The organism is Ruminococcus flavefaciens, assembly GCF_900108555.1.
Classification (GTDB): domain Bacteria; phylum Bacillota; class Clostridia; order Oscillospirales; family Ruminococcaceae; genus Ruminococcus; species Ruminococcus flavefaciens_P.
The window spans coordinates 180,702-236,692 of the sequence record NZ_FNWV01000002.1; the positions used below are offsets into that span (position 1 = coordinate 180,702).

The window sequence follows — 55,991 nt, forward strand, 5'->3', positions numbered from 1 at the left end:
ACTAATATTACTGTTGTAGAAGAACAGCGTAATCCTGATGGTAATTTCCCAACTTGTCCGTTCCCGAATCCTGAGATTAGAGAAGCTATGGATCTTGGACTTCAGTATTGTGAAAAGACAGGTGCTGATTTGCTTCTTGCAACCGATCCTGACGCTGATCGTTGCGGTATTGCAGTTAAAACAGCCTCTGGTGAATATCAGCTGATGTCTGGAAATGAAGTTGGTCTTCTTCTTCTTGATTATGTTTGCTCTCAGAGAATCAAACATAATAAAATGCCTGAACATCCTGTATTCGTTAAGACAGTAGTGACTATGGATCTTGCTGAGAAGATTGCCGAGCATTATGGTCTTGAAACAGTGAATGTTCTGACAGGATTTAAGTTTATCGGTGAAGTTATTGGAAAACTTGAAGCGCAGGGCAGAGAAAAAGACTATGTTTGTGGTTTTGAAGAATCGTATGGCTATCTGACAGGTTCTTATGTTCGTGATAAAGACGCGGTCAATGCTGCATTTATTATCTGTGAAATGTTTGCGTTCTACAAGACCAGAGGTATTAGTCTGAGCGATAAACTTGATGAACTCTTTAACACTTATGGTTTCTGCTTGAACACACTTCATTTTTACGAGTTTGGTGGATCCGCAGGAATGGTGAAAATGCAGGAAATTATGGCTGACTTCCATCGTGGAGTTGATAATTTCGCTGGGCAGAAGGTTGTTAAGACACTGGATTACAGTAAGGGGCTCGATGGGCTTCCGGCTTCGGATGTGCTGAAGTTCTATACAGAGACTGGTTCCGTTGTTATCCGTCCTTCTGGTACTGAGCCGAAGGTAAAGGCATATATAAGTGTGACAGCGAATAACAGAAGTGAAGCTGAAAAGATTGAAGAAGCAATCGGTGCAGAACTTGCAGAAAAGATAAAGTAAGAGGAGAAGAGATATGAATCATTATGGAGTTATCATGGCAGGCGGCGGCGGAACTCGTTTCTGGCCGTTATCAAGACAAAAGACACCGAAGCAGTTATTGAATCTTTCCGGCAAGGATCTGATGGTCAATGAAGCTGTGGAGCGAATGGCTACAGTTATCGGTAAGAGCAACATTTTCATTGTAACTGCTGATGTGCAGGCTCCTGCAATGATCACTGCAACACACGGTAAGGTTTTCCCAATGAATATTCTTGCTGAACCTGCTGCAAGAAATACGGCAGCTTGTATTGGCTATGCTGCTATGGAAATCTATCGTAAGTATGGCGACGGTGTTATGATTATCACTCCTGCTGATCATTATATTGAGAATGTTCATGCACTGACTGAGATCTTCAAAACTGCAATCCTTATTGCTGAAGAGCAGGACAAGTTTGTTACAATTGGTCTTAAACCGACTTTTCCTTCCACTGGGTTTGGATACATTAAGTATGACGCTACAGTTTCAGATGCTGTCAAGCCTGTTATTGAGTTCAAGGAAAAGCCAGATGAGGAAACAGCAAAGAAGTACATCGAAAGCGGTCGTTATGCTTGGAACAGTGGTATGTTCATTTGGAAGGCTTCCTTGATCCTTAAGAAGCTTAAAGAATATGTTCCGGATATCTATGCCGATCTAAAAAAGATCGGTGATGCAATGAATACACCGAGCGAGCAGGAAGTACTCAATGATGTATATCCGAACATCCGCAAGATTTCCATTGACTATGCAGTTATGGAGCCTAGTGCTGCAAAGGGTGATATTCTCGTAATTCCTGGCGACTGTGGCTGGAATGATGTCGGAAGCTGGGATATGATGGATGTACTTCATACTCCTAATGAAGACGGCAATATTCTGCTTGGCGATGTTGTTGCTATTGATTCAAAGGATTCAGTGATTTATTCCTCTGGTAAGACAGTTACTGCTGTTGACGTTGAGGGACTGGTTATTGTAGAAACACCGGATGCGATAATGGTTTGTAAGAAAGAAAAGGCACAGAATGTCAAGAAGATTGTTGATGCTCTCAACGAGGCTGGCAGGAAGGAACTGCTATGAGCATAGATTCTATTGTTAAACTTTCCCCCGCATTTAAAGACTATCTGTGGGGCGGTACAAAACTCAGAGACATCTATCATAAGCCATGTGATTTTGATATCATTGCTGAAAGCTGGGAATTATCTGCACATCCGGATGGAACGAGTATGATAGCAAGCGGACAATTTCAAGGAATGCTTTTTAATGAATATCTTGAGAAGATTGGATTATCTGCGCTTGGCACGAAATATGATACGAATAAAGAGTTTCCGCTTCTTATAAAGCTAATCGATGCAAAACAGAATCTTTCTGTACAGGTTCATCCAAATGATGCATATGCATTACAGCATGAAAATGGCTACGGTAAGACTGAGATGTGGTATGTCATTGATGCAGAACCAGGTGCTGGTCTCTATGTTGGCTTTAACAAAGATGTCAGCAAAGAAGAAGTAGCTCAGAGAATCAAGGATAACACAATAATGGAGGTTCTTGATTTTCATCCGACAAAGCCCGGTGATGTATTCTTTATTCCAGCTGGTACAGTTCATGCAATCGGCGCTGGAAATCTGATCTGCGAAATACAGCAAAGCAGCAACAGTACATATAGACTGTATGACTATGACAGACGAGATAAGTTTGGCAATCCGAGAGAACTTCATCTTGATAAGGCTCTCGATGTGCTGAATTATCATAAATATGAACCTATTCCTTTCAAGGGAAAGGTAAGCTGCAAGTATTTTAATGTTTCGTTTGTATATGTTGAAGGAAAGCAGCAGATTACGCTGACAAACGACAGCTTCTATTCAATTACCTGTATCAAAGGATCAGGGACTCTTACGCTGGGCGAGACAATGCCCATAAACTCAGGCGAAACGGTATTTATTCCTGCAACGAATTTCATTTTGACTGTTGAAGGAAATCTATCGATCGTAATATCTAAAATGTAAAAGGAGAACACACTAATGAAAAAGGCACTTATTACAGGTATCACAGGACAGGACGGATTCACTTCGTGACTGGGGTTATGCAAAGGACTATGTTGAGTGCATGTGGTTGATTCTGCAGCAGGACGAGCCTGATGATTACGTTATCGCAACAGGTGTTCAGCACACTGTTCGCGAATTCACTACTCTTGCGTTCAAGAATGATGGTATTGAGCTTGAGTGGAAGGGCGAAGGTCTTGATGAAAAGGGTTACGACAAGAAGACAGGCAAGATGCTTGTTTGCGTAAATCCAAAGTGGTATCGTCCTACAGACGTTGTAAATCTCTGGGGTGATCCTACTAAGGCAAAGACAAAGCTTGGCTGGAATCCGCAGAAGACAAGCTACGAGCAGCTTTGTGCTATTATGGCAGAGCATGACCTTTAGCTTGCTAAAAAAGAGGCAGAAAGCAAGTGAAGGCTCTGATTACAGGCAGTGCCGGCTTTTACGGAAAGCATTTATGCACTGAACTAGAAGAAAATGGTTATGAAGTAATTCGCTGTGATTTGAAAGCAGAGGATGATATCATCTCAATGGACATTATGGATTCGGATATGGTGCTGGATATTATATCTCAGCACCGTCCGGATGTTTTAGTTAATATGGCTGGACAGGCAAATGTCGGGCTATCATGGAAGAAGCCGCAACTCACAGTGCAGCTTAACACTATTGGATTGATCAATATACTGGAAGCAGTAAAAACTGTTAATCCGAAAATGAGAGTTATTGCCATCGGTTCTTCCGATGAATATGGAAATCTTAAAGAACGTGGGGCTAATGTGGTAGAGGAAATGCCGGTTAGCCCTATGACTCCATATGCGATTTCCAAGCAGGCACAGGAGTTATTTGCTCAGCTTTATAATAAGAATTTTGGTATGAATGTTTGTATGGTGCGCCAATTCAATCTTGGCGGTGCCGGACAGGCAAAAGGATTTATGATCGCTGACTTTGCCTCTGGTATTGTTGATATAGAGAGGGGACAGAGAGAATATCTTTCTGTAGGAAATCTTGAGAGCGCGAGAGATTTTACCCATGTGAAAGATGCTTGCCGTGCCATTAGGTTGATTGCTGAAAAAGGGCATACAGGTGAGGTTTACAATATTTGTTCAGGTTCTACTCATACAGCGCAGGAAGTACTTGATAAACTTATTAGCATGGCAAAAGTTCAAATTGAAGTTCGCCAAGATCCCGCGAGGATGAGACCAAGTGACACACCTGTTGTGTGTGGTAATCATGATAAGTTGACTTCACATACTGGATGGAAGCCTGAAATGAATTTGGATGAAATCATAAAAGATGCTCTTGGATTCTGGAGAATACCATAAAACAATTATTTGTATTCCTATGTTTTAGTTTCTTGCGAGAGTTTTATTGTCACTTCTTGTATTAATGGTTATCTTTGTGTAATGAAGTCTGAAATTGATTTAATACTATGAAAAGAGTGCGGTTTTTGTAGCGTCTGGAATTAATGGATAACTATATAAAAATCCACTTTTTAAAAGGAGCAAAAATGAATATTAATTTTTTAACCGGTAGCTTGGCTTATAGAGAGCATAAAACAGGAGTACATTTCTTTCATGATATGTTAATTAGAAAAACAATAGAGCATAAAAAATACAATGTGAATATATCGTTTTACAATAAAGAGGAAGAAGTACGGCAATACTTGCCAGATTATGTTTGCGAAGAAAGTAATCAACATTTTTCAAATAAATTTACCAGAATCTTTGCATATATATTTCCTATTGAGTTGATCTTTGGAAAGTCGGACATATACATTTGTGATGGATTAATTCCAATAATAAACAAGAGTAAAAAGCGAGTTGCGATAGTTTTTGATTTAATGGTGAAAAAATTTCCAAATTACTATAAACCTGTTATGAGAGCATATATGAATTTTTATTTCATGAGATGCAGAAAAGCAGATTTAATACTTACCATATCACATACAACGAAGAGAGATATCGTTCATTACTTAAAAATACCGGAGGATAGAATAGTTGTTGTTCCTTGTGGGTATGTTGGGACTTCAAATAATGGGGAGTTGACAGTTGAATTTGCAGAAAAGATAAAAGAAAAATACATTTTTTATGTAGGAGATATGAGAAAAAATAAAAATCTCCTGAACGCAATAAAAGGATTTGAAAAGGCATATAGAGAAAATTCAGATATAAAGTTCTATATTGCAGGAAAGAAGAGTGGAGAATACGAAGACCTTAATAAATATGTTATAGAGCATAATTTGCAGAATGCAGTTAATTTCCTTGGTTATATTTCAGAATCGGAAAAAATTGCTTTATATAAGAATAGTTTAGGGTTACTTTTTGTTTCTAAATACGAAGGATTTGGAATACCAATATTAGAAGCAGCTTATTACGAAACACCAGTAATTACAAGTAATTGTTCTTCAATGAAAGAAATTGCGGAGGAATGTTCAATTCTTGTTGATCCAAATAAACCAAATGAGATCAAAGATGCAATTAAAAGTCTTTATAATTGCGACATTAGAAGTGACATAATTAAAAAACAAAAACGTTTACTCGATACGTATTCTTGGGAAAACATGTATTCAAAATTTGAGAAAGCAATTGACTCGTTGTATTTTTATGATGGATGTGTTTAAATGGAGTATTATAAATAGTAAAAAGATAATGTGTAATTACTATAAGATGTTTTGAAATGAGGCAGCAGAAGCATTATATTATAATTGAGGGAGACAATTAATGGGTAAGAAGCAAAAAAAGGTATCAATAATACTTGTCAATTATAACGGTATACATGACACAGTTGAATGTATAAAAAGCATTCAAAAAAGTGATTATACTAATTTTGAAATCATCGTTGTTGATAATTGTTCTGATGATAAGTTGGATATTCTATATCAGTTTGAGAAAGTGGTATTAATAGAAAACGATGAAAATGTTGGATTTGGAATAGCAAATAATATTGGTGCAGAATATGCATCAAAACATGGGGCAGACTATATTATGTGCCTTAATAATGATACAGTAATTAATAATGATACGATAAAAAAACTCGTAACTACAACGAATGATACTACTATGACCACAGGAGCTATTTACTACTATAATTCAAAGGAATTATGGTATGGTGGAGGTGAGGTATCTAAATGGAAAGGTAATTTTAGGCATAAGCAGTATACAGAGAGTAAGAATGTTACATTTCTTACAGGGTGTTGTTTTATGATGACAACTAATACATATAGGAAACTTGGACTCTTTGAAAAAGAATATTTTATGTATTATGAAGATGCTGATTTTTCTTTAAAAGCACTACAGCATGGAATCAAGTTACGTTATTTATCTGATGCTATAATTTGGCATAAGGTAGGAAAAAGCATCAATAGAAGTATAGGTGCTAAAGATTATTATTTAACAAGAAATAGATTGTATATAATCAGCAAATACAGTAATTACTTTAAATGCACTGCAATGCTGTATTTTGTTGCTTCGCGTTTGCTATATATACTGTTTGGTTATTTTAAGAATGAAAATGTAGACCCAATTATTTCTGGTATTAAAGCGTATAGAAACAAAGAAATGGGAAAAAAGAAAATATAAAAAATGTGATTATAGAAATAGAAACCAATAAAGTCTGAATAATAGATTTTTTGTATTTCTCAAATATGTGAAATGATTTATTGCATTATAAGAATCATTTCTGATGTAACAACGAAAGAGTACAGATCAGATGATATATATTATAGTATTTTTTATTTCGGTGTCGTGTTTAGAAATTGCACAGAAATTCCGGTTCCGTGGGATAGGAGCAAAAATATTTGTTCCTATTGCTTTAATTGTTCCAAGCGCATTAGCTGGTTTAAGAGACTATTCAATAGGCGGAGATATTTCAGCGTATGGTAACTACTGGTTTGAAAGAGCTTGTTCGTCTTCTGACTATTTTGAATATATTAATAATGCCAGAAGTTATTCAATTTATTATGGCTATTCGACGTTAAACTTTTTAGTATCTAGATTTACCAGTAATTCGCATTGGTTTTATTTTTACCTATGTTTGTTTGAATTAGTTGTATTGTTTGTAACACTGCTTGATTATAAAGATCGAATAAATGTTCCTTTTGCGTTTGCTCTGTAATATTTCTTGTACTATAATGATTCATTTAATAATATGCGCCAGTTTCCAGCGCTTTTAATTGTTCTATTTTCGTATAGATATGTAAAAAAAGGAAACTGTTATTTTTGGCTTTGGTAATACTATTTGCTTCTTTCTTTCACGAAACCGCATACATTGCAGCTTTGATATACCCGATTTCCTTGTTTGTGGAAGGAAGGTCAAGTCATAGTGTTATTGATAATAATCGAGGAGCGATGAAATATAGTAAAGAGAATAGTAAGAATAGAGCGTTAATAATAGTAGCTTTTTTATCTTTAGTGGTTTCATTAAGTTTAGAAAAAATATTTTTTTCATTGTCGAATATAAGCGGATTGAATTTATCAAGATATAATCACTATTTTGAAGACCAAGATGTTTCAGGCGGAAAAATTATTAGATTGTTTTTATTTACAAGTTGTTTTGCTTATTTTTTGGTAAAAAGGAAGAATAATAAAGACAACAAGATGGATATGTTGAATACTTTATTTGCCTATTCTGAGATTTCTTTGTTTTTTACATTGGGGTTATTCTCTGGCGCTTCTTCATATATAGTTAGAATGGCTTACTATTTTGATTTTTTTGCGCTTATATATATCCCATTGATTATATATAAGATATGTGATGGAGAAGGAGAGTATGAGAAGTTTAGTAATAAGAAAATCCAAAATAAGATTATAGAATACTCTATTATCGTTTTTGTGGTTATTTTATATTGGCTTATAACGTATGTAATCAGAAATGGTGCACATACTTATCCTTATGCTTTTATGAAGGAATAATAGAAAGTCAGTTATAATGAGGTGTAAAAAATATGAATAATAATCCATTAATAAGTGTTGTTGTTCCAGTTTATAATACGGAAATATCTAAATTTGAATCCATGCTTTCAACTATTAGAAAACAACCCCAAGAACTGTTTGAGTTGATAATAGTTGATGATGGAAGTAATTCTGAAGTTGCAACTTATTTGGATAGTATACCGGAAGTAATGAATACAGAAGTAATACATCAGCATAATAAGGGGTTGGCTGGAGCTAGAAATACAGGTATAAAAGCTGCTAAAGGTCAGTATACAGTTTTTGTTGATGCAGACGATGCAGTAAGTAATAATTTTTTTATTTCTGTTAAGAAATATACGGAGAAATATAATCCTGATGTTATTTATAGTAAAATGGTATTATGTAAAGAAGTACCAGAAGGTTATCAAAAATTAACTAAAAATAATTGTAGTGGAAATGATTATATATTTTATTGTAAGGCAATGAAGCAAAATGCTAAAAATGTTTTCTACTATAATAAGCTGAATGAATTACAAGAAATGAAAATGAGGATACTTGATTATCCCTCAAATAGAGATTATATAATACTTGGGTCTGCTTGCGCAACAGTATATAGAACAAGTATTATTAAAGAGCATTTATTTGACGAAGATGTTCGAATCTGTGAAGATCAAGTTTTTAATAGGCAACTTTTGCAACATATAAGTAATTGTTTGGTTGTTCCAGATGAATGGTATTACTATATTCAGTACAGTTCGTCAATGCTTCATGATCAGGGAAAAAGTGTTGATATCAATAAAACCATTACTTACTGGAACAGCTTGTTTGAGATTGACCGAAATGAAAATGCAGTGATACAGTCGATATCAAACACACATAATATTTTATTGCTTTGCGATGATATTAGAAATATCACTCTTTCCGAGGATAAGTTCTTGGTATCGCTCAAAAAGGTAAGAATGCTTCTTGGTAATAAGCTGATAAGAAAAGCTATCAAGGGAAAATGTGTGTGTGATTCAAGAAGTGAACGAATAAAAGTAATCCTTATAAAATGTCATATGCATATGTTGTTGATGCTTGCATACAAAATTCGTGGAATGTTGGTGAAGTAATGGAAAAGATTTTTTTTTATGGAAGATATAAAAGAAATACAGGTCCGCAAAATGTTAACAGAGCACTAATAGATCTTAAAGACTCTGAACTGCTTTATGTCAGATTTTCAAATAAGTATATCAGGGGCGTTGAGACCTTTTTGAAATCCAAATTATGTAAATGCGTTCTTATATCGGGGATCTGTACAAAAAGATCGTTGGATCTTATATGTAAAAATAATAAAAATGTCTGCTATCTTATGCACGGCTGCCTTGAATATGAAAATGATATAAACAATGAAGGACTAAGCGAAGAATTGATCGGCTTAGAAAAAGAAATACTTGAAAAAAGTTCAAAAATAATCTGTGTTTCTCAATATTATGCTCAATGGGTGGCAGATCGTTATCCGATATATAAAGATAAAATATACTATGCCAATAATGGATTGGTACTTGAGGACAGAAAAATACAGAGAAAAGAAGAGTATTCAGTAGCTGTTTCAGGCGGAAACAGACCGATCAAGAATAATGATAAAGTATATAAGGCTATAAAAAAACTCGGGCAAGAGGGGATCAAATGTAAATTATACGTATTTGGTGAAGTATCGGAAAATGGTTCTTCATTAGGTAAGGATATCGATATTGAAATATGCGGTCAGTTGGACAAAGATGCTTATTATAAAATGTTGGACAGAATAAGTGTATTTGTAATTGATTCGGCGGTCGAACCTTTTGGATTGGTCCTTGGCGATGCGCTTTCTTGTCACTGCTCGGTATTGGTAACTAATAATGTTGGTGCAAAAGTAACTGTTGAACCTTTAGATAAAAATAGTGTTATCGAAGATCCTGATGATATAGAAGAGATCGCCGAAAAGATAAAATATCTGATCGATAACAGCAACTATGAAATGCTGATAAATAATTTTAAGGAGCATAAAACTACAAGCATGGATATGCTGGATAAGATAAAGTCAATCTGTTTGCAGAAATAATGAAATATCAGATTTTGTTTGCACTATGAAAGCAAGTGGATTTAGGAGTGAATAGATGAAATCAAATTCTAAAAAGTACAGATATCTTGCTAAAAACATAGGTCTCTTAACTTTAAGCAGTTTCTCGACCAAACTTCTGTTGTTTCTTTTAGTCCCTCTTTACACCAATATTTTGACAACGACAGAATATGGAATAAATGATCTTTTTTATACGACTATCGGAATACTTGTTCCTGTTCTCACGTTAAATATCCAAGATGCAGTTATGAGATTTTCCTTGGATACAAAATATGATAATAATAAAGTACTGTCTGTCGGGTTAAGGTATTTAGTATTTGGCTCGGTTATTGTTATCGCTGTGCTGGGACTGAATTATTGCTTTGCATTTTTTGAATTTCAATACATTTTCAAAAAATATGCGGTGTATTTTTTCCTGATGTTTTTCTCTCAGGCATTATCAGGTCTGATCACTGCATATGCCCGCGGAATAGACAGGATCGCCGATCTGTCCGTATCAAGTGTGATAAACTCTGTTATAGTTATTGCATCTAATATATTATTCCTTGTTGTGTTTAAATGGGGGCTTATCGGATATTTCTGGGCAAATATCATCGGTCCGATCTTACAATGTGTGTATCTTATTTTCAGGATAGGGATACTCAAAAATTTTGATATAAGAAAAACAGATTTAAATGTTGCAAAGGAAATGAAAACGTATTCATGTCCGATGATCATAAACACAATTAGTTGGTGGGTAAACAATGCTTCTGATAAATACATAGTAATTTATTTTTTAGGCTTGGCTGCTAACGGTGTTTACTCAGTTGCAGCAAAAATACCTTCAATACTAAGTGTTTTACAATCAATATTTGCTCAGGCTTGGACTTTATCCGCAGTTAAGGATTACGATCCCGAGGACAAAAATGGTTTTTTTGCAAAAACATATGCTACATACAACTGCGCAATGACAATATGCTGTTCAGTTATCATCGCTTCTGATAAGATACTTGCAAAGTATTTATATGCTAAAGACTTTTTTTCTGCATGGAAATACGCTCCATGGCTGACAATAGCAATATTATTCGGAGCTATGTCGGGGTATCTTGGAGGTCTATTTTCTGCTGTTAAGGATTCTAAAGTATTTGGGCGTACAACTTTGATGGGAGCAATTTGTAATATTACTTTGAACTTGATACTTGTGCCTGTGATCGGAATAATCGGTGCTGCAATAGCAACTACAGTTAGCTATTGCAGCGTTTGGATATCAAGAATGCTGTATTCAAAAAAATACATAAAGCTAAAAATAAAAATACAAAGGGACTGCTTTTCGTATCTGTTGCTCGTTGTTCAATCAGTATTGCTGTATTATATTGATGGCATAAAGCTGTATTCAATAGAGATCATTTTGTTTTTAGCTATTTTTGTTATTTACATAAAAGATGTTTCGCTGGTACTTGGAAAGATCAAAAATGTATTAGTAAAGAAGAGGAAAAGTGTATGAAAATTGGCGTTATAACATGGTATACAGGGCCTAATTACGGAACAAATCTACAGGCTGTTGCTTTGCAGTGGTACCTGCGTAAACAAGGGCATGACGTGCATATCATTGATTATAATGAAGAACTAATCAGATACGAATCACATCGTACTTTCATGGAACGTTTAAAAAGACAGCCGTATAAATATGCGATGATCTATGCGAATTCTAAATACGGTAAAGAGATAGCTTTGCGTGATAAGAATTTAAGCAATACAATTCGTGAAAAGTGCATATTAACAGAAAAGGCTGATACAATAGCTGATTTTGTCACGATCTGTAATCAATTCGACCTTATCATAGTTGGAAGTGATCAGCTGTGGAACCCAGGGTGGTATTCGCCTGTCTATTATTTAGACTATGATGAAATAAAGACAAGGAGGATAGCATATTCACCGAGTTTGGGAGTAAATTCTATACCACCTGAAACCGCAGAAAAGATACGGCATGGTCTGAAGAAATTTTCAGCTATTTCTGTTAGAGAAGCAAAAGGTGCTGAACTGCTGAAACAATTAACGGATCTGCCCCCTAAGGTTACAGTTGACCCTACGTTGCTTCTTAATGAAGATGACTGGTTGTCAATTTTTCCAGGAGGAAATAAGAAAATAAGTTCAAAGTATGTATTGAGCGTTTTTTTGACCGATAATTTTAATCACTGGCATGCCGTAAAGAAATTTGCCCAAAAGCATAATCTTCAGCATATTATAGTTCCATATATGGGATTCTCATATTTTCAAAAAGGGAAGATTTGTGCAGACACTGATCTTTCAAAACTATTAGATTTATTTAGAAGTGCTGAATATGTAATAACTGATTCATTTCACATGTCTGTTTTTTCAATAATACATAAAAAGAATTTTTATGTATTTGAAAGATTCAAAGAAAATTTAGAGACGTCGACGAATTCTAGAGTAAAGAATTTATTAAAAATGGCTAAACTTGAGGATAGATATATTAGCTATAATTCGCGTCATATTAAGGATAAAAGTGATATTGATTATGACAATTCTTTGAGCTCTTTAGAAAAGGAAATATTGTTTTCAAGGGAATTCCTGATCGGTGCTATTGGAAGTGATTGTAAATAATGACTTAACCGGTGGGATAAAGTGTATTTGATTTTTTAAATCTGCGATTGGAGGTAATTTAGTAATGCAAATAGAATCAAATAATTCTGGCTTAAGTGCTAATAATTTGTCAGCCCCTAAGGTATCAATTATTGTTGCTATATATAAATCTGAAAAATTTTTGAGAAAACTAATTGATTCTATAATTAACCAGTCTTACTCTAATATTGAGGTAATACTAGTTGATGACGGATCACCAGATAATAGTGGCAAAATTTGTGATGAATATGCTTCACAAGATAGTAGAATAAAAGTAATTCACAAGAAAAATGGCGGTGCATGTGAGGCTAGAAATGTAGGGCTTTCTTTAGTTACAGGTGAGTATGTTACTATTATTGATGGTGATGACTGGCTCGAAATTGACTATATTGAATACCTTTTAAGATTAATTCTTAAGACCGGGGCCGATATGTCCATGACTGATCATATATTTACAACTAGAGATAGAGTTCAGATAGAAAAAGATAAAATTGAAGTGTGGACACCAGAAGACGCATTTTGTGCAATAATATATCCACGCATAGCAATTGGCCCTTGGAATAAACTGTATAAAGTGGAAATGATTAAAAAAAATAACATCTCTTTTTCGAGGCCTTGGTCTGGTGAGGGTCTGTATTTCTCTTCTACAGCTGCACAGTGTTCAAATCGTGTTGCTGTTGGACATCGAAAAATATACAATTATCGGCTCAATAATACTGAAAGTGGGTTAACGAACTATAAGTTGGTTATGGGGACAAATGCTGCAAAGAATATTCGTTATATAAAAGATAATAGAGCTATTGTAACCAAAAGAACAACTAACGCTTGCAATTGGCATATATGGAAAAATTACGGTTATCAATTATTTTTAATTATAGCTACTGATTCTGTTAAAGAAAATTCAAAATTATATAATAGTTGTATTAAGAACATAAGAAGAGGTTTCATCAATGTTGTAATCCATTCAGAATTAGGATTACGTTTAAAATTAAGAATGATAAGGCAGGGATTGTTTCCAGTTCAGTTTGCAAAACGTGAGTTGAATAGAAGTAAAAAAGCTTTGGCTTTAGATAAAATGGAATGAGGAAGAAAGAATATGGGATTAGGCATTAAATCTTTTTTACGAAGTATAATTATGTACACTAAAGAAGAAAAAAAAGTTCCGATTTTACGAAATCCAATTGCTGGGCATGAATTTGAAGGTAAAGTTGCTTTAATTGCTGGAGGTTCAGGTGGTATTGGATTAGCTATTTCTAAAATTCTACATAAATCAGGTTGTAAAGTAATAATAGCAGGAACATCTAAAACTAAATTAGAAGAAATAATTAAGACTTTCAATTCTAAAAATGTTTCTGCATTAGTTTTAGATTATGCTCATCCGGAGTCTTTTGAGAGCAAGGTTAATGAAGCAGTGGAGATTTTTAACAAAATTGATATATTTGTATCTTCTACTGGTATTCACGTTGATAGAGATGGGTTGGATTTCTTGAATTCAACTATTGAAGAGTATGATTCTATTATGGGAATAAATCTTAGAGGTACTTATTTTATGTGTCAGCAAATCGCAAAATATATGATAGAATCTAACATACATGGTCACATATGTTTGGTTTCGTCCCAATCAGCGTTAGAACCATCGTGGTCTCCTTATAGATTGTCTAAATTAGGAATATCAGGTATTACTAAGGGACTAGCGCAAAGATTGCTTGAGCATAATATAATAGTAAATGCTGTTGGTCCTGGACCCACTGCTACTGGTATGCAAAAGAATTATGACGGTAGCAACTTATATACTAATTTATGTCCTAATAATAGATATACAATGCCGGAAGAAGTTGCGGAGGTTGTAAAACTTCTAGTAAGTGATATTGGAGATACTATTATTGGAGATACTGTATATATGTCCGGTGGGAGAGGAGTAATTGATTTGAGGTAAGCAAAAGGTGTTTACTGTATTTACATTAGGTTTTATGCGAATGTAATTAATAATAAGGAGAATATCTTAATGTGCGGAATCGTGGGATTTACAGGAAAAAAACAGGCAGCGCCGATATTGCTCGACGGGCTGTCAAAACTTGAATACAGAGGCTATGACTCGGCTGGTATCGCTATTCGCGACGGCGAAAAGCCTGCTGAGGTCATCAAGGAAAAAGGCAAGCTGCGTGTACTTGCCGAAATGACCAATCAGGGCAAGGCTGTAAAGGGCACCTGCGGTATCGGTCATACGCGCTGGGCGACGCACGGTGAGCCCTCGGCGGTGAATGCTCACCCTCACAGCTCCGGTGACGGAAACGTTATCGCTGTACACAACGGAATTATCGAAAACTATCAGGAGCAGCGCGAAAAGCTCATCAAGAAGGGCTATTCGTTTGCTCCACAGACTGATACAGAGGTCGCTGTAAAGCTCATCGACTACTATTTCAAGAAGTATTCGTGTACTCCTGTTGAGGCGCTTGCACGAGCAATGGTGCGTATCCGCGGTTCTTATGCGCTCTGCGTTATGTTCAAGGACTTCCCGGGTGAGATATACTGCGCCCGCAAGGACAGTCCGATGATAATCGGTATCGCTGACGGCGAATCCTAAGTGGCTTCAGACGTCCCCGCTATACTTAAATATACTCGCAATGTTTACTACATCGGCAATATGGAGATCGCCAAGCTCGAAAAAGGCAGAGTAACCTTCTACAACATTGATGGCGATGTTATTGAAAAGCCTCTTACAGAGATAACATGGGACGCTGAGTCTGCTGAAAAGGGCGGATATGAACACTTTATGCTCAAAGAGATACACGAGCAGCCCAAGGTTATCCGCGACACAATCAATTCTGTTGTTTCAGACGGTACTGTTCATTTTGATTCTGTTAATCTCACAGACGAGGAAATGAAGTCTATAGACCAGATTTACATAGTTGCCTGCGGTTCGGCTTATCACGTTGGTGTGGGTCTCCAGTATGTTATCGAGAACTTGACTTCTTTACAGGTTCGTGTGGAACTGGCTTCCGAGTTCCGTTATCGTGATATGAAGCTGAACAAGAACAGCCTTGTCATTGTTATTTCTCAGTCTGGTGAGACTGCGGACACACTTGCTGCTCTCAGAATGGCTAAGGACAGTGGGGTAAAGACTCTTGGCATTGTGAATGTGGTTGGTTCGTCTATAGCTCGCGAGGCAGACAACGTTTTCTACACACTTGCAGGTCCGGAGATATCAGTCGCTACGACAAAAGCGTACAGCTGCCAGCTTGTTGCAGGTTATTTGCTTGCATTACAGTTAGCAAAGGTAAGGAAAGAAATAAAAGACGAGCGTTACAGTGAACTCCTAACGGAGATTAATACTATCCCTGAGAAGATAGAGAAGATACTTGAGAATAAAGAACGACTGCAGTGGTATTCTAATAAGCTTGTCAATATTTCGGATTCATTCTTCATCGGTCGCGGTATTGACTATGCTAAAGGAAACAAGGAGGTTCATCATGAAAAGAGTATTTATATCAATAGTAGCATTAGCAGCAACACTTAATCTTTGCGCTTGCGGAGATAATTCTGAAAATAAATCGAAGAACAGAGAAAAATCAAACTCTAAGGTTGAAACTCAGCACACAACAGAAAAGGAAACACTTCCTGATGTAGCTAATAAGTATACAATGGTGGACGCTTTTGATAAAATAGATGGAAGATTTTCGGGAGTTTATCCAACAGACCTAAGCTTCTTTTATAATACATCGAGTCTGATTATAATCAAAAAATTGGTTATGATTGCACAATTAAGGTCGCAGATACCGAAAAAATAATCATTGAAGTTAAAGCGGATTATTCTAAATATGAAGCTGACCTTGAGGAAATGGGATACAAGTTTGAGACTGATTCAAAGATGTATGAATATAGTACTGATGATATTCTGACAAATCTATTAAGAGAAGATCAACTTACAAATGAGAATGTAAAGACTATTAAGGAACATATATACAGTACTATATGTTCAGAAGAAAGCAAGGAAAACATTTTAGGAGTATACGCTTTACTTCCAAAAGAAGAAGTTTTTTTGAGTGATTTCAAGTGCTATGATAATGGAGAAACTGGATTAACGTCCAGTGGGTATGAGAAAGAATTGCTGCAAAAAATACCATCAAAACAGTTTTTTGTAATATCAAAATCTCAAAAAAACTTTTCTGAAGAAACTGAATATGAAATAAATTCGTTTGAGGTTCGTTTTGAAAAAGGAAAGGTAGCACAATGCACTAATCCAAATTCAGAGTACTTAATAGATGAAAATGGAAGAGTGGTAGAAGAAACGATAGACGAAACAAGTTATGGTGAATACTTTAATAAAATTCTTGCTGCATACGAGCAGAAAGATTATACGTTTGATGTAAAAGAAATACAGATACCGTGAAATAACTTCCATAAAAGATAACCGCCTTACTTTTTTGTAAGGCGGTTATTTCTATATTCGGTCAAAAATTGCTGAGAGATAATAAATTAAATTTTTTGGCGAAAGGGGCTGACACAGGATATATAAATGTGATATAATACAATTAGCTAATAAAAAGCACCCCCCACAAGGCATAGACAGTTTGGCGACTGACTACGCCTCGTAATCATACAGATGAATGCAACATCTGAATGACTTAGTGAGAATGCTATTTCGTGTTGCGATGTAATGTCATACATTATATTATAACATTTGTAATAGAACTTGTCAAGCCTTTCAGTTATGTTGCGATGTCTGAAAGGCTTGTCTTTTTGCCTTGTGAGTTGGCTTTGAATTAGTTTCCTTGCTAAGAAACTTGAAAACTTAATAAAAGGGGCTTGAGATGAATTACTGCGCCTTGACACTTCTACTGGATAAGATGAAGGATTGAGCCATGACGAACGAACCTATTTAGTATTACTTCATATCTTGGTTTGCCAATAAAGGTATCGACGAGCCATATCAAGGTCTTAGTAGTCAGGACGGGAAAATAAACGTACCCGAAAGCAAACGATAGTTATCAAGCCAAAAAATTTTTTTATAAAATGAAAACCTGTCAGAGTGTACGATATTTCGTATTCTCTAACAGGTTTTCAAATCTTTGGTGCGAGTAATGGGACTTGAACCCATACGTCTCTCGACACACGCCCCTCAAACGTGCCTGTCTGCCTATTCCAGCACACTCGCATTGCCCGTCTCTCGACTGCTTTAATATTATACCAGATAAAAAACAGTTTGTCAATACCTTTTTTCAAAAAAATCAAAAAAATTTTTGAGGGGGAAATAACGAGTTTTAGTTAATATAAAAAATAAAATATCCGCCTATTGACTTTTGTTTGCTGTTGCTGTATAATATTATCTGTTGATGCTGATGTGGCACAGTCGGTAGCGCAACGCCTTGGTAAGGCGTAGGTCGTCGGTTCAAGTCCGATCATCAGCTCCACGCTAAACGGCGTGAAACAGGCGTTTCTTCTTTTTGAGGAAACGCTTTTTTATTTTACTGAATACGTTTAGGGCGCTATGAGGGCACTATTTCAAAAAAACAGGGACTTTCCGTTTTAGGAGAGTCCCTTTTGTTTGTATCATTATTACGAAGCACCGCTGCCTTTGAATACGACAACGATAGTTTTGAGTATTATCTTTATATCGAGCATCAGGTTCCAGTTTTCGATATACTCGCGGTCAAGGCGTACTACCTCCTCGAAGTCGGTGATGCCGCTTCTGCCGCTAACCTGCCAAAGACCTGTAAGTCCGGGTTTTATGCTCATTCTTATCCTGTGACCTAAGTCGTACTTTTCCCACTCGTCTATTGTAGGGGGGCGAGTGCCCACGAGGCTCATATTGCCTTTAAGTATGTTATAGAACTGGGGCAGCTCATCAATGGAGTATTTGCGTATGAAGTTTCCGATACCCTTCGGTCTGCCGTGCTTGTCTTTTTTCTCACTGCCGATTATACGGGGGTCGTCGTCCATTTTGAACATCATATCGCTGTCTATCTTGTTTTTAGCCATAAGCTCCTGTTTGCGCTTTTCTGCGTCCATATACATACTTCTGAATTTATACATACGGAAGGTCTTTCCGTTCTGACCGACTCTGTTCTGCGAGAAGAAGATAGGTCCGGGAGACTTTATATATATTATGGGAGCGAGGAATATAAAGACTATCATTGTTATGATACAGCCTATGAGTCCGCCTATGATATCGGCAAGACGTTTCAGAGCCATTTCACCTGCGGAAGCAGGAGATACACTGCTTGACAGTACTCTGTACGGTCCTAAGTTTTTCATCTCTGTAATAGGCCACCTGCCGTCAGAGATAGAAGTTATGGAGTAATTGACTGTGATACCCATACGGAACAGGCTTTCCATAAGCTTTGAGGGAAGCTCCATATTTTCTGCCTGAAGCAGGAATACTTCGTCAACCCAGCCGTGAGTCAGCTTTGCGATAGTATCATCGTTGAGAGAATAAAAGGGGACTTCGCCTTCCTTCTCGCCCTCGCTGCACTGCCTGTCAGTGACCACAACGCCTGAGATGAAGTAATTGCGGTGTTCCTGTTCGCTTATGAGAGCAGACAGAGTCTTTTTTGCAATACTTCCCGACGTTATAAGGACTATTGACCTGCGGTTCTCTTTGTATTTGCTCGAATTGAAAACCCTTGCCTTGTTGAGCTGTCTGACAAGATAATCGACAAGAGTGAACGTTACCGAGGTAAGACCGAACTGGAGTCGTGATGCGGTGATAGAATGTTTTACAGCAAACAGGTAAACCAGCGAGATAACGATGATACACGATATGTATTTGACGATGGAAAATATCTCTTTCAGCCGCCCTCGTCTGAGGATACCTCTGTAATTATTTGAAAAAACTATAACAAGGAGCTGGCACGTTGTAAGGATAACTGCCTGATACTGGTAGTCATCGGTGCGGTAAGGATTAGAAAAGCTGATATGCATCCAGTAGCTTATAGTAAAGCACAATTGCAGGCATATCATGTCGAGAATGATGAAATCTCCGTGCTTCAGCCCTTCCTTTAGACCTTTATTACCCACGAAGCACCTCCGTGATTTTTTGTCCTGATATTTTTGGGACATTTTATATTATAATTATAAACCATAACGGCAAATGTGTCAAGGCTGATGCCTGTTACTGCTGCAAGAGAAAATCCGCAAGTTATGTGTTGACATATTGGCTGATATGGGCTAAAATGGAACTATAAAACGGATATGCCTAAGGCTATCGGAAAGGAATGAGTTTATGAAAATATTGAAAAGAGTATCTGCTTTTGCTTCTGCGGCTGTTATGGCACTGACGGCTTCTGCGGCAGGCAGTACTGCTGTGGCGGCTACTACTCCCGATGTTGTGGACTATGCAGAGACCGAGAACAACTGGGCAAAGCTTTTGCAGTACACGCTTTATTTCTATGACGCAAATATGTGCGGTACGGGAGTATCTGATAACAACCGCCTTTCATGGCGCGGAAACTGTCATGTATACGATTCAAAAGTTCCTATGCACCCCATTGACGATGACCATACGGGAACGAATTTGTCAGAGAGCTTCATGGAAAAGTACAAGGATATCCTTGACCCAGACGGTGACGGATTTATTGATGTTTCTGGCGGTTTCCACGATGCAGGCGATCACGTAAAATTCGGACTTCCCGAGGCTTATGCGGCTTCTGTGGTATCATGGGGCTATTATGAGTTCAGAGAGGCTTATGAGGAAACAGGACAGGCGGCTCACGCTGAGACTATATGCCGTTATTTCTGCGATTACTTCATGCGCAGCACCTTCCGTGACAAGAACGGCGATGTTATCGCTTTCTGTTATCAGGTAGGCGACGGAGCTGTTGATCACAGCTACTGGCAGTCGCCTGAGATAGATGCTATGGGCAGACCTGCATTCTTTGCCACATCAGAACTTCCTACAACTGATGATGTTTCGGAAAGTGCGGCTGCTCTTGCAATAAACTACTACAACTTCAAGGAAACCGATCCCGATTATGCGGAGAAGTGTCTCGACTACGCAAAGGCACTGTTCGACTTTGCCAACAAGAACGAGAAAAAAGTGGGACAGGGCAAGGACGGTCCTGCAAGCTTCTACACATCGAGCAAATGGGAGGACGATTTCTGCTTCGCGGCAGGCTGGCTCTATCTCATAACTCTCGACCATGATTACCTTGAAGCCTGCGAAAAGTATATCGACTATTATGCACCTCCCGGATATGTTCTCTGCTGGAACGATATGTGGAACGGTGTTGGACTTGTTTTCGGACGCATACAGGATATCTACCCCGAGGTCTGCGAGGAGACCCGTGTTGCTATCGGCAGAGGTCAGTATGAAGTTCTTGACTTCTGGGAAATGGAAGCAAAGGCTTTGAATACGGTCATGACCAAAAAGCTTACTCCTGCGGGCTACTTCCACCTTGATACATGGGGAAGCGCAAGATATAATACGGCGGTACAGTTCACGGCTCTGGTGTACGATAAGTACAACAAGGGCAAGGATAAGTATAACGAGAAAAATCCCGATTACACCTTTACAGAGTGGGCACTGGGACAAATGGAATACATCATCGGCGACAACCCTCTCGGCAGAAGCTATGTAGTCGGCTATGGTGAGAATTCCGTAAAATATCCTCATCACCGTGCAGCTTCGGGACTTACAATGGCAGAGGATCCTGCCGAGCACAAGCACGTACTTTACGGCGCACTTGCAGGCGGTCCTGATGAAAACGATGAGCACAACGATGTGACTAAGGACTGGGTGTACAATGAGGTAACTATCGACTACAATGCGGCTATAGTTGGTGCAGCGGCAGGACTTTACCTTTACAAAGGCGATAAGACCATGAAGCCAGAGGAGAATTTCCCACCTGCTGAAAAGACTGACGATACGCAGCTGTTCTCGGGTGATGATTTCTGGGCAGCAGGCTATTGCTCGGACGCTCCAGAAAAGACAGGTTCAGGCGTTACAAAGCTCACATTCTTTGTAAATACAGACTCCCTCGAACCTCACGATGATATATCCATACGTTATTATTTCAGCATAGAGGAATTCGAGAACAAGGCTATCCCGGGCAGCTTCGTACTGCAAAAGACCTACGATCAGGTAGAGACTGAGGTCACGGGCAAGGCGGCTGTACTTTCTCAGCCCAAGCAGTACAAGGACGATATCTATTACATCGAGATATCGTGGCCTGATTATGCTATTGCCAACTCCAACAAGAAGTATCAGCTCATTATCGGAAACTATTACGGCGAGAAGTGGGACTCCTCCAACGACTGGAGCAAAAAGGGCATGATAGACCTTACCGAAGAGGGCGAGGACTACGATAACATCGTAAGCGGAGTTGAGTTCGCAAAACGCTGCGAAAACGTGTGCGTATACGCTGACGGAAAGCTTATCGGCGGCACTGAGCCTGACGGCACAAAGCCTGCAAAGGTGTATAAAGTAGCTCAGCTTGTAAGACTTCGCAGAATGCTGCTTGGTCTTGAAGCTTTCAGCTCGGAAGATGCAGCTAAGCAGTTTGACTTCAACGGCGACGGAGAAGTTGATATCCATGATGAGGTAGAGCTGAGAAAGCTCCTTATCGCACAGAACGCATAAAAAATCAGATCCCCGAGGCACTGCTTCGGGGATCTTTTGATATGAGCCTTTAGTTTTTAGCTCTTAGCCATTAGGAAGCGGCTTCGCCGCTTTATTATCGGGCGGCGGAACGCTGCCCCTACACGGAACGCCGAGGGCGGCGTTCCCTACAAATATAAATCGTGATTTAGTCGCTTACATCTGTATCAAGGGTTATACTTACATGATAATCCGGGTACAGCTCCTGTGTTTCGTTAAGGATATGCTGATATATCTCGTCGATATCGGGAGCTGCAAAGTCGATGATGATATCGAAGTGTATGGTCTTATGCTCCTCGTCAAGGTAAAAGCCGTGTATCTGGAGAAGATGCTCGTGTGACATTACGTTCCTGCGTATCTCCGAATACATCTGTGCAGCCTTATCATTTGCGGTATTAGCAGCGTATACGCTTATACCTGCAAGTATCACCCTGTGCTCTGTAAGCACCTTTTCGGTGATGCGGTGTTCAAGCTTGTCAAGCTCTGCAACTGTAAGTGTATCGGGTACTTCGATATGCACAGAGCCTATAAGCGAGTCGGGTCCGTAGTTGTGGAGCACAAGGTCGTATGCGCCCTGCACTTCGGGGAATGAACAGACTGTCTGTTTTATCTCCTTTGACAGCTCACTGCTTATGCGTTTGCCGATGATATTCGACAGGCTGTCGCCAAGCATACCGAGACCTGATTTTATGATGACAAGGGCGATAACTGCGCCCAGCCATGCCTCTGTGCGTATATCAAAAAGGATATAGATAAAGGCGGCAATAAGCGTCGATGCCGAGATGACCGAGTCCAGCAGAGCGTCGCATCCCGAAGCTATAAGCGAGTCGGAATTTACCTTGATACCTGTCTTTTTTACGTAAGTACCCAGAATTATCTTTATCACTACTGCCGATGCGACTATGATTAGCGCGGCAGCCGAATAATCAGGTACAACAGGGTGGATTATCTTTTTTATGGACTCTACAAGTGCAGTTACACCTGCATAGAGTACGATGACCGCGATAAGGGTAGTACTCAGGTTTTCTATGCGTCCGTAGCCGTAGGGGTGGTTCTTGTCGGGACGTTTTTTTGCAAGCTTTGTGCCGATGATAGTGATGACCGAGGACATTACGTCGCTCAGGTTGTTTACTGCATCAAGGACGATAGCGATAGACGAGCTAAGAACTCCTACTATCGCCTTGAATGAAGCAAGGAAAACATTGGCAAGTATGCCGATGATACTTGTTTTAATGATGACTTTATCTCTGTTCACGGAAAAAGTTCACCTCGTTTTATTGTATAGTATAGTATGGTGCAGAGAAAAGGTGCAGCGTTACGCAGTCACGCGGAGAAAGGTTAGTAGCCGCCGCCCTTGACGTTTATCTGCTCTTCTGTAGCGGTAACATTTCCCGAGCGTCCGCACCAGCCGCAGGTAACGCGCTCCTCATTGTTCCAGCAGCTGAGCTTGCCGCATCTGTCGCACTGCACGAATTTTATGCTCTTGCAGTAAGGACAGCCGTTGAATTCATCAGCAGGGTAGAGATTACCCTTTATTTTAACTTTGTCGAAGCCCTCGTGAGAAGCTCTTTTTTCGTCGATAGGGAATGCCCATGTTCTGAACCAGTCGCCTTCCCATTCCTCAACTCTGACGCCGTAGATCCGTCGAGCTTCGGGGCATTTCATAAGTATGACTTCAGCTTTCATTTTCCTCAGCCTTTCTTTTTTGTTTTTCGCGGTATTCAGAGGGGGAGTATCCCTCGCACATTCTGAACTGGCGCACGAAATAATTATACGATGAATAACCGCACTCACGGGATATTTCTGTAACGGTCATATCTGTCTGAGTCAGCAGAGTTTTTGCATTGTCTATGCGGAACTGTATCATTTCTTCGATGATGCTCTTGCCGAAATAGGACTTGTATATCTTTTGCAGATAGCTCTTGCTGAGATATAGGCTTTCGGCTATCTCACTGATATTCCACGGCAGTTCGGGATTTTTCATTATCCTGTTGCGGAGCAGGCACAGCTTTTCAAACTGTGGATTTGATGTGGGCTCTGATATAGTATATGAGAATACCCTGTTCATTGTAGCCTTGTACATCGCGTCGGAAAGGTCGGAGGCTTCCGTGAGCTCAAAGCTGCACACACCGACTGAAAAGTCGATATTGCAGTTTTCCTCGCCGCTGCTGAACTGCGTTTCCTTGATCTTGCTGCAAAGCTCGTTGTATATAGGCTCGGCACGGGCACTGTCGGGACTTATGACGCACAGAGTCTGTGAAGCCCATGCTCCGCATATCTCCTTATTGTGTATGCATGAGCGGAGCTTCTTTGCAAAAGCAGCCATTATGCTGTTGGATTTCTCCTCGCCGCTCTGATAGTAAGCCTTTTTCAGTCCGTGAAGCTCGAATATGATACATTCTACGGAGCTGCTGCGGTTTTCGTGTGAGAATTTCTTTGCAAATTCCTGTTCGATGCCGCTTCTGTTGAGCAGTCCCGTAAGGTGGTCGTAAAGCAGGGCTTTGCTGGTATTGAGGATAGTGCGGTTCATTATAGCCTTGATACGTACCTGTTCAAGTGCAACGTTTACGTAGTTTATCCATTTTATGTACAGCGAACTGAACGAACGGGGCTCTTTTCCGAAGGATACTGCGCAGTAACCGAAGAAGTTATTATTATAATGTAAGGGCGAGATGAAAAAAGCGGACGGATAGCTGCGATCCTCATTGTAATCGGGGAGTATCTCCGATGAACTAAAAACGAGATTGGTCTCGGCTTCGCGCCATATTGCGGATTTTGCAAGAACTACCTTCATATTGTCACCGATATTGAAGCCGAGCTCCTCGGCATTCTTGTCAACGGTAGCATCGACATAGCTTTTTGTGAGGCAGATGCGCACTCTTCTCATTTTATGCAGGAAGTAGGTGTAATTATCCAGCCTGTCGGCGAAAGTTGCAATATTATCCGCATTTGTGATATCGAAAAGCATATCGCCGTAGAGCAGCTCGGACTCAAATCTGGCATTTATGCTGATATTTCGGAGTATACTGTGCCTGAGACTTGGATTTTCTGCGCAGCCGCAGCTCTCTCCGAGACGAAGCTCACCGTTTTCGTTGGGGACTTTGCCGCATATCTTTCCTGTGATTATGCGGTAGAGCCGCCTTATAGCTTCAGCTCCCAGCTGAAAGTTGGGACGGCTGTAGCTGGTTATGGACGGGCTTGCCTGATAGCCCTCAATAGACGCATCATAGCCTGTTATAGCTATGTCCTCGGGGACTCTTATACCTGCGTCGATGAACAGCTTTGAAAGCGTTATAGCCATAACATCGTTTCCGCAGACTATAGCTTCGGGGCGTTCGAGCTCGCCGCTGAGTATGCGCTTGGCGTACTTTTTCGGAGCTTCTGTCCAGAAGTCGCCGTATTCGTACCAGTCCTTTTCGATATGTATTCCATGCCTTTTCATCGAAGTCCTGTAGCCTGCAAGGCGTTCCTCGCCGCTGAAAGTGTTTCTCGGACCTGTAAGGCAGTATATTTTCCTGTAGCCGTGAACGTTTATAAGGTGGTCGGTTATAGTTTCAAAAGCGTCACGGTCATCAACAGAGGTGGTCTCAAAGTTTTTGTGGCCGTTGTAATCAAGGAGCATAACGGGCTTTTCGGTGCGCTTGCACAGCTCGTCTATCTGGCGGCAGATATCCTCGTTTTGCAGGGAATTCCTGTCGTAGATTATGCCGTCGATATTTTCGGACAATATAAGGTCGAAAATATTTTTTTCAGCGTCCTTGTGTACAGATGAAAGAGAGAAATTGTGGAGAGGTGAGATAACAGCAACATCGCAGTTGCTCTTGAAAGCCTGAGTTATGATGCCGCGGAGTATCTCGCTCTGGAATGCTATATGACAATCGGCTATGATAACGCCGATAAGTATTCGTTTGCTCATTATATCCCTCCGTTCATTTCAGCCGTTGATCGGTGTGTTCTATAACCACTTCTATATGTACTATTGTATCATATAAAAGTGATGATTGCAAGATGATTTTATATATTTAATGTTGTAATTTCAAAAAATCTCCTTAAAAAGATAGTATTTTTCATTGCAAATGATAATAAAAAGTGTATAATATACTTACAGGCATAATTCAGAGCTAAAGAGGATAAGGGATCATCCTCCGCATTGTGCCTGTCAGGGGATCAGCGCAGAACTGACATCGGGCAGTAGGCAGCCTTTTGTACAGTGTGCACCGACAGCTATCAGAGCTTTTTGTACAGGACGGTTTTTCAGAGTACCCTCTCTGATCAATAATTCTAATATTCCCTCAGAAGAAAGTCTCCATAAGGAGACTTTTTTCACTGTAATGAGGAAAAGTGCGGAAAATAGGCGTTTTTTGATGTAGAATGTATAAAATCGCACAAAAATCGTCCCTTATTTATATTTACCGTGACCATTGACTTTTTACCTGTAAATGTGTTATGATGTAGGTATTAGTTGCAGTCTGCACAAAAATGGTCAATTTCATTTGTGCACACTGGCAGAAAACAAAGGAAATTCGATATGCTTGCAAGCCTAACAAATATAAATAAGTTTTATAACGGCAATCAGGTGCTGTGCAATGTTTCCCTTACTATCGACGAAAGTGACAAGATAGGTCTTGTGGGAAACAACGGCTGCGGAAAGTCAACACTGCTGAAGATACTCACAGGTTCTGTTGAGCCTGACCGCTTTACCGAAAAGGACGGCATCATATCTATGGCTGCCAAGACTACTGTGGGATACCTCGAACAGATGGGCGGTCTCAATACCGAGAATACCGTCATCGAGGAGATGCGAAGCGTCTTTGAGCCTGTACACCGTGCTATCGACAGACTCCGCGAGATAGAGCTGGAAATAGAAATGGGCGATAATTCCGCTGCAGACGAGTATCAGCAGCTTTCATCGTGGATAGAAGCCAATGATGGCTACAACACCGATGTTAAGATACGCATGGTGCTCAACGGTATGGGTTTTTCGGGTGAAGAGCTGGAACGTACCGTTTCGGGCTTCAGCGGCGGCGAAAAGACACGTCTGTGCATTGCAAGACTTCTCCTTGAAGAGCCTAATCTGCTCATTCTCGACGAGCCTACAAACCACCTTGACTTCAAGACTATCATGTGGCTTGAGGACTATCTTCGTACCTACAAGGGTGCGGTTCTGATTGTTTCACATGACAGATACTTCCTCGACAGGCTATGTACATCTATCTGCGAGATAGAAAGGGGAGTCCTTACAAGATACAGAGGAAATTATACAGCCTTTGTCCGCCAGCGTGAGGAAAACGATGCAAGGCGTGAAAAGGAATACGAGATGCAGCAGAAGCAGATAGCTCAGCTTGAGGACTATGTTGCGAAAAATCTCGTCCGCGCTTCTACTACGAAAATGGCACAGAGCCGCAGAAAACAGCTTGAAAAAATGGAACGCGTAGAGCGTCCCGTACATGATACAAAACACGCGAAGATACGCTTTACCTACGCTGTTGAGCCGCCTATAGACGTACTCAAGGTCAAGGGCATCGACATTTCGGTAGGTGAGGGAAGCGGAAGAAAAACTCTCGTCGATACCATTGATTTTGAAGTCCGCAGAGGCGAAAAAGTCGGTATCATCGGTGATAACGGCATCGGGAAATCAACTCTTTTGCGTATAATACAGGATCAGCTCCCTCACAAGGGCGTTGTCCGCTGGAACAGCAATATAAAGATATCCTACTTCGAGCAGGAAAGCACCAATCTTAACAAGGAGCTTACCGTAATGGAAGAGCTCCACAGCCGCTATCCGCTCCTTTCAGACCTTGAAGTCCGCAGTCTCCTTGCACAGGTACGCCTTGTGGGAGAGAACGTGTTCAAGGAAACAGGAGTCATCAGCGGCGGCGAACGTGCAAAGCTGTGCTTCGCTATAATGATGCAGGAGCACGGAAACGTTCTTATACTTGACGAGCCTACCAACCACCTCGACCTCAGCTCAAAAGAGGCTATCGAGGAGGCGTTGGCTGAATATACGGGAACGGTCATATTTGTCAGCCATGACCGATATCTCCTGAGCAAGATCGCTGACAGGCTTATTGAGCTTACTGACGGGCAGTACAGACTTCATAACTATGGCTTCGAGAAATACCTCGATGTCCTCAGAGATGAACAGGCTGCCGAGAGGAAAGTCATTGAAGCCGAAAAACAGCAGAAGGCTGCGGAAGCAGCCAAGGAAAAATCTGCTAAGAATTATCGCAGCAAGCAGCAGAGAAGTGCCGATGCTGCGAGAAAAAACGAAATGAGACGCCTTGAAAAGGAAATTGACGACCTACAGGCACAGATAGACGCTCTTACCGAGGAGATCGGCAGGGAGGAAGTCTACAGCGATTACGAGCTTATGAACCGTAAATGTGCCGAGATCGAAGAGCTCAAACAGAAGATAGACGAGGATTTCGAGCTTCTGATCGAGCTTGACCAGTAAAAAGGAGTATTATTATGAAGATCAAAACGCTTATGAGCATAGCCGCTACGGCTGCGCTTGCTGCTTCATCTGTTGGCATCACTGCACACGGCGAAGCAGGTCTGTACCTTATCGGCGATATCAACGGCGATGGTATAGTAGACTCGGCAGACGCTTGTTCTGCACTTGCTGCATATGCGTGTACTTCGTCGGGCAAGGACAGCCCGTTATTTACCTATCAGGAGTCAGCTGCCGATCTGAACGGCGACAGTCAGGTGGACGCAGTTGATGCTTCGCTCATACTTTCTTACTATGCATGGGCTTCTGTAAGTGATGATGAAAACCCGATAATGACCGACTTCCTCGAAAAGAATGGCTTCAAGCAGAAAGCCGAAGAAGAGGAACAGCCTGCCGAGCAGACTGATAACGGCGGCAGCGCACCTGCTGCAAATGAAGCTGCTCCTGCTGCACCCGCTCCTGTTGCGGAATATGTTCCGCAGAGGATAGACAGCGAGTACGAGGAATGGTTCTGGGTAGGCGATTCGCGTACAGTGGGAATGGCAAGAAGCATAGCTATCGACTATATCGCTAAGGTCGGTGCAGGCATAAAGCTGTTCAGGGACAATGCTCAGCAGATATACCAGATACGCGATAAGACGGTCATCATCAACCTCGGCGTAAACGACCTTGACAGCGGAGCTTATCTCAGACTATACAACAGTATGCCTGATGAGTTCCTTGATAATAATACTGTTATATTCATGTCGGTAAATCCTTGTGACGGCAATTACTCTTACCTCAACAGCAGGATAGATGCTTTCAATAACGCCATGAGGGACGGTCTCGACAGCAGGATACAGTACCTTGACTGTAATGCGTACCTGAGATATTACGGCTTCAGGACTACTGATGGTCTGCATTATACCGATGCTACCTACGCTGATATCTACAACTTCGTATTCGACAGCCTTATAGGTGAAGAATAAATAAAAAATATGAAATTATTAAAATAACTCTTGCAATAGTAATTGATTTATGATATAATATTATAAAGTATTTTGCGGCTAAAACCGCATGATCTTATGGAGGTTTAAAAATGAAACACATTAAGACTATCAATAAGGCTAATCTCAAAGAGTCTGCTCAGAAGGGCGGCTGCGGCAAGTGCCAGGCTTCATGTCAGTCTGCTTGCAAGACCTCATGCACAGTTGCAAACCAGAAGTGCGAGAGATAAGCTAACGCTATGATCGGTCGAGGCAGTATGAAAATGCTGCCTCATATTTTTTGAATAGAGGGTAAACAGATGATACATAAGTATAAGCTTAACGGCTTGAATATAGTTCTCGATGTAAACAGCGGCGGAGTTCACCTCGTTGACGAGCTTACATATGATCTCCTTGACAATGTTGAGCCGCCTTTTGAAGCGGAATGTCCTCAGAAGGTCGTGGACAAGCTTTCAAAGTCATATGCCGAGCAGGATATACGCGACTGCTATGACGAGATAGTGGAGCTTTACAACGACAAGATACTCTTCTCAGAGGACGATTATGAGAAGTACGCTCAGTATTCCGTAGCTTCTCCCGTAAAGGCTATGTGCCTTAATATCGCACATGACTGCCAGCTCAGATGCAAGTACTGCTTTGCTTCCACAGGCGACTTCGGCAAGGGCAGAAAGCTCATGTCCTTTGAGACGGGCAAACACGCTATCGACTTCCTTCTTGAGAATTCGGGCGACCGTCCTAACCTTGAGCTGGACTTCTTCGGCGGTGAGCCGCTTATGAACTTCAACGTTGTAAAGCAGGTAGTTGAATACGCAAGAAGCCGCGAAAAGGAATACAACAAGAAGTTCCGCTTCACTATTACTACAAACGGACTTCTCCTTGACGATGAGAAGATAGACTTCATCAACCGCGAGATGTCAAACGTTGTTCTCTCTATCGACGGACGAAAGGAAGTAAACGACTATTTCCGCGTACTGCCCAACGGTCAGGGCTGCTATGACATGATACTTCCAAAGTATCAGAAGCTTGTTGCAGGCAGAGGCGATAAGGAGTACTACGTAAGAGGTACCTTCACCAATAAGAACCTCGATTTCTCCAACGATGTTTTTGCTCTTAACGAAGCAGGCTTCGACCAGATATCAGTAGAGCCTGTTGTGGGCGATGACGATATCTATGCACTTACAGAAAAGGATCTCCCTGCTGTATTTGCAGAGTACGAAAAGCTTGCACTGAAGCTCCTCGAAAACGAGAAGAACGGCAAGAAGTTCAATTTCTTCCACTTCATGCTGGATCTGGATCAGGGACCGTGCGCTATCAAGCGTCTGAGAGGCTGCGGCTGCGGAAACGACTATGTAGCTATAACTCCTGACGGAGATATCTTCCCATGTCATCAGTTCGTAGGTATTGACGAGTACAAAATGGGCAATATAGACGAGGGTACTTTTGATCAGAAAATGAAAGCTGACTTCGCAAAGGCTCACGTTTATTCAAAGCCCGACTGCCGCGAGTGCTGGGCTAAGTTCTATTGCAGCGGCGGCTGTAACGCAAATAATTATCAGTATATGGGCGATATCAGAACTGCTCATAAGATATCATGTCAGCTTGAAAAGAAGCGCCTTGAATGTGCTATAATGATGAAAGCTGTCAAAATGGCGGATACGGCTGAGTGATCGAAGAGTTATTAGTTGTTAGTGAATAGTGATCAGTAGGGGCGGATATTATCCGCCCTTTGTATTTACTGTACCGGTGCAACTTGCTTTTGCGCAGCTTATATGTTATAAGCAGCGTGACGCTGCACCCTTTTTCGCGGTCATGCTTTTAAATAACGGCAGTTTATCGCCGCGTCTCTTGCTTTTGTATGACTTATATGTTATAATCATAATATAATAACAACAGGGGGGAGAGCTATGAAAATAAACCGTATACAGCTGAATTGCCGCCGTGATACAGCGTTCAGCGGCGAGCTGGGTGCAGACCCTGTTCTGCTTTTTTTCAGGACTCCTGTCATGTATATGGACGGAGGAAAGGCTCTTCACACCTCGGGCAGCTGCGCAGCTCTGCTGACAAGCGGCTATAAGTCCACGTTCCGACCTATAAAGGGCAAGAATATGCGATATGACATCGTAAGCTTCAAGACCTCGGCTGCCGACAGACAGTACATCGCGTCAATGAAGCTTCCACAGGATACGCCTATCGAGCTTGCGGACAATTACGCTGTAGCAGGTATACTGAGAGCTATGCAGTCGCAGTCCATGCACAGAGGAAGGCATTTCAGCGAGTTTATGGAGCTTTCCATGCGTATGATATTTATTGCGCTCAGTGATGCTGCCGATTGTCCCGAGCCTACAGAGGAGGAAAAGATACCGCGGTATAACGAGCTTAAAAAGTACCGCGATCTCATATATGATGATCCTATGAATATGTGGTCTGTTGAGGATATATGCGATGAGATGCGGATAAGCCGCTCATATTTCCACCGCCTGTACTTCATGGCGTTCGGAGTTACATTCCGTCAGGACGTTATCGAGAGCAGGCTCGTCAGAGCAGCGGAGCTCCTTAAAAATACAGCCATGTCCGTTACGGCTATCTCCGAGACCTGCGGTTATGACAGTGAGTCGTACTTCATGAGACAGTTCAAAAAACACAAAGGCTGTACCCCGTCAGAGTACAGACGAAGGAAGGAAAATTCAGAGAAATAGCCTGTATTTGTGTATTTTGTATATTGGTCAATGAATTATGTGGGAATTTATATAGCCCTTTAGTGCAAAAAATCAAAAAAACACTTTACAAGTACAAAGATTTGTGATATAATACTGAGTATGAGCAATTTTTGCGTGAAAATCAATCGGGGAAGCAATTTTTGGAGAATACCGCATTTGTATGCGGTCAATGGACAGGCAGTAAGCATATCACCCTCACAAAGCATTGCGGCTGTCTGATAATAACCGAATATTCTTTAAGGAGCGATTTCGTTTTATGACTAACGGAGATAAGCGAAGAAACCGCAAAAGAGAGAAAGTATCCAAACGCTATAAGGTTAGATACGACAGACTCGTTGCGGTAGTCCTTGTTCTTGTGGTTCTCATCGTGGTGCTCGCATCATGCTGTAAGAGTTGTTCGGATAAGGAAAAGAAACCCAACTCCGCAGCATCGACCCAGGCATCGAATACTGATAATACACAGCAGTCGTCAATTATTGACGGTCTTATTACAAGTAATGAGACAAGTTCACTTATAACAGGTACTCCCGACGGACAAAAGCCGTCAGAGTCAATGTATACAACGGAAGTACATAATGCAGCTGATATCAACAGAGGTAACCTTATCCTCGTAAATTCAGACCATGAGTATAAGTTCCCAGAGGACGATATCGAGCTCGTATCAATTTACGACAGTATAGACGGCGTAGCCTTCCACGTAAGCGATATGGTAACAAAGCTCGATAATAAGGCTCTTGATCAGGTAAAGGCACTTATGCAGGCTTTCTATGAGGCTGAAAACAATTCCGATATCTATGTTATCGGCGGCTACCGTACACTTGAGGAACAGAATGACAAGTACTACAACGGAAATTCTCAGTTCCAGGGCGGTTTCTCGGACTACCATACGGGCAGGAGCTTTGATATGGCTATAGTTCCGAAGGATTCCACATCGGGATACTATTCGCCGACAGGTGTTTACAGCTGGATATATGAAAATGCCGCAGATTACGGCTTTGTAGTACGTTTCCCTGAGGGCAAGGAAGGCTCAACAGGCGAACGTGCAAGAGATTATACATACAGATATGTAGGAGCTCCTCATGCTGTATATATGAAACAGAACAATTACTCGCTGGAGGAGTATATAAACGAGCTTAGATCACATACTAAGGAAGAACCTATTGAGGTAACTGTGGGAAATAAGCTTTACCAGATATACTATGCCCCTGCTAACGCAACAGGAAATACAGATGTTCCTGTACCCGCAAACAAGACATATACTGTTTCGGGAAATAATGTTGACGGATTTATCGTTACTGTAAGCATGAATTAAAGCAAAAATGTCCCCCGATCAAGGGGGACTATTTTGGTTGTCGGAGCAATAAAGAGATTGGAGATAAATGTGAAAGAAAAAGAGAGAAAGATAATAAGTCTTGCAGCCTGCGCGGTCATGTGCCTTACGTGTATGACAGGCTGCGGCGGCGGAGATAAAAAGGGCAGCGGAGCAGGTCATATGTACAGTGCGGCTCTTGCGTACAATCCCAAAAGCCTTGATCCGCAGTATGCTACCGATCCCGCTTCCGCTACGGTAATAAAAAACCTTTACAGCGGACTTGTGATGAAGGACGAAAAAGGCGGCATAACCTGCTGCAATGCAAAGGACTACAGCGTTTCTGCGGACGGCTGCGTTTATACTTTCCACCTGCGTGAGGACAATTACTGGTTCTTTGATGAGAATAACGACGATATTATAGACGATGACGAGTATTTCCCCGTTACGGCAGATGATTACGTGTTCGCGCTAAGAAGAATACTTGACCCGAATATGCATTCGCCCTATGCAAGCGAATTCATGTGCCTGAGCGGCAGCAGACTTGCAAGAGACAACGCTCATTCTATGGAAGCTCTTGAGGTAGTGGCAAAGGACGACTATACACTTGAGATAACCCTTGACTATCCCTGTGCTGAGTTTCTCAGCCTGCTGGCAACACCTGCGGCTTATCCCTGCAATGAGGAGTTCTTCCTGTCAACAAAGGGACGCTATGGACTTGACGACAGGTCGGTGATGTCAAACGGTCCGTTCTACGTGAGACAGTGGTATTACGACCCATACGGAAACGCAAATATACTCTATATGCGCAAGAATTCAGTCAATGAGAATGAAAAATATGAGATACTGCCGTCACTTTTAAGCTTTTCCATTGAGAAAAGCGAGGCTGCTGTAAAGCAGTGCTTCAAGGACGATACGGCGGAGTGCTTCTCATCGACGAAGGTTGGCGGATACAACCCGAAAAAGTATCATATCACAGGCTATAAGGCTATGACTCTTGGACTTGTTTTCAATCCTGCGGATAAGTATTACTCTAACGAGAATCTTCGCAGAGCTGTTGCACTTGCCGCTGACAGGGAAGCTCTGAAAGGCGAGACAGGCAGCGATATACAGTCAGCTTACGGTATCATACCGCCTGCTGTTGACATAGTTGGAAGAAGCTACCGTGAGCTTTCATCGGAGAAGCAGTTTGACATCTTCGACACAAAGGCTGCTGCGGACGCACTTGCAAAGGCAAAGAGCGAGCTGAAAATAAACTCGGTTGAGAGCGTAAAGATAATCGTTGATTCGAGTACTGTTGACTCACGCTATCTTCATGTGCTGTCACAGCACTGGCAGGACAGTCTCGGCATTTATATAGGTATCGAGGACCTTACTACTGAGGAGTTCAGCGAGAGGATAGAAAGCGGCAATTACAGTATCGCGCTTTACCCTGTTAAGGGGGATTTCAACAGCGGACTTGCTGTGCTTGATAAGTTCAGAACTACAGACTGCCTGAAAAAGGCGGCAGGTGATGATTTCAATACCGATAACGTGATGAAAAGCTCTTCCGTTACGGAGCTTGTAAACAGCTATACAGCTGCCGAAAAGAGCATACTTGACAAGCTTTGGTTCGTGCCGCTTTTCTATAAGAGCACATATCTCGTTGCAAAAGAGGATAACGAGGATATCATCTATGACCCGTTCACAGGCTCTATAGATTACAGGATAGCAAAGAATTACAGTTAAATTACAGTAAAGGAAAGCCCGTGAGTGATCACGGACTTTTTTATTTGCTCAGACACATTGTTTGTAAAAAATTAAATTAAGTAAAGCCCTTGATTTCAACGCGAACATACAGTATAATTAAAGTGAAAAGAAGTACGTGAAAAGGCGCGATGCATCAGCATATTATTACGTCTTATCAGCAAAGAATATAGCAACGTCTGTTTATTAGTTGAAAAGGAGTTGATATTATGAAAAGGAAGATACTGGCATTTTTGACTGCGGCAATGTGCTTTGCAGGTGTTATACCTGTAAATGCAATCGCCGAAACGGCAGGTGCGACCTCACAGGCAAGCGAAGCCGCAAAAAAAGGTACACTTACCGTAACTGTTTACAATGAGGACGAGGGAGGCTTATACACCGACGAGCTGGATATCACTATCTGCGGAAGCTCCAACGTAAATATCGGATCTGAAATGGACGGAACCATTATGCTTTGCGGTTTTGACACATCGGAAAGCAATCCGTTTGTTTTGGATAATTTTGAAATAAATCAGGATTACCGATATAATGTTATTGATATTAGTGCTAATAATTTTGACGGATACAGCTATGTTATGGACTATGACCGCTTTGATAAAGCCCTCGTTTTTACAGACGCTGCCGATCAGAAGTATGATATATACATGAAAAAGCAGTATTATATAGTTCATTCAGATACAAATTTGTCAACGGATAAATACGGCGAAGAGGCTTTAAAAAATATCAACGAAGTCGATTGGTTATTACGTGATCTTATCAACAGTGATACATTCAAAGTTCGTGATATGGCTAAAAGACAGTATTTGGCTAAATCCATGCTTATGTCTCTGTGCGAATTTAAAATGATAGCTGATTGGTCGTTTGATGAAGCTGAAAATGTTATGAGCTTCACTTATAACTGCGGCATGACAGGTCAGCTCAGACCTGCAATATTTGAGGACGAGCATAAGCAGCTGGAAAATGTCGATTTAGTAGATGCAGCAGGTGTTGTAAGAGCTACGATACTCGAAATAAGAGATTACGAGGTTATAATAAAACCTGTCAGAGGTTCATGGGAGTCATGGGCAGTCGGCAGTAAATTGGCATTGTCAACAGGTGATTTTAATAACAGCAATATTACACCGACTCTCGGTATGAAGCTTGAAATAACTTATAACAAGGGATTTCTTGAAAACTCTCCGGCTGAGTTTGAAAATGTGCTGAAGATAAAAGTTCTTTCGGAAGATGCAGGATTAATAAAGGGCGATGCTAACTGCGATGAAGATGTAGATATGTCGGACGTTGTACTTATCATGCAGGCTCTTGCAAATCCAAATAAGTACGGCGAAAGCGGCACGACTCTCAACCACCTCACAGGACTTGGCAAGCTCAACGGCGATGTGAACGGTGACGGACTTACTGTCGGTGACGCTCAGGCTATACAGAAGAAGCTCCTCGGCTTGGACGAAGCTGAGATAGAACTCGACATCACACGAAAGAAGATATCGGACTTTGTTGACGAAAACAAGATAAACTGCATGGTCATTCCCAAAGACAGAATACCTGAGAATTATGCCGATAAGTACGTATTCATAAACAATAACTACAGCAACAGCGATGAAAAAGAAGCTCTCAATAAGTTCATACTTCAAAATGATATCGACAGAAGCCTTTTGAAGTATATCCCCTATGACCTCGATGATGATCATGAGGTCAATAAGATAGTGGAAAAGCTGTACTGGTACATTCTCGATAATGATATCAAGGCATCTGTGAGCAGGTTCGCAGGCAGCAATGACTCGAAATTCGAGGATAAAGTCGTTATTACCTATAGGTGGCAGGATGAAGGTGTTGAGGAAAAGATAAATGCTTTCCTTGAAGAAAACAATGTCGATCCCGAGCTTGTGATAGCTCCTGTGCTCGAATAATATGCAATACAAAAAGCTCCGCATATGCGGAGCTTTCATTTTACGGGCGGATAATATCCGTCCCTACTTTATTTTTAGTTCGTTGAGGTTTTTCTCTTTCTCAAAGAATGCCCTGCTCAGGACCGCGTACTCATCATCTGTACATACCTGACGGCATTTCGGCTCAAAGGAGCTTGTTACCGTAAAGCACTCCCTCATATTTTCGCAGGGATAGTCACTGCACTGTGAGCAGTTTTCAATGTTTTTCTCGGTGCAGCAGCCGATAACACGGTATCTGCACCAGTTTTCGGGACTACAGCCCATGCAGGCTATCTCGTCATTTGATACTACATGGTCGCGGTAGCCTATTTTGTACCAGAGCTCGGCGGTGTGATGCAGCTCGGCTTCTGTCTTTTCATATGGCGGTGCATTATATCGTGGACAGGCTGAACAGTCATTTCCGCAGGCAGCTATTATCCTGTTCATTTTCATCACCTGTTTTCGTTGAGATACTTACTTGCAAGGTAGAGCGAACCGCATATAACGGCGATACCGTTGTTTTCAAGGGCAAGAGCCTTTGCCTTTTCTGCACATTCCTCAAGTGTACCTGATTCGGCTTCTGTGCGGAAGCTTGCTATATCTGCTATAGTTTCCGAGGGGACTGCGTTCGGAGCAAAGCCGTCAACTGCAAAAAGCTTGTCCGAAAGGGACGATATCTTCTTTACACATTCAACGTAGTCCTTTGAGTCCACCATTCCCATGACTGTGTATATCTTCTTGCCGCGTGTGCTGAGATACATGAGCATAAGTGACAGCATGGCAACTCCTGCGGGATTATGACCGCCGTCCACGATAACAGGCGGCTCACCGTCTATATACTGCACACGGGCACGTACCTGAGTAGTCTCCACCGACCTGATTATAGCACTTTCGCTTATCTCGAAGCCCTTGCTTCTGAGGTAAATGCAGACAGTTATAGCAGTCTGTGCGTTGTACTTCTGATGTATGCCTGCCATTGCAGGTGTGAGCTTTATGCCGCGGTACATGAAAGGGGAGAAGAGACCGCCGTCAGCGTTTGGCGGACAGGGCTCGCAGGGGATAAGCTCCGCACCGACTTTTTCTGCTGTATTGCGTACTATCTCGCGTACACTGTCGGGATTATCCTCAGAGAGAACTACCGCAGAGCCGCTTTTGATGATGCCTGCCTTGTGTACAGCTATCTCCTCAACAGTCTCGCCGAGAAGTGCAGTATGATCGAGAGAAATTGAAGTAATAACGGAGATGAGCGGCGGCGGTATCACATTTGTGCAGTCAAGGAGTCCGCCTATGCCTGTTTCGAGAACAACGATATCGCATTTCTCGCGCTCGTACCACAGCAGAGCGATAGCCATAGTTATCTCAAACTGCGAGTAAGCCATATCGCCAACGCGCTCCTTGACAAATTCGGCGATACTGCAAAGGGACTCCTCGTCTATCTCGTCATCGTTTATGCGTATCCTGTCGTTATATCTGAGGATAAAAGGCGAGGTGAATTTGCCTGTCTTGTAGCCCGAAAGCTGCAAGGCATTTGCGATATATTCAAGGGTAGAGCCCTTACCGTTAGTACCTGCAATGTGTACGAATTTGAGCCTTTTCTGCGGATCTCCTATACGCTCCATAAGATCGGCTGCACGGGAAAGATCGGTTATCCTGCCGCCTGATTTTGTGTAGGAATTTATGAAGCTCATACATTCTTCAATGTTCATGGTTTCTCCTTTATTTCAGCCTGTTTTTAAACACATCACGCATAGCAATAACTTTATCAATAGCTTCTTCAATGAGCTGATCGTAGTTACTATGGTCATCGAAATTCAAGCCACTGATTTTATACAGTATCCTGCTTGCTTTTGCATTGTCTAATCTCTGCCAATCGACTTCAAAGCCAAGTTCCTTTTCAATTTTTTCATGTTCTGCATATAGTTTGTCAAATAATTCTTTGTTAGAAGCAATATATAATTCAACGCCAATGTAAGAATCCTTATTCACAAGAGAAACACTAATACACGCCTGGCTTGTTCCGACAGCTATATTGTACCAACTTATAGAACTTGCTTTATGGATTGCAAATGGTTTGTTGCGCTCAACCACATGGTCGTTAAAGAGAGTCCAGAATTCAAGCCTTTCTGATTGGCTTTTATTCATTGTATCAGTTGATTTTTTGCCTTTCTGCTCTTTTATGAAATCATTTGGCTGCTCAACTATCTGAAACATGGGCGCATAGTCGGAATCGCCGATTTGGTATGCATGAAGCTCTATCAGAAAGAAATTGATATCCTGAACCGTATTATTATTCAGCCATTCAATGGCGCTTCTATGCTCGTCCCTTGCCTCTTTTACTATCCAAACAATTACTTTAGCGTCTAAGCCAGAAGCATAAGTAATGATTTTTCCGAGGTGGTCGTGGTTTGAGTTTTCAAGCTGATTTTCGATAATAACTTTAATGCCTGTCGTTTCGTCAACCGCCACGATATCACACCTGTATGCTCCCACATACGCTTCTGTGTTTATATCAACAAGAGTCAAGCCCAGTTTTTCATTTAGCAGTTCAATGTTTTCATCTTCGGCGAGCCAAGCCGAGAAATCATACTGCTCATGCTTCCATAAATCACGGATATTGACTTCCTGTAACTTACCGATTTTCATTATTTTTTCCCCCTTTGAACAAGTATTTCCTTTATTTTCAAGCAAAAGTAACATTCGTTCTAATATAGATGTGATCATACCAGAGTCATATCTTTTCTTAAAACGACCATTCATAATGTAATCTTCTCTAAAAATAAGTGTCATCAGACAGCAACACATCTGATAATCTGCATTAGAAAGCCTTTTTATTTCTTTATCTACATTTGACTCGACAAACTCTGTGTAGTTATATACAATGTCGTCCATTTCTTCAAAAAGAGTATAATAATGCTCTAATCTTGGCGATTTTGAGTCGAGTACTGCTTTGATTTTCTTTATCTTCTCATTATTAGTCATTTGACAATCCCCATTTAAGCAATAGGGCGGCAGTGCCGCCCCCCTGTGTTTTTTAGTATACTCCTGCTTGCTTTTCAGCCTTGGCAACAGCGTCCTCAAGAGTCATTCCCGTGAATTCCTGTGCCGAGAATATACGTCCGTTTTTCTTATCGTCGATGAAAGCCCCCACCAGTATGCCGGGGAGTGCACTTTCGGGCGAATTAGGTGCTTTAGGACCGCCCAGGTCTGTTCTGCACCAGCCCGGATCTGTAAGGCTGAGAGTAACATCTGTACCCTCATAGTTCTTGCCGAGGTCGCGTGTTACCTTGTTGAGGGCAGCTTTAGCTGCGGAGTAGCCAGCCTGCTCGGGTTCAAGGTCGATACCGCTTGTAGTATTTACGATACGTCCGAAGCCGCGCTCCTTCATCTGAGGAAGGAAGTGGTAGCATATCATCATCGGTGCTGTGGTATTGATCTTGAAGCTTATGTCATAGTCTGAAGCGGGGGTTGTGAGGTATTCGGTTCTGTATGCGATCTGAAGACCTGCATTGTTGAGAATTATGTCGAGCTTTGTGCCGTTTTCGTCTATTTTTCTGCACATAGCCTCTACCTGATCCATGTCTGATAACTCTGCTGTCACAATGTAAGCGTCAACGCCAAGAGCTTTTACTTCATCAAGGACTTTTTTACAGTGCTCTTCTGTCCTGCTGTGAAGTACGAGGTTACAGCCAAGCTTAGCCATATATATAGCTGCAAGATAGCCGAGACCTCTGCTGGCACCTGTTATAAGTGCCCATCTGCCTTTCACGTTTACCATGTTTTCTACCTCCGTTTGTGTATATATATACAATTCTCACGCCTTTGGGACGTGAGAAAAGTTATCAGTATTCGTAGTCTATGCAGGCTCTGTCGGTTTTTACGCTGCCGATGAATTTGCCGAATTCAAGGTGAGCAGGGTGTACCTGATATGCGTTGAGATCATCAATGCTGTCAAAGTCGCAGAGAAGAGAGATAGTGTAGTTGCTCTCGGGAGCGTCCTTTGAGTTGATAACGACCTTGCCCTTTTTCAGCTCCTTGACATTAGCGATAACGTTGTCGAAACGCTTCTGTGCTTCGAGAGCGTTTTCGTATTCGCTTCTGCCGTCAGCTTCTTTTAATTTGAACATTACGATATGCTTTATCATAAAATTACCTGCTTTCCTGTAAGTTATTAGTATCAAAGCTTAAAAATCTTTGCTTTGAAAGTCTTTAAGCCGTCATAGCTCTGGTATTCACCAAAGCCTGCAAAGTGCAGTCCGCACTTTTCTATCACATGAGCAGATGCTGTATTCTCAGCCGCACACTCAGCCTTTAGCTTTATATCGCCGTATCTGCTGCGTACAAGCTCTATCATAGCCTTTGAAGCTTCTGTAGCGTACCCCATTCCCCAGCAGTCATAGCGGAAGTTGTATCCGAACTCCCAGAAGCCGTCATCGTGGAGCCGTATTCCGCCCGAACCGATAAGCTTATTGTCGCTTTTGCGGACAAATCCGAACTCAAATGCGGTATCCGAGGTCTTGACTGATCTCAGCCATTCCTTTGTAATCTCGATGCTTTCGTGAGTGGAGTATATCATATACTTTGCAACTCTTTCATCGCCTGTCCATTCAAAGGCAGCTTCCGCATCGTCAAGAGTCAGCGGACGAAGGATAAGTCGCTCAGTCGTTATCGTCATCGCTTTCTTCCTCGTCTGAGTACTCGTCGTCTTCCTCGCTGTACTCGTCGTCGTCAGCTTCTTCGTCATTATTCTTGAATAATACAGCATCGAGCTTTTTTATCACACTTATATGCTCGGAAGCTTCTTCCTCTTTAAGTTCTCCCACCTGTCTCTCAAACAGGATAAGAGGTATGAGGAGAGATGTTAATCTTAGAGCCCACTCTAAGAAGGAGCGAACATCAAAGTGGCGAAGGTCGATGGCAGGGTTAGTGCCAAAGAAGAAATTATATAACGCCTCATTTTCAGAGTCATAGATCTTGTTGATAAGCCAGCGGACTATGTAATATGACAGTGAACATAATATAGCTGCTATTTCAGCAATGATGCCTTTGATACTGCGTTTGCTTGCATATGGCTGAACGAAACAAGGTATCAGGAAAATGAGCGCTGAAACAGCAGCCAGATTTGTTACGGCTGATAAGATAATACTTGCAGCTGTTCCTGCTAAAGAGTATATGAGGAGACTTTTCCTTGATTTCCAGACTATTTTTTTGTTTATAGTCATAAAAGCCACAATAATGCCTATAGCTTCGATCAATGGCGCAATGATGAGGCAAATAAATTGTTTTGTTGCAAAGTATCGTGAAAAGTCACTGTATTTGATGTCGCCTGTTATTAGTTCGATGATAAGCCATACGATATACGTAGAGATTATACGTGCCGCAGCTGTTATGGCTAACGGTATCTGAAGCCATGATTTAGTGTATTTTCCCGTTATCAGCATTAAACCAAATACTGCCTGAAATAGTACGGCAATAAGATTGATCGTTGCCAGCACTGCGTTTTTTCCCATGCTGAAAAAATCTTTGATATCATCCCATGAAATATGTCTTGAATACGGGAAATATGATCTTATGAATGATTTGAATGATATTAATGAAAGTACAATTAAGATCACACCTAAGATCATTTCAAATATCCTGTTTCGTTTCTGGGTAGTCATTATTATTTACCGCCTATTTTCTCAACTTTCATAAGGTTTGTGGTACCCGATACGCCGAGAGGTACGCCTGCGGTAATAGCTACAAGGTCGCCGTCCTCAACAAGTCTGTGTGACTCAGCGGCTTCAACTGCTGCTGCGAAGAGGTCGTCGGTATTGGTCTTTTCATCTATAATGAACGGGATAACGCCCCAGCTCATATTCATCTGTCGGCATACCACCTCGCTCATGGTGCAGCTAATGATAGGACAGCTCGGACGGTATTTTGATATAAGTCTTGCAGTCTGTCCGCCGAGAGATACTGTGATAATAGCTCTTGCATTAAGGTCGTGTGCGGTAGTAACGGTAGCGTGAGCGATAGCTTCAGCAACTGTACCGTTCTGATCTGCGCGGCGTGACGAGAAGCGAGCTTTATAGTTGATATTGTTTTCGGTGGTCTCAGCAATAAGAGCCATAGTCTTTACGGCTTCAACAGGGTAAGCACCTGCGGCTGTCTCACCTGAGAGCATGATAGCACTTGTGCCGTCGTAGAGAGCATTTGCAACGTCGGTTATCTCAGCACGTGTAGGACGCGGATTTGTTATCATAGACTCCAGCATCTGTGTGGCTGTGATTACCTGTTTGCCTGCGTTGTAGCCCTTCTTTATGAGGGATTTCTGTATTGCAGGTATCTGCTCAAATGGTATCTCAACGCCCATATCTCCGCGGGCTACCATAATACCGTCAGCGGCCTCGAGTATCTCGTCGATATTCTCAACGCCGTCTGTATTCTCGATCTTTGCGATTATTCTTACATCGAACCAGCCGAGGCTCTGTGTGAATTTTCTCAGGTAGTTTATATCTGCGGCTGTGCGCACGAAGCTTGCGGCGATGAAATCAAAGCCCATTTTTGAACCGAATTCAAGGTCGTCCATATCTCTTTCGCTGAGGTATGGCATCGAGAGCTTTACTCCGGGGACATTGATGCCCTTATTGTTTGAAAGAGTACCGCCGTGAATTACCTTACATACTATCTCGTTGGTAGTTACCTTTTCTGCAAGAAGCTCGATAACGCCGTCATTGATGAGTATCCTTGTACCCATGCTCACGTCACGGGGCAGCTTCTTGAAGCTTATGCTTCCCACCTTGTCCGTGCAGAGAACATCGTCTGTAGTAAGGGTGTATGTATCACCGTCGTGTATCTCTACGGGCTTGTCGTCAACGAATTTGCCGAGACGTATCTCAGGACCTTTTGTGTCAAGGAGAGTAGCGATAGGCAGGTCAAGCTCCTTACGGAGTTTTTCTATAACGCGGAAACGCTTTTCGTGTGTCTCGTAATCTCCGTGAGAGAAGTTGAAACGTGCAACGTTCATGCCTGCCAGCATAAGCTCACGCATGATATTTTCATCATCTGTTGCAGGACCAATGGTACATACTATCTTTGTTTTTCTCATATTTCATCACCTTATATCATTGTAAATTAAAGTAGGATCAGAGCTTTTTCAGCTTTGCATAGTTTGCCATTATTTTCTTAGTGCCTACCTTATCGAAGGCAATTTCCAGCATAGAGTCGCTTGCCATAGGCTTTACGGAAACTATAACTCCCTCACCGAATATGCTGTGAGATACCTTTTCGCCTGCGGTATATGTAACAGCTTCCTTTGGCGCACTGCCTGCGGCTTTTTTATTTCTTGCAAGCTGCTGCTGCAATGTTGCCGAGCGGACTTCCGTAACGGTATTGCTCTCGGACTCAAGCTGCTGCTTCATAGCGGCTGCATTGTCGTGCTTTTCAACGAGCTCACTGCCTATCTCTTTCATAAAGCGTGAAGTGATATTGTGCTGAGTCTGACCGAAGAGCATACGCTGCCTTGCGTTTGCAAGGTAAAGACGCTTCTTTGCACGGGTTATGGCAACATATGCAAGACGTCTTTCCTCTTCCATATCGTCCTCGCTGTCGAATGAACGGGCGCTCGGGAAGATACCGTCGTCAAGACCTACAACGAAAACGTTTTCGTATTCGAGTCCCTTTGCGGAATGTACAGTCATAAGAGTTACCTTGTCATCGCTTCCGTCATCTCGGTCAGCCTCGGTATAAAGGGCAACTTCTTCAAGGAAACCGCTGAGAGTAGGCTCTTCAGCCTGTTCCATGTACTGAACCATAGATGTACGGAGCTCCTGTACGTTCTCTATTTTCACATCTGCATTTTCGAGAGCTTTAAGGCTGTCGAGATAGCCTGTCTTATCAAGGAGCACATCGAGGAATTCATCAAGAGGGAGCTCCTCGGACTTTTCTGTAAGGAACTCGAAAAGGGTATACGCACTTTTCAGAGCTGATGTTTTCTTTGAAAGGGGAGCGTACTCCTCACAGTTTTTCATTACCTCGAAAGGAGATATTTTAAGGTCGCGGCTGATATCCTCGATGATAGCAAGTGTTGAATCGCCGATACCGCGCTTGGGTTCATTTATGATACGTCTGAAACGAAGTATATCATTGTGGTTGTTGATGAACGCAAGGTATGAGGTAACGTCCTTTATTTCCTTGCGGTCGTAGAATCGCATACCGCCGTAAACACGGTATGGGATACCGTATTTTACCAGCATACGCTCGATAGAGTTGGACTGCGCGTTCATACGGTAGAGAACGGCATTGTCCGAATATTTGCCTGTTTCCTTGTATCTTTCAAGTATAGTATCAGCAACGAACTGAGCCTCGTCTGTTTCGTCAACTGCCTTGTACCAGTATACCTTATCGCCCTTTTCCCCTGATGTCCAGAGAGTCTTGGGCTTACGGCTGGTGTTGTTGCTTATGACTGAGTTAGCCGCGTCAAGGATAGTCTGTGTGGAGCGGTAATTCTGTTCAAGGCGAACTACCTTTGCACCTGCGAACTGCTCCTCAAATCCAAGAATATTCTCGATATTTGCACCGCGGAACTTGTATATGCTCTGGTCGTCATCACCTACGACGCAGAGGTTTTTGTGACCTTCCGAGAGAAGAGAAACAAGTCTGAACTGTACATGGTTGGTGTCCTGATACTCGTCCACCATTATGTACTTATAACGATTCCTGTATTTTTCAAGGACTTCGGGGAACTGCTCGAAAAGCTCGACAGTGCGCACGAGTATATCGTCAAAGTCGAGGGCGTTGGCAGTTTTCATACGCTCCTGATATATAGCGTAGAGCTTAGCGATCATCTTCTTGCGGTAGTCCTGACCTGCATCGGCAAGCATATCCGCAGGAGATATCATCTTGTCCTTGGCAAAGCTTATCTCGCTGAGTACAGCCTTGGGAGCAAGCTGCTTCTCAGAAACATCAAGCTCTGTCATAACGTTCTTTATCATTCTCTGGCTGTCGTCGGAGTCATATATAGTGAAGTCTCTGCCATAGCCGAGAGCTTCTATCTCGCTTCTGAGTATCCTTACGCAGGCAGAATGGAAGGTAGAGGCGTTGATGTTGAGAGCCTCTTCGCCCATCATGGCAGAAAGACGCTCTTTGAGCTCGCCTGCTGCCTTATTTGTAAAGGTTATGGCAAGGATATTCCACGGACGCACAGGATCAACTGCGACGATATCTCTGAGAGTGTCGAAATCGTCGGTCTTTCCGTCTGCGTAGTCCTTGAGAAAAGCAATGTCGCCGTCACTGCCTTCACGAGAGGTATCAAAATAGGCGTTTCCGAAATTTATCATATTAGCAATACGGTTAACGATAACAGTGGTCTTGCCGCTACCTGCGCCTGCGAGCACAAGAACAGGGCCGTTGACAGTAAATACTGCCTCCTGCTGCATATCATTCATACGACTGAAGTACTTTTTCAGTGCATTCTGTTTTGCTGAAATGTAAGAATTAATGTCCATAAAAAGATCTCCATTATACGCTGATTTATCTTTTTAATAGTATATCCCGATGTACTATTAAAGCGAGGGGGATATAGTCTCCCCACGATCTCAAAAATTGATACTTTAATTATAGCACATTTGTAAATATTTGAAAAGACCTGCAAGGGAATTTTTTTGAATTTTAGAAAAAAATGCAAGAAAGCTGTAATATTTTCAATAAATTGTAAGGAAATGAAACCCGATATTAAGGAAATATACTTCAAATCGTCTTTGGATTGGCATTTTTCTGTTGTTGTAAACAGATTGCTGACGGGGTATAATTAAAGCATAGATTACGAGATCAAATTTGTTCGCAAGGACAATAAAGGAGGAAATTATATGAGTACCAAGCTATCAAGAACTACAGCATTAGCCGCTGCGTGTGCAGTGATGATGACGGCAATGTGCAGCTGCGCAGACGGTCAGAATGACGTTTCGGGTAACTATGCTCCAAGTAACGGACACAGCAATAATAATGTCATAGTAACTCCTGATACGGAAGATTATTGTGAAGCCCCTGCAAGTGCAGATGAATGTGAAACATGGAAGCCTGCGGAAAGCGTTTCACCCAATGAGGAATATAAAGGTTTTATCGAAGCTGGATTTAAGGATCCAAAAGCCGAGCCCCTCTCAACTTTCTCGGTTGATGTGGATACTGCTTCATACTCAAATGTCAGAAGAATGTTGGAGAACGGAAATATAGTTCCCGAGGACGCTGTACGTGCAGAGGAATTCATCAACTACTTCGACTATGAGTATCCCGATCCCGAGGCAGGACGAGTTTTCGGCGACTATGTTGAAATTGCGGACTGTCCGTGGAATTCGGCAAACAAGCTTATGATGATAGGCATACAGGGCAAGCGTCTTGAACAGAAGGAGACTCCTCCTTCAAATCTGGTATTCCTTATCGACTCATCAGGCTCAATGTCTGATTATGATAAGCTCCCACTGGTACAGAGCGCGTTTTCAATGCTTGCTGAAAAGCTTGACGAGAATGACCGGATCTCTATCGTTACATATGCAGGTGATACTTCCACACGCTTGAAAGGCGCAAGCGGAAAGGACAAGGGGAAGATCGTTAAAACACTCTATGATATTACTGCATCGGGCGGAACAAACGGTGAGGGCGGTATAAACAAGGCATACGAGCTTGCTGAGGAATACTTCATCGAAGGCGGTAACAACAGAGTTATCCTCGCTACAGACGGTGATCTTAACATAGGCGCAAGCTCTGAGGACGAGCTTGTGAAGCTCATAAAAACAAAGCGTGATAATGGTATTTATCTTTCAGTTTTAGGCTTCGGCACAGGCAATTATAAGGACGACAGACTTGAAGCAGTTGCAGATAACGGAAACGGCAACTACAGCTACATCGACTCTGTAGATGAGGCGTACAGAGTTCTCGTTCAGGAAATGGCAGGCACATTATATACGATCGCTAAGGACGTAAAGATACAGGTGGAGTTCAATCCTTCAAGGATAAAGAGCTACAGACTTATCGGCTATGATAACAGACTCATGAATGCTGAGGACTTCTACGACAATACAAAGGACGCAGGCGAAGTGGGAGCAGGTCACAGCGTAACTGCGCTTTATGAAGTAGAGCTTGCTGAAACAGGGGGTACTTACCGCGGAGTACAGCTCGAATTCGCTTCCGAGCATGAAACACAGCCCGCTGAGGATAACGGAAGAAGCGAGCTTTGCAAGCTTTCAGTTACATATAAGCCTGTGGATACCGATAAGGACGTATATGAAAGTCAGCTTTTCGGTATGGAGAAATATAACAAAGAACCATCACCGTCTATAAAACTCGCTTCAGCGGCAGCAGAATTTGCAATGCTTCTTAAAGATTCTGAGTATAAGGGCAATTCGAGCTTTGATCATGTTATCGATACAGTTGGAGAGTTGGAGGAAAGCGATAAAACATCAGAGCTTTTGGGAATTGCAATGTCTGCTAAAGGATTATATCGCTGAAATAGGAGTTTATATAGAGTAGTTCAAAAGAAAGAAGAATGTATTTATATGCGAAGCACAGCTCCCGGGTTCGGTCATTTTAGCCCGGGAGCTGCTGCTTTATGTCAAATAAAGTTAAAATATAAAAATATATAATTTCCTATTGACAAATGACTAGACAGGTGATATAATAATAAAGCTGAATAAATCAGTACATACACTGGGGTGTCGCCAAGTGGTAAGGCAGCGGACTCTGACTCCGTTATTTCGAGGGTTCAAATCCTTCCACCCCAACCAGAAACGCCCGTCACTAATGTGACGGGCTCAATTTATAATGAATAGTGAAAAATGAATAAATCATAATATATGTCCGAAGGGTGTTTCTGTATTATAATTTATTCACTATTCATTATTCTTTATTCATTAATTGATCTGCTCACGCAATTGCGTGGGCTTTTTGTTTATACTGATAAACGCCAATAAAAACGCCGCCCATAACGGACGGCGTTTCTCTTTGAAATATAAGAACCTTTGCAATGTATTTATTTCATGTTTTTTATATTTTGAACTGAGTATTTTGAAAGGATTATTTAATCATCTGTGCCATTATTTGAATGCGTATCTCATGAATGTATAGAGATGTGGCTTTACAGACTCTGCACCGTGTCCGCCGCCAGGAATTGACTGGTAAACGTGCTCGACACCGTTTCTTGTAAGGATATCGCTGTACTGCTTAGGGAATGTACCAACAACAGAGTCGTTTGTACCGCCTGTGATCATGAATACAGCAGGCTCAGGACCTACGTTTCTGAACTTCATTTCGCTCTCCTGCATACAGCCGGGGTGTGTCATGAACATATCGCTGCCCGGTGTGATACCCGGAGCAGGGCAAGCACCGCCTACATAGCCGAAGAGGTCAGGACGCATAAGACCTATATAGATAGCCTCTCTGCCTCCCATTGAGAATCCTGTGATAGCTCTGTTTTCTCTGCCTGTCTTTACAGGGTAGTTAGCCTCGATGTAAGGAATAAGGCTGTCAGAGATATCATAGAGGAAGTTATCGTATGCTTCGCAGGTTTCCTGATTGATACCGAAACCGCCGCCGTTGCCATTCTTGCTTGTGTACTGGCTTGGGAGAACGATGATCATTTCCTCAGCCTTACCTGCTGAGATAAGTCCTGCGAGGAGTTCCTGAACGCCCATACCGCTTACCATGCTGTTCTCGTCACCGCCGATGCCGTGGAGTACATACATTACAGGGTACTGCTTGCTTGGGCTGTAGTTTGGAGGAAGAACTACGTTGCAGCTCTTCTGTCCGCCTGTAAACTTACAGTTATATGTTTTCTTCTCGACCTTGCACTGACCGCTCTTCTCAACGCCGCTGGGAACTGTAGTAGGCATATCCTGTCTGATCTTAGCGTTCAGACCTGATGTAGCGTTTCCGCCGTTGCCTGCGTCAGTACCGATAGTATTGTTGGTGTCGTTGAAGCCGCCTGCCATGCCGTTCCAGTCGATGTTTCCGCCGTTGTTCTGACCGCCCTGATTGTTCCAGTCAAAGCCGCCATTGTTCTGATTATTCCAGTCGAAACCACCGTTTCCGCCCATGTTGCTAAAGTCGAAACCGCCGTTGTTCTGGCTGTTCCAGTCAAAACCTCCGTTATTCTGACCGCCCCAGCTGTTCCAGTCGTTGTTCTGGTTCCAGTCGTTATTTACAACGCCGTTCCACTGGTTGTTGTTCTGGTTGTTCCAGTCCCAACCCTGATTCTGGTTGCCCCAGCTGTTCCAGTCGGTATTCTGCTGTCCCTGGTTGTTCCAGTCAAAACCGCCGTTATTCTGGTTCCAGTCATTGTTCTGGTTCCAGTTGTTATTGTTCCAGTCGTTATTCTGATTCCACTGGTTGTTATTCCAGTCGTTGTTCTGGTTGTTCCAGTCAAAACCGCCGTTGTTCTGGTTCCAGTCATTATTCTGTCCCCAGCTGTTCCAATCGTTGTTCTGATTCCAGTCGTTGTTTACAACGCCGTTCCACTGGTTGTTGTTCTGGTTATTCCAGTCCCAACCCTGATTCTGGCTGCCCCAGTTGTTCCAGTCATTGTTTTGATTCCACTGATTGTTATTGTTCCAATCATTGTTCTGATTCCAGTTATTATTGTTCCAGTCAAAACCACCGTTGTTCTGTCCCCAGCTGTTCCAGTCATTGTTCTGGTTCCAGTCGTTGTTTACAACGCCGTTCCACTGGTTGTTGTTCTGATTGTTCCAGTCCCAACTCTGGTTATTCCAGTTGTTATTCTGACCCCAGCTGTTCCAGTCGTTATTCTGCTGCCCCTGGTTGCCCCAGTCCCAAGACTGATTATTCCAGTCGTTGTTCTGACCGAAGCTGCTCCAGTCATTATTCTGCTGACCCTGGTTATTCCAGTCGAAGCCGCCGTTGTTCTGTCCCCAGCTGCTCCAGTCGTTGTTCTGACCGAAATTGCCCCAGTCATTGTTCTGGTTGCCCTGATTCCAGTCGTTGTTCTGCTGGTTAGTATTCTGGCTCCAGTCGTTGGTAGTCTGACCGCCGCCTGCGCCTTCTGTAACAGTAACGCTCTTTACATTAGCAGAACCGTTTGATCTGTAACCTTCGATATTGAGTGATACTTCGTAAAGTGTACCTGACATATCAAGTCCTGCCTTTTCCCAAGCCTCGAAGTGCTTTGATACGTCGATAGTACCCTTCATGTAGTTTGTCTGATTGTTAGCTGAACCGCTTGTAGTACGAACGCTCCAGTACTGTGGGAATGTTGCTGTACCGTCAAGTGATGGCTGGTTGTAACGCATTGACTTACGAATGTCGTAAGTATTTCCGTTGAGAGTTACTGTACCCTTGTTCTCTCCGTCGTTTCCGGGTGGTCTCCAATCGCCCCAGCCTTCAACGATGTAGTATTCCATAAGAGGGTTTCTTGTCCAGCCGTATACACACATATAAGAGTTGCCTCTTGGTGTGTATTCTACATCATATGTGAGAACTATGTTGCCGAAAGCCTTATAGTTCTTCTTCTGGCTGTCGTAGTTCTTACCCATACGTGCAAGGAAGTTTTCAATGTTGCTCCAAGAACAGGTGAAAGAACCTGCGCCCGGATTCATTGAAGCCTGACCCTGACCGTTCTGGTTCCACATCTCGTAGTCGTATCCGCCGATATTACCTCTTGTCTGCTGATCAGCAGCAGAAGCAACAGCAGGGATAGCAGCTGCGATCATCATTGTGGAAGCACCTGCGCCGATGATCTTTTTGAGTTTCTTTAAATTCACTTCGCTCACTCCTTCTGAGTCTTTTTTAGATTAAGTTATCCCTCAGAATAAAAACGAGCTCGTATGTCTATCTGTACATAATTATAGTATTTTGACTCGCTGTAATACAAGTCAAAAATTGCTGTTAAAATATTAACTGACCAATAATTGCTGCGTTAAATTCCGATTTATTGCGGTTTTACGTTTGAACAGCGTGTTTTTTCGCCTAAAATTCATTTAGCTTACAGATTGCAATTAATGCATATTTTTACCAAAAATGATTAAATATGGATATAAATGCGAGTGCTGACAAGATCTCGTTTGGTAAGCCGCAGGAGAGGGGAGTGCCGTGAACAAACAAAAAAGAAGCACCGGACTAAAAAGTCAGGTGCTTCACTTCCATTATAAATCAAAAATTCAAAAACCTTTAATATTGATCGGAAAAGAAAATGGTATTAGTTGGTGAGATTGATTAGCCAAGTTCATGGATTATTTTTTCTACTCTTTTTAATGTCACAAGGCACTCGGCGATAAGCTTCTTTTCGTCCTCGTGCATTAAGTTTTCTATTTCTTTCTGTCCCCGTACAGTTTTCTGCATTCCCCTTGCAGATGCTTTCTGCTTATCCCAATCGGTAAGTTCGGGTGTTGGTTGATCGTATGGTTTGTGAATATTTCCAAACATTTCAATACACATTGTCATTTCTCCTTATTATGAAAATTATAAAAGTAGATTTAGTTTCGTATCTGGTAGTGATTTGTGTTTTCGATCAATATAAGCGGTTTTGAATTTATAAATGCATATTCAGCGTTTTCGCTCAGGGTATTTTTTATAGAATTCTTCCTTGTCTGCGTACATATTAGCGTCCGCAGTCTGCAAGGCTTTTCTGATATTTCCCACAGTTTCGTAGCTCCAGCCTGCGGCGAAGCAAACTGTATCGGGTGCTGAAGTATCAGCTTTGAACCGTTCCACCTTCTTTGTGAATTTATCTTTGTCGGGTTCCAATGCAAGGACCATGAATTCATCGCCGCCTGCGCGATAGATCTCATATTCGGGAAAATGCTTCTGTAAGGTCAGGGCGGCATCTTTCAGCAGCAGATCGCCTGCGAAGTGTCCGTCGTTGTCGTTGATCTGTTTAAGACCGTTGAGGTCAGCGAATACAATGCCTAAAGGCTCATCTGAATTTGAACTGTCTGCAATGAAGCTGTCAATACGGTTGTTCATGGCGTTTCTGTTCTTGACACCCGTGAGAACGTCCTGAGAGCTCAGTATTTCCAAGCGGCTGAAAAGCTGGTGGCTTGCAAGCTCAGATGCGAGGAAATAGGTGGTGAGCTCAAGAGTCTCTTTTATCTTCATTGCCTGATCCAGATTAAAATTGGAAGCCCAGATGAAACCGAGGATATCATTGCGATATCTGAGAGGGAAAAGAATGACATTGTCAATTCCCGATTGCTTTATGGAGCTGTACCATACAGGGTTCCTTTTTTGCAGATTTTCCCAGTCCTGCTTGTCTTTGACGAAAGCGCAGGTGCTTCCTGCGATAGTTTCGTGCCATGTGTCCACAACGGCAAAAAAATCGTCATCGACATATTTATCCAGCAAGGTAAGCTTGCTGTTTTCACTTAGAGCCTCGCAAAGTATCGAACACTTGCGCTGATTGAAATCAGTTGAGAGGATGCAGCAGTGTTCGGCGTTGCAGACTCTGCGTATATCAGAGATTATATCATTTAAAGCAACTGTGAAACTGTTCGCACCGCGGAGCTTCATACATATTTGTAATACATTAGAAGCGATATCGGGAGCGATGTTCGTCATGAGCGAGTAATCGGGAACTTCCGAAAAGCTCTGCACATAAGCGCAGTAGCCGATATTCGGCTTGTCGGACTGTAGCGGTATAGCCGTCAGATGTATCCATATAGGCATACGCTCGGGACGGATATAGGTGTGCAGTGTTTCGCCGAGTATAGCACTTCGGTAGCAGAATTCCTCAAAATTCTTATCCTTGGGGATATAGTGTTCGTAAGGCAGATCGGGAGCAAACTCAGTGTTGTGCATTGCTTTCTCACCGATCTTTTCACGGTTTTCCTCAGTTATCTTGAAGAATATCTTGTTACCCGTAACAAGTCTTATATTTCCGTAAGTCCCGTCAGGGAAAGCCTCAACGGAAAAAACACTCGCCATTGCTTTTATATGCTCCGAGAATGAGTGGAAGCCTAAATTCATAAATATCCCCCCCTGAAGCTGCAACAGCTTAATAATATTATAAATGCATCATCAGATATCGTCTAACCAATAATTGCTATCGTAAGTTAAAAATTGCTATTTTTTATGACCCTATAGTAAATTATATATAGCTCAAAACAATTTATATAAAAAAATCTTATATACGAATATATTTTTGTATGATATAATTATAGCACAAGAATATGTCTAAGTCAATCGCAGGGACAGAGGTAAAAAAAGTCGGATATTGACGAATTATATGGCTTTAACGCAGCGATTTTTGAATAATTGTCAAAACCCACTAAAACGGTGCTATCAACTCTTGATTTATGTACAAAAATGCCAATAGGCGTTTTCTACGAATTTTTTGCTTTTGGTTTGTGCATTGTGCGAAGCGTTTTTGAGCTTGTGACAAAGGTGTTGTTTGTGTGAAAACCATGTGAAAACAGAAACGTACGAAAAAAATAATACTTTGCGGAAATTTTTGTATAAACTGCGCGGTAGTTTCTATCTCTAAAAACAGGCTATAAAACATTGTCATAGTAAAATTCCTACGTTAAAAGATGAAAAAGCCATTATGTTTTGTTTTTTTTAAGTATTTTTTTACTTCTTGTAAAACAGCTTCTTTTGGTTAACTATTGTAAGTAGATACGTTGTTTCGGGCTTATTATAGCCGCTAATTTGGAAAGCTGTAATAGCAATTTTTGACCAGTTTGAACTATGAGGGCAAAAAACGACTTGTAATTTGTATTGTCGGGAATATATAATTATGACATAAAGAAAGCACCTACTCAGGGAAATTACTTAATTCTGAAATTACTTATTATTTTTGTAAAAAAACAAAGGAGTGATTAAGAATGAAGCTTACAAAACTCAAGAAGATCATTAGCGCAGGCGCATCTGCAATGATGATCGCAGCAAGTATGCCGGCTGTAGCTTCAGCTGCTGACGCACAGCAGAGAGGTAATATCGGCGGCTACGACTACGAGATGTGGAACCAGAACGGACAGGGACAGGCTTCTATGAATCCCGGTGCAGGTTCATTTACTTGTTCATGGAGCAATATCGAAAACTTCCTTGCTCGTATGGGTAAGAATTACGACAGCCAGAAGAAGAACTACAAGGCTTTCGGAAATATCGTTCTTACATACGACGTTGAGTACACACCAAGAGGAAATTCTTATATGTGCGTTTACGGCTGGACAAGAAATCCTCTTATGGAATACTACATCGTTGAAGGTTGGGGCGACTGGAGACCACCCGGAAATGATGGCGAGAACAAGGGTACTGTAACCCTTAACGGAAATACTTATGATATTCGTAAGTCAATGCGTTACAACCAGCCATCACTTGACGGTACAGCAACATTCCCGCAGTACTGGAGTGTTCGTACACAGAGTGGTTCAGCTAACAATCAGACAAACTACATGAAGGGTACTATAGATGTATCAAAGCACTTCGAGGCTTGGGAAAAGGCTGGTCTCGATATGTCAGGTACACTTTACGAAGTATCTCTTAACATTGAAGGTTACAGATCAAACGGTTCTGCTAACGTAAAGAGCGTTACTGTAACTGAAGGTGCAGGCGGCGGTGGCGGCCAGCAGCAGAGCAACGACTGGGGCGGACAGCAGCAGAACAATGACTGGAACAACTGGGGACAGCAGAACCAGAACAACGACTGGAACAACTGGGGACAGCAGAACCAGAA

At 41.8% G+C, this 55,991-nt stretch carries 42 protein-coding genes, 3 tRNA genes and 2 pseudogenes (1 of these 47 only partly in view); 30 read left to right on the forward strand and 17 right to left on the reverse strand.

The window, feature by feature from the left end; all coding sequences use genetic code 11:
• The 17 genes and pseudogenes from BLW60_RS04085 to BLW60_RS04165 all read left to right on the forward strand — a co-directional run.
• A protein-coding gene (locus tag BLW60_RS04085; RefSeq protein WP_074714605.1) for a phospho-sugar mutase crosses the window boundary here: on the forward strand, positions 1–924 show its 3' portion. The gene continues 735 nt to the left of window position 1, outside the view; the window shows 924 of its 1,659 coding nt (coding positions 736–1,659); its start codon lies beyond the left edge, outside the window; the stop codon is at positions 922–924.
• 13 nt (positions 925–937) lie between these two features.
• Positions 938–2,014, forward strand: coding sequence for a mannose-1-phosphate guanylyltransferase (locus BLW60_RS04090; protein ID WP_074714606.1), 1,077 nt, complete (start codon positions 938–940; stop codon positions 2,012–2,014).
• Positions 2,011–2,940 (forward strand): type I phosphomannose isomerase catalytic subunit, encoded by a 930-nt coding sequence (locus BLW60_RS04095; RefSeq protein ID WP_074714607.1) that lies wholly within the window; start codon positions 2,011–2,013, stop codon positions 2,938–2,940. The genes BLW60_RS04090 and BLW60_RS04095 overlap by 4 nt, the downstream gene beginning before the upstream one ends.
• Positions 2,941–2,995: 55 nt before the next feature.
• Positions 2,996–3,361: pseudogene (locus BLW60_RS04100) on the forward strand (GDP-mannose 4,6-dehydratase); the annotation flags it as partial.
• 26 nt (positions 3,362–3,387) lie between these two features.
• Positions 3,388–4,299, forward strand: coding sequence for a GDP-mannose 4,6-dehydratase (locus BLW60_RS04105; RefSeq protein WP_074714608.1), 912 nt, complete (start codon positions 3,388–3,390; stop codon positions 4,297–4,299).
• A 143-nt stretch (positions 4,300–4,442) separates the two neighbouring features.
• A complete protein-coding gene (locus BLW60_RS04110) occupies positions 4,443–5,597 on the forward strand; it encodes a glycosyltransferase family 4 protein (protein ID WP_081348111.1) in 1,155 nt (384 codons plus the stop codon).
• Positions 5,598–5,697: 100 nt separating this feature from the next.
• Entirely contained in the window at positions 5,698–6,555 is an 858-nt protein-coding gene (locus BLW60_RS04115) for a glycosyltransferase family 2 protein (RefSeq protein WP_074714610.1), read from the forward strand.
• Positions 6,556–7,185: 630 nt separating this feature from the next.
• The gene (locus BLW60_RS04120) at positions 7,186–7,887 is read left to right on the forward strand and encodes an EpsG family protein (RefSeq protein WP_278289834.1); all 702 of its coding nucleotides are present in this window, start codon (positions 7,186–7,188) and stop codon (positions 7,885–7,887) included.
• Between the two features lie 32 nt (positions 7,888–7,919).
• Complete coding sequence (locus BLW60_RS04125; protein WP_074714612.1) at positions 7,920–8,999, forward strand: glycosyltransferase family 2 protein; 1,080 nt, start codon at positions 7,920–7,922, stop codon at positions 8,997–8,999.
• Entirely contained in the window at positions 8,999–9,970 is a 972-nt protein-coding gene (locus tag BLW60_RS04130) for a glycosyltransferase family 4 protein (RefSeq protein WP_074714613.1), read from the forward strand. Before BLW60_RS04125 ends, BLW60_RS04130 begins: the two co-directional genes overlap by 1 nt.
• Before the next feature lie 55 nt (positions 9,971–10,025).
• Positions 10,026–11,471: an oligosaccharide flippase family protein gene (locus BLW60_RS04135; protein WP_074714614.1), complete on the forward strand. Its 1,446-nt coding sequence runs from the start codon at positions 10,026–10,028 to the stop codon at positions 11,469–11,471.
• A complete protein-coding gene (locus tag BLW60_RS04140; protein ID WP_074714615.1) occupies positions 11,468–12,592 on the forward strand; it encodes a polysaccharide pyruvyl transferase family protein in 1,125 nt (374 codons plus the stop codon). The genes BLW60_RS04135 and BLW60_RS04140 overlap by 4 nt, the downstream gene beginning before the upstream one ends.
• 64 nt (positions 12,593–12,656) lie before the next feature.
• Complete coding sequence (locus BLW60_RS04145) at positions 12,657–13,694, forward strand: glycosyltransferase family 2 protein (RefSeq protein ID WP_074714616.1); 1,038 nt, start codon at positions 12,657–12,659, stop codon at positions 13,692–13,694.
• A gap of 12 nt (positions 13,695–13,706) precedes the next feature.
• Complete coding sequence (locus BLW60_RS04150; protein ID WP_074714617.1) at positions 13,707–14,546, forward strand: SDR family NAD(P)-dependent oxidoreductase; 840 nt, start codon at positions 13,707–13,709, stop codon at positions 14,544–14,546.
• Positions 14,547–14,615: 69 nt separating this feature from the next.
• Positions 14,616–16,058: pseudogene (glmS, locus tag BLW60_RS04155) on the forward strand (glutamine--fructose-6-phosphate transaminase (isomerizing)); the annotation flags it as partial.
• A gap of 22 nt (positions 16,059–16,080) precedes the next feature.
• Entirely contained in the window at positions 16,081–16,398 is a 318-nt protein-coding gene (locus BLW60_RS04160; RefSeq protein WP_074714618.1) for a substrate-binding domain-containing protein, read from the forward strand.
• Positions 16,399–16,448: 50 nt separating this feature from the next.
• On the forward strand, positions 16,449–17,000 hold the full coding sequence (locus BLW60_RS04165) for a hypothetical protein (protein ID WP_074714619.1): 552 nt from the start codon (positions 16,449–16,451) through the stop codon (positions 16,998–17,000).
• A gap of 680 nt (positions 17,001–17,680) precedes the next feature.
• On the opposite strand, the gene BLW60_RS04170 is transcribed toward BLW60_RS04165, so the two are convergent.
• Positions 17,681–17,765 (reverse strand) — tRNA-Leu (locus tag BLW60_RS04170).
• Positions 17,766–17,945: 180 nt separating this feature from the next.
• Between BLW60_RS04170 and BLW60_RS04175 the strand changes: the two genes are divergently transcribed.
• Positions 17,946–18,021, forward strand: a tRNA-Thr gene (locus BLW60_RS04175).
• Positions 18,022–18,166: 145 nt separating this feature from the next.
• Here BLW60_RS04175 and BLW60_RS04180 read toward each other — a convergent pair.
• Complete coding sequence (locus BLW60_RS04180; RefSeq protein WP_175460881.1) at positions 18,167–19,627, reverse strand: sugar transferase; 1,461 nt, start codon at positions 19,625–19,627, stop codon at positions 18,167–18,169.
• A 205-nt stretch (positions 19,628–19,832) separates the two neighbouring features.
• Here BLW60_RS04180 and BLW60_RS04185 point away from each other — a divergent pair, with 205 nt between their 5' ends.
• A complete protein-coding gene (locus BLW60_RS04185) occupies positions 19,833–22,187 on the forward strand; it encodes a glycoside hydrolase family 9 protein (RefSeq protein ID WP_074714620.1) in 2,355 nt (784 codons plus the stop codon).
• A gap of 166 nt (positions 22,188–22,353) precedes the next feature.
• Here the strand turns inward: BLW60_RS04185 and BLW60_RS04190 are convergent, their stop codons facing one another.
• The 3 genes from BLW60_RS04190 to BLW60_RS04200 form a co-directional block, all read right to left on the reverse strand.
• Entirely contained in the window at positions 22,354–23,460 is a 1,107-nt protein-coding gene (locus BLW60_RS04190) for a cation diffusion facilitator family transporter (protein ID WP_074714621.1), read from the reverse strand.
• Positions 23,461–23,543: 83 nt separating this feature from the next.
• Entirely contained in the window at positions 23,544–23,891 is a 348-nt protein-coding gene (locus BLW60_RS04195; protein ID WP_074714622.1) for a TerY-C metal binding domain-containing protein, read from the reverse strand.
• Complete coding sequence (locus tag BLW60_RS04200; protein ID WP_074714623.1) at positions 23,881–26,121, reverse strand: substrate-binding domain-containing protein; 2,241 nt, start codon at positions 26,119–26,121, stop codon at positions 23,881–23,883. The genes BLW60_RS04195 and BLW60_RS04200 overlap by 11 nt, the downstream gene beginning before the upstream one ends.
• A 612-nt stretch (positions 26,122–26,733) precedes the next feature.
• On the opposite strand from BLW60_RS04200, the gene BLW60_RS04205 reads away from it, so the two are divergent.
• The 8 genes from BLW60_RS04205 to BLW60_RS04240 all read left to right on the forward strand — a co-directional run bounded on the left by BLW60_RS04205 (position 26,734) and on the right by BLW60_RS04240 (position 37,321).
• A complete protein-coding gene (locus BLW60_RS04205) occupies positions 26,734–28,659 on the forward strand; it encodes an ABC-F family ATP-binding cassette domain-containing protein (RefSeq protein ID WP_074714624.1) in 1,926 nt (641 codons plus the stop codon).
• 14 nt (positions 28,660–28,673) lie between these two features.
• The gene (locus BLW60_RS04210) at positions 28,674–29,624 is read left to right on the forward strand and encodes a dockerin type I domain-containing protein (RefSeq protein ID WP_074714625.1); all 951 of its coding nucleotides are present in this window, start codon (positions 28,674–28,676) and stop codon (positions 29,622–29,624) included.
• A gap of 110 nt (positions 29,625–29,734) precedes the next feature.
• Positions 29,735–29,872, forward strand: coding sequence for a six-cysteine ranthipeptide SCIFF (scfA, locus tag BLW60_RS04215; RefSeq protein WP_019679123.1), 138 nt, complete (start codon positions 29,735–29,737; stop codon positions 29,870–29,872).
• A gap of 69 nt (positions 29,873–29,941) precedes the next feature.
• Positions 29,942–31,309, forward strand: coding sequence for a thioether cross-link-forming SCIFF peptide maturase (gene scfB / locus BLW60_RS04220; protein WP_074714626.1), 1,368 nt, complete (start codon positions 29,942–29,944; stop codon positions 31,307–31,309).
• 237 nt (positions 31,310–31,546) lie between these two features.
• A complete protein-coding gene (locus tag BLW60_RS04225) occupies positions 31,547–32,338 on the forward strand; it encodes an AraC family transcriptional regulator (RefSeq protein ID WP_074714627.1) in 792 nt (263 codons plus the stop codon).
• A 277-nt stretch (positions 32,339–32,615) separates the two neighbouring features.
• A complete protein-coding gene (locus BLW60_RS04230) occupies positions 32,616–33,671 on the forward strand; it encodes a M15 family metallopeptidase (protein WP_074714628.1) in 1,056 nt (351 codons plus the stop codon).
• A gap of 69 nt (positions 33,672–33,740) precedes the next feature.
• On the forward strand, positions 33,741–35,396 hold the full coding sequence (locus BLW60_RS04235) for an ABC transporter substrate-binding protein (RefSeq protein ID WP_242872825.1): 1,656 nt from the start codon (positions 33,741–33,743) through the stop codon (positions 35,394–35,396).
• Between the two features lie 227 nt (positions 35,397–35,623).
• On the forward strand, positions 35,624–37,321 hold the full coding sequence (locus BLW60_RS04240; protein WP_074714630.1) for a dockerin type I repeat-containing protein: 1,698 nt from the start codon (positions 35,624–35,626) through the stop codon (positions 37,319–37,321).
• 63 nt (positions 37,322–37,384) lie between these two features.
• Here BLW60_RS04240 and BLW60_RS04245 read toward each other — a convergent pair whose 3' ends face one another.
• The 9 genes from BLW60_RS04245 to BLW60_RS04285 form a co-directional block, all read right to left on the reverse strand.
• On the reverse strand, positions 37,385–37,786 hold the full coding sequence (locus BLW60_RS04245) for a DUF3795 domain-containing protein (protein WP_074714631.1): 402 nt from the start codon (positions 37,784–37,786) through the stop codon (positions 37,385–37,387).
• A 5-nt stretch (positions 37,787–37,791) separates the two neighbouring features.
• Positions 37,792–39,045, reverse strand: coding sequence for a bifunctional folylpolyglutamate synthase/dihydrofolate synthase (locus BLW60_RS04250; protein WP_074714632.1), 1,254 nt, complete (start codon positions 39,043–39,045; stop codon positions 37,792–37,794).
• A 10-nt stretch (positions 39,046–39,055) separates the two neighbouring features.
• Positions 39,056–40,318 carry a DUF4268 domain-containing protein gene (locus BLW60_RS04255; protein WP_242872826.1) on the reverse strand — a complete coding sequence of 421 codons (1,263 nt, stop codon included), beginning with the start codon at positions 40,316–40,318 and terminating at the stop codon, positions 39,056–39,058.
• Between the two features lie 52 nt (positions 40,319–40,370).
• Complete coding sequence (locus BLW60_RS04260) at positions 40,371–41,114, reverse strand: SDR family NAD(P)-dependent oxidoreductase (RefSeq protein WP_074714633.1); 744 nt, start codon at positions 41,112–41,114, stop codon at positions 40,371–40,373.
• A gap of 64 nt (positions 41,115–41,178) precedes the next feature.
• Positions 41,179–41,481: a Dabb family protein gene (locus tag BLW60_RS04265; RefSeq protein ID WP_074714634.1), complete on the reverse strand. Its 303-nt coding sequence runs from the start codon at positions 41,479–41,481 to the stop codon at positions 41,179–41,181.
• Between the two features lie 32 nt (positions 41,482–41,513).
• Positions 41,514–42,011, reverse strand: coding sequence for a GNAT family N-acetyltransferase (locus tag BLW60_RS04270; protein ID WP_074714635.1), 498 nt, complete (start codon positions 42,009–42,011; stop codon positions 41,514–41,516).
• Positions 41,995–42,846: a hypothetical protein gene (locus BLW60_RS04275; RefSeq protein ID WP_207645907.1), complete on the reverse strand. Its 852-nt coding sequence runs from the start codon at positions 42,844–42,846 to the stop codon at positions 41,995–41,997. The genes BLW60_RS04270 and BLW60_RS04275 overlap by 17 nt, the downstream gene beginning before the upstream one ends.
• A 152-nt stretch (positions 42,847–42,998) precedes the next feature.
• The gene (gene pyk, locus BLW60_RS04280) at positions 42,999–44,426 is read right to left on the reverse strand and encodes a pyruvate kinase (RefSeq protein WP_074714637.1); all 1,428 of its coding nucleotides are present in this window, start codon (positions 44,424–44,426) and stop codon (positions 42,999–43,001) included.
• Between the two features lie 37 nt (positions 44,427–44,463).
• Positions 44,464–46,824 carry an ATP-dependent helicase gene (locus BLW60_RS04285; RefSeq protein ID WP_074714638.1) on the reverse strand — a complete coding sequence of 787 codons (2,361 nt, stop codon included), beginning with the start codon at positions 46,822–46,824 and terminating at the stop codon, positions 44,464–44,466.
• A 360-nt stretch (positions 46,825–47,184) separates the two neighbouring features.
• On the opposite strand from BLW60_RS04285, the gene BLW60_RS04290 reads away from it, so the two are divergent.
• Together BLW60_RS04290 and BLW60_RS04295 are read left to right on the forward strand one after the other, a co-directional pair.
• Positions 47,185–48,819, forward strand: coding sequence for a vWA domain-containing protein (locus tag BLW60_RS04290; protein ID WP_074714639.1), 1,635 nt, complete (start codon positions 47,185–47,187; stop codon positions 48,817–48,819).
• A gap of 200 nt (positions 48,820–49,019) precedes the next feature.
• Positions 49,020–49,095, forward strand: a tRNA-Gln gene (locus BLW60_RS04295).
• 309 nt (positions 49,096–49,404) lie between these two features.
• On the opposite strand, the gene BLW60_RS04300 is transcribed toward BLW60_RS04295, so the two are convergent.
• The 3 genes from BLW60_RS04300 to BLW60_RS04310 form a co-directional block, all read right to left on the reverse strand.
• Positions 49,405–52,083, reverse strand: a complete 2,679-nt coding sequence (locus tag BLW60_RS04300) for a glycoside hydrolase family 11 protein (RefSeq protein WP_074714640.1) — start codon at positions 52,081–52,083, stop codon at positions 49,405–49,407.
• Positions 52,084–52,534: 451 nt separating this feature from the next.
• Positions 52,535–52,756: a hypothetical protein gene (locus tag BLW60_RS04305; protein WP_074714641.1), complete on the reverse strand. Its 222-nt coding sequence runs from the start codon at positions 52,754–52,756 to the stop codon at positions 52,535–52,537.
• 108 nt (positions 52,757–52,864) lie between these two features.
• On the reverse strand, positions 52,865–54,283 hold the full coding sequence (locus BLW60_RS04310; protein WP_074714642.1) for a GGDEF domain-containing protein: 1,419 nt from the start codon (positions 54,281–54,283) through the stop codon (positions 52,865–52,867).
• A gap of 857 nt (positions 54,284–55,140) precedes the next feature.
• Between BLW60_RS04310 and BLW60_RS16710 the strand changes: the two genes are divergently transcribed.
• Positions 55,141–55,991, forward strand: an 851-nt coding sequence (locus tag BLW60_RS16710) for a glycoside hydrolase family 11 protein (RefSeq protein WP_175460882.1), incomplete at its 3' end; no start/stop codon positions are given.

What these genes read in the sequence shown, in the direction of transcription:
- BLW60_RS04090 (WP_074714606.1), top strand. Translation starts at nt 938, where the DNA reads ATGAATCATTATGGAGTTATCATGGCAGGCGGCGGCGGAACTCGTTTC.
- BLW60_RS04095 (WP_074714607.1), top strand. Translation starts at nt 2,011, where the DNA reads ATGAGCATAGATTCTATTGTTAAACTTTCCCCCGCATTTAAAGACTAT.
- BLW60_RS04110 (WP_081348111.1), top strand. Translation starts at nt 4,443, where the DNA reads ATGGATAACTATATAAAAATCCACTTTTTAAAAGGAGCAAAAATGAAT.
- BLW60_RS04115 (WP_074714610.1), top strand. Translation starts at nt 5,698, where the DNA reads ATGGGTAAGAAGCAAAAAAAGGTATCAATAATACTTGTCAATTATAAC.
- BLW60_RS04125 (WP_074714612.1), top strand. Translation starts at nt 7,920, where the DNA reads ATGAATAATAATCCATTAATAAGTGTTGTTGTTCCAGTTTATAATACG.
- BLW60_RS04130 (WP_074714613.1), top strand. Translation starts at nt 8,999, where the DNA reads ATGGAAAAGATTTTTTTTTATGGAAGATATAAAAGAAATACAGGTCCG.
- BLW60_RS04135 (WP_074714614.1), top strand. Translation starts at nt 10,026, where the DNA reads ATGAAATCAAATTCTAAAAAGTACAGATATCTTGCTAAAAACATAGGT.
- BLW60_RS04140 (WP_074714615.1), top strand. Translation starts at nt 11,468, where the DNA reads ATGAAAATTGGCGTTATAACATGGTATACAGGGCCTAATTACGGAACA.
- BLW60_RS04145 (WP_074714616.1), top strand. Translation starts at nt 12,657, where the DNA reads ATGCAAATAGAATCAAATAATTCTGGCTTAAGTGCTAATAATTTGTCA.
- BLW60_RS04150 (WP_074714617.1), top strand. Translation starts at nt 13,707, where the DNA reads ATGGGATTAGGCATTAAATCTTTTTTACGAAGTATAATTATGTACACT.
- BLW60_RS04160 (WP_074714618.1), top strand. Translation starts at nt 16,081, where the DNA reads ATGAAAAGAGTATTTATATCAATAGTAGCATTAGCAGCAACACTTAAT.
- BLW60_RS04165 (WP_074714619.1), top strand. Translation starts at nt 16,449, where the DNA reads ATGGGATACAAGTTTGAGACTGATTCAAAGATGTATGAATATAGTACT.
- BLW60_RS04185 (WP_074714620.1), top strand. Translation starts at nt 19,833, where the DNA reads ATGAAAATATTGAAAAGAGTATCTGCTTTTGCTTCTGCGGCTGTTATG.
- BLW60_RS04195 (WP_074714622.1), bottom strand. Translation starts at nt 23,891, where the DNA reads ATGAAAGCTGAAGTCATACTTATGAAATGCCCCGAAGCTCGACGGATC.
- BLW60_RS04200 (WP_074714623.1), bottom strand. Translation starts at nt 26,121, where the DNA reads ATGAGCAAACGAATACTTATCGGCGTTATCATAGCCGATTGTCATATA.
- BLW60_RS04205 (WP_074714624.1), top strand. Translation starts at nt 26,734, where the DNA reads ATGCTTGCAAGCCTAACAAATATAAATAAGTTTTATAACGGCAATCAG.
- BLW60_RS04210 (WP_074714625.1), top strand. Translation starts at nt 28,674, where the DNA reads ATGAAGATCAAAACGCTTATGAGCATAGCCGCTACGGCTGCGCTTGCT.
- scfA (WP_019679123.1), top strand. Translation starts at nt 29,735, where the DNA reads ATGAAACACATTAAGACTATCAATAAGGCTAATCTCAAAGAGTCTGCT.
- scfB (WP_074714626.1), top strand. Translation starts at nt 29,942, where the DNA reads ATGATACATAAGTATAAGCTTAACGGCTTGAATATAGTTCTCGATGTA.
- BLW60_RS04225 (WP_074714627.1), top strand. Translation starts at nt 31,547, where the DNA reads ATGAAAATAAACCGTATACAGCTGAATTGCCGCCGTGATACAGCGTTC.
- BLW60_RS04230 (WP_074714628.1), top strand. Translation starts at nt 32,616, where the DNA reads ATGACTAACGGAGATAAGCGAAGAAACCGCAAAAGAGAGAAAGTATCC.
- BLW60_RS04240 (WP_074714630.1), top strand. Translation starts at nt 35,624, where the DNA reads ATGAAAAGGAAGATACTGGCATTTTTGACTGCGGCAATGTGCTTTGCA.
- BLW60_RS04245 (WP_074714631.1), bottom strand. Translation starts at nt 37,786, where the DNA reads ATGAACAGGATAATAGCTGCCTGCGGAAATGACTGTTCAGCCTGTCCA.
- BLW60_RS04250 (WP_074714632.1), bottom strand. Translation starts at nt 39,045, where the DNA reads ATGAACATTGAAGAATGTATGAGCTTCATAAATTCCTACACAAAATCA.
- BLW60_RS04255 (WP_242872826.1), bottom strand. Translation starts at nt 40,318, where the DNA reads ATGACTAATAATGAGAAGATAAAGAAAATCAAAGCAGTACTCGACTCA.
- BLW60_RS04260 (WP_074714633.1), bottom strand. Translation starts at nt 41,114, where the DNA reads ATGGTAAACGTGAAAGGCAGATGGGCACTTATAACAGGTGCCAGCAGA.
- BLW60_RS04265 (WP_074714634.1), bottom strand. Translation starts at nt 41,481, where the DNA reads ATGATAAAGCATATCGTAATGTTCAAATTAAAAGAAGCTGACGGCAGA.
- BLW60_RS04270 (WP_074714635.1), bottom strand. Translation starts at nt 42,011, where the DNA reads ATGACGATAACGACTGAGCGACTTATCCTTCGTCCGCTGACTCTTGAC.
- BLW60_RS04275 (WP_207645907.1), bottom strand. Translation starts at nt 42,846, where the DNA reads ATGGGAAAAAACGCAGTGCTGGCAACGATCAATCTTATTGCCGTACTA.
- pyk (WP_074714637.1), bottom strand. Translation starts at nt 44,426, where the DNA reads ATGAGAAAAACAAAGATAGTATGTACCATTGGTCCTGCAACAGATGAT.
- BLW60_RS04285 (WP_074714638.1), bottom strand. Translation starts at nt 46,824, where the DNA reads ATGGACATTAATTCTTACATTTCAGCAAAACAGAATGCACTGAAAAAG.
- BLW60_RS04290 (WP_074714639.1), top strand. Translation starts at nt 47,185, where the DNA reads ATGAGTACCAAGCTATCAAGAACTACAGCATTAGCCGCTGCGTGTGCA.
- BLW60_RS04305 (WP_074714641.1), bottom strand. Translation starts at nt 52,756, where the DNA reads ATGTGTATTGAAATGTTTGGAAATATTCACAAACCATACGATCAACCA.
- BLW60_RS04310 (WP_074714642.1), bottom strand. Translation starts at nt 54,283, where the DNA reads ATGAATTTAGGCTTCCACTCATTCTCGGAGCATATAAAAGCAATGGCG.